78 protein-coding genes and 1 tRNA gene are annotated in these 53,833 nt (G+C 48.6%); 76 read left to right on the top strand and 3 right to left on the bottom strand.

What is annotated here, in order from left to right:
* Positions 1-139: 139 nt before the first annotated feature.
* The 6 genes from DWX59_RS28880 to DWX59_RS23560 all read left to right on the top strand — a co-directional run bounded on the left by DWX59_RS28880 (position 140) and on the right by DWX59_RS23560 (position 3,394).
* Complete coding sequence (locus DWX59_RS28880) at positions 140-292, top strand: hypothetical protein (RefSeq protein WP_166460288.1); 153 nt, start codon at positions 140-142, stop codon at positions 290-292.
* 54 nt (positions 293-346) lie between these two features.
* Positions 347-616 carry a hypothetical protein gene (locus DWX59_RS23580; RefSeq protein ID WP_117562133.1) on the top strand — a complete coding sequence of 90 codons (270 nt, stop codon included), beginning with the start codon at positions 347-349 and terminating at the stop codon, positions 614-616.
* Between the two features lie 163 nt (positions 617-779).
* Entirely contained in the window at positions 780-959 is a 180-nt protein-coding gene (locus DWX59_RS23575) for a hypothetical protein (RefSeq protein WP_235845151.1), read from the top strand.
* A gap of 111 nt (positions 960-1,070) precedes the next feature.
* Positions 1,071-1,529: a hypothetical protein gene (locus DWX59_RS23570; RefSeq protein WP_117562271.1), complete on the top strand. Its 459-nt coding sequence runs from the start codon at positions 1,071-1,073 to the stop codon at positions 1,527-1,529.
* Positions 1,530-1,985: 456 nt separating this feature from the next.
* Entirely contained in the window at positions 1,986-2,918 is a 933-nt protein-coding gene (locus DWX59_RS23565; RefSeq protein ID WP_117562131.1) for a hypothetical protein, read from the top strand.
* A gap of 23 nt (positions 2,919-2,941) precedes the next feature.
* Positions 2,942-3,394, top strand: coding sequence for a hypothetical protein (locus DWX59_RS23560; protein ID WP_117562128.1), 453 nt, complete (start codon positions 2,942-2,944; stop codon positions 3,392-3,394).
* Positions 3,395-3,455: 61 nt separating this feature from the next.
* On the opposite strand, the gene DWX59_RS23555 is transcribed toward DWX59_RS23560, so the two are convergent.
* Positions 3,456-3,647: a helix-turn-helix transcriptional regulator gene (locus tag DWX59_RS23555; RefSeq protein ID WP_117562126.1), complete on the bottom strand. Its 192-nt coding sequence runs from the start codon at positions 3,645-3,647 to the stop codon at positions 3,456-3,458.
* A 499-nt stretch (positions 3,648-4,146) separates the two neighbouring features.
* On the opposite strand from DWX59_RS23555, the gene DWX59_RS23550 reads away from it, so the two are divergent.
* From DWX59_RS23550 to DWX59_RS29710, 34 genes are all read left to right on the top strand, one after another.
* The gene (locus tag DWX59_RS23550; protein ID WP_117562123.1) at positions 4,147-4,689 is read left to right on the top strand and encodes a terminase small subunit; all 543 of its coding nucleotides are present in this window, start codon (positions 4,147-4,149) and stop codon (positions 4,687-4,689) included.
* Positions 4,689-6,038 (top strand): terminase, encoded by a 1,350-nt coding sequence (locus DWX59_RS23545; RefSeq protein WP_117562120.1) that lies wholly within the window; start codon positions 4,689-4,691, stop codon positions 6,036-6,038. The genes DWX59_RS23550 and DWX59_RS23545 overlap by 1 nt, the downstream gene beginning before the upstream one ends.
* A complete protein-coding gene (locus DWX59_RS23540; RefSeq protein WP_117562118.1) occupies positions 6,035-7,657 on the top strand; it encodes a capsid protein in 1,623 nt (540 codons plus the stop codon). Before DWX59_RS23545 ends, DWX59_RS23540 begins: the two co-directional genes overlap by 4 nt.
* Positions 7,617-7,772 carry a hypothetical protein gene (locus DWX59_RS29085; RefSeq protein WP_235845150.1) on the top strand — a complete coding sequence of 52 codons (156 nt, stop codon included), beginning with the start codon at positions 7,617-7,619 and terminating at the stop codon, positions 7,770-7,772. The genes DWX59_RS23540 and DWX59_RS29085 overlap by 41 nt, the downstream gene beginning before the upstream one ends.
* On the top strand, positions 7,772-9,496 hold the full coding sequence (locus DWX59_RS29460) for a phage minor capsid protein (RefSeq protein WP_235845163.1): 1,725 nt from the start codon (positions 7,772-7,774) through the stop codon (positions 9,494-9,496). The genes DWX59_RS29085 and DWX59_RS29460 overlap by 1 nt, the downstream gene beginning before the upstream one ends.
* Complete coding sequence (locus DWX59_RS23525; protein WP_117562113.1) at positions 9,496-9,675, top strand: hypothetical protein; 180 nt, start codon at positions 9,496-9,498, stop codon at positions 9,673-9,675. Before DWX59_RS29460 ends, DWX59_RS23525 begins: the two co-directional genes overlap by 1 nt.
* 66 nt (positions 9,676-9,741) lie before the next feature.
* Complete coding sequence (locus tag DWX59_RS23520) at positions 9,742-10,110, top strand: hypothetical protein (RefSeq protein WP_117562111.1); 369 nt, start codon at positions 9,742-9,744, stop codon at positions 10,108-10,110.
* A gap of 147 nt (positions 10,111-10,257) precedes the next feature.
* Positions 10,258-10,878 (top strand): hypothetical protein, encoded by a 621-nt coding sequence (locus tag DWX59_RS23515; RefSeq protein WP_235845162.1) that lies wholly within the window; start codon positions 10,258-10,260, stop codon positions 10,876-10,878.
* A gap of 14 nt (positions 10,879-10,892) precedes the next feature.
* The gene (locus DWX59_RS23510; RefSeq protein WP_117562108.1) at positions 10,893-11,795 is read left to right on the top strand and encodes a capsid protein; all 903 of its coding nucleotides are present in this window, start codon (positions 10,893-10,895) and stop codon (positions 11,793-11,795) included.
* A 1-nt stretch (position 11,796) separates the two neighbouring features.
* Complete coding sequence (locus DWX59_RS23505; protein WP_117562105.1) at positions 11,797-12,081, top strand: hypothetical protein; 285 nt, start codon at positions 11,797-11,799, stop codon at positions 12,079-12,081.
* Position 12,082: 1 nt separating this feature from the next.
* On the top strand, positions 12,083-12,469 hold the full coding sequence (locus DWX59_RS23500) for a head-tail connector protein (RefSeq protein WP_117562102.1): 387 nt from the start codon (positions 12,083-12,085) through the stop codon (positions 12,467-12,469).
* Positions 12,470-12,473: 4 nt separating this feature from the next.
* Positions 12,474-12,812, top strand: coding sequence for a hypothetical protein (locus DWX59_RS23495; RefSeq protein WP_117562099.1), 339 nt, complete (start codon positions 12,474-12,476; stop codon positions 12,810-12,812).
* Positions 12,812-13,192: a hypothetical protein gene (locus DWX59_RS23490; protein ID WP_117562097.1), complete on the top strand. Its 381-nt coding sequence runs from the start codon at positions 12,812-12,814 to the stop codon at positions 13,190-13,192. Before DWX59_RS23495 ends, DWX59_RS23490 begins: the two co-directional genes overlap by 1 nt.
* A complete protein-coding gene (locus tag DWX59_RS23485) occupies positions 13,192-13,596 on the top strand; it encodes a phage tail terminator protein (RefSeq protein WP_117562094.1) in 405 nt (134 codons plus the stop codon). Before DWX59_RS23490 ends, DWX59_RS23485 begins: the two co-directional genes overlap by 1 nt.
* Before the next feature lie 10 nt (positions 13,597-13,606).
* On the top strand, positions 13,607-14,068 hold the full coding sequence (locus tag DWX59_RS23480) for a phage tail tube protein (RefSeq protein ID WP_117562092.1): 462 nt from the start codon (positions 13,607-13,609) through the stop codon (positions 14,066-14,068).
* Between the two features lie 13 nt (positions 14,069-14,081).
* Entirely contained in the window at positions 14,082-14,381 is a 300-nt protein-coding gene (locus tag DWX59_RS23475; protein ID WP_117562089.1) for a hypothetical protein, read from the top strand.
* A 13-nt stretch (positions 14,382-14,394) separates the two neighbouring features.
* Complete coding sequence (locus DWX59_RS23470; RefSeq protein ID WP_117562087.1) at positions 14,395-14,715, top strand: Gp15 family bacteriophage protein; 321 nt, start codon at positions 14,395-14,397, stop codon at positions 14,713-14,715.
* Entirely contained in the window at positions 14,708-14,860 is a 153-nt protein-coding gene (locus DWX59_RS23465; protein WP_235845149.1) for a Com family DNA-binding transcriptional regulator, read from the top strand. The genes DWX59_RS23470 and DWX59_RS23465 overlap by 8 nt, the downstream gene beginning before the upstream one ends.
* Positions 14,861-14,902: 42 nt before the next feature.
* Entirely contained in the window at positions 14,903-17,953 is a 3,051-nt protein-coding gene (locus DWX59_RS23460; RefSeq protein ID WP_117562082.1) for a phage tail protein, read from the top strand.
* A 14-nt stretch (positions 17,954-17,967) separates the two neighbouring features.
* A complete protein-coding gene (locus tag DWX59_RS23455; RefSeq protein WP_117562079.1) occupies positions 17,968-18,342 on the top strand; it encodes a hypothetical protein in 375 nt (124 codons plus the stop codon).
* Positions 18,342-20,603, top strand: a complete 2,262-nt coding sequence (locus DWX59_RS23450; protein ID WP_117562076.1) for a hypothetical protein — start codon at positions 18,342-18,344, stop codon at positions 20,601-20,603. Before DWX59_RS23455 ends, DWX59_RS23450 begins: the two co-directional genes overlap by 1 nt.
* On the top strand, positions 20,566-20,967 hold the full coding sequence (locus tag DWX59_RS23445; protein ID WP_117562074.1) for a hypothetical protein: 402 nt from the start codon (positions 20,566-20,568) through the stop codon (positions 20,965-20,967). The genes DWX59_RS23450 and DWX59_RS23445 overlap by 38 nt, the downstream gene beginning before the upstream one ends.
* Positions 20,964-21,467, top strand: a complete 504-nt coding sequence (locus DWX59_RS23440; RefSeq protein ID WP_117562072.1) for a hypothetical protein — start codon at positions 20,964-20,966, stop codon at positions 21,465-21,467. Before DWX59_RS23445 ends, DWX59_RS23440 begins: the two co-directional genes overlap by 4 nt.
* A 17-nt stretch (positions 21,468-21,484) precedes the next feature.
* Entirely contained in the window at positions 21,485-22,609 is a 1,125-nt protein-coding gene (locus DWX59_RS23435; protein WP_117562070.1) for a Kelch repeat-containing protein, read from the top strand.
* A gap of 29 nt (positions 22,610-22,638) precedes the next feature.
* Positions 22,639-23,031: a hypothetical protein gene (locus DWX59_RS23430; RefSeq protein ID WP_147325853.1), complete on the top strand. Its 393-nt coding sequence runs from the start codon at positions 22,639-22,641 to the stop codon at positions 23,029-23,031.
* Positions 23,028-23,156 (top strand): XkdX family protein, encoded by a 129-nt coding sequence (locus tag DWX59_RS23425; RefSeq protein WP_117562065.1) that lies wholly within the window; start codon positions 23,028-23,030, stop codon positions 23,154-23,156. The genes DWX59_RS23430 and DWX59_RS23425 overlap by 4 nt, the downstream gene beginning before the upstream one ends.
* Positions 23,157-23,173: 17 nt before the next feature.
* Positions 23,174-23,632, top strand: coding sequence for a phage holin family protein (locus DWX59_RS23420; protein ID WP_117562062.1), 459 nt, complete (start codon positions 23,174-23,176; stop codon positions 23,630-23,632).
* Positions 23,633-23,650: 18 nt separating this feature from the next.
* On the top strand, positions 23,651-23,818 hold the full coding sequence (locus DWX59_RS28875; RefSeq protein ID WP_166460287.1) for a hypothetical protein: 168 nt from the start codon (positions 23,651-23,653) through the stop codon (positions 23,816-23,818).
* Positions 23,819-23,847: 29 nt separating this feature from the next.
* Positions 23,848-24,192, top strand: coding sequence for a hypothetical protein (locus tag DWX59_RS23415; RefSeq protein ID WP_117562059.1), 345 nt, complete (start codon positions 23,848-23,850; stop codon positions 24,190-24,192).
* Positions 24,180-26,501, top strand: coding sequence for a hypothetical protein (locus DWX59_RS29080; protein ID WP_207660463.1), 2,322 nt, complete (start codon positions 24,180-24,182; stop codon positions 26,499-26,501). The genes DWX59_RS23415 and DWX59_RS29080 overlap by 13 nt, the downstream gene beginning before the upstream one ends.
* Positions 26,498-27,241 carry a peptidoglycan recognition protein family protein gene (locus tag DWX59_RS23405; protein WP_117562057.1) on the top strand — a complete coding sequence of 248 codons (744 nt, stop codon included), beginning with the start codon at positions 26,498-26,500 and terminating at the stop codon, positions 27,239-27,241. The genes DWX59_RS29080 and DWX59_RS23405 overlap by 4 nt, the downstream gene beginning before the upstream one ends.
* A 346-nt stretch (positions 27,242-27,587) precedes the next feature.
* Positions 27,588-27,938, top strand: coding sequence for a helix-turn-helix domain-containing protein (locus DWX59_RS23400; protein ID WP_089775546.1), 351 nt, complete (start codon positions 27,588-27,590; stop codon positions 27,936-27,938).
* Positions 27,939-27,956: 18 nt separating this feature from the next.
* Entirely contained in the window at positions 27,957-28,472 is a 516-nt protein-coding gene (locus DWX59_RS23395) for an ImmA/IrrE family metallo-endopeptidase (RefSeq protein ID WP_117562055.1), read from the top strand.
* A 159-nt stretch (positions 28,473-28,631) separates the two neighbouring features.
* Positions 28,632-28,754 carry a hypothetical protein gene (locus tag DWX59_RS29710; protein ID WP_268878124.1) on the top strand — a complete coding sequence of 41 codons (123 nt, stop codon included), beginning with the start codon at positions 28,632-28,634 and terminating at the stop codon, positions 28,752-28,754.
* 411 nt (positions 28,755-29,165) lie between these two features.
* Here DWX59_RS29710 and DWX59_RS23390 read toward each other — a convergent pair.
* Positions 29,166-29,239: transfer RNA gene (locus tag DWX59_RS23390), tRNA-Val, on the bottom strand.
* A 244-nt stretch (positions 29,240-29,483) separates the two neighbouring features.
* Between DWX59_RS23390 and ade the strand changes: the two genes are divergently transcribed.
* Together ade and DWX59_RS23380 are read left to right on the top strand one after the other, a co-directional pair.
* The gene (ade, locus tag DWX59_RS23385) at positions 29,484-31,208 is read left to right on the top strand and encodes an adenine deaminase (RefSeq protein ID WP_180215771.1); all 1,725 of its coding nucleotides are present in this window, start codon (positions 29,484-29,486) and stop codon (positions 31,206-31,208) included.
* A gap of 111 nt (positions 31,209-31,319) precedes the next feature.
* The gene (locus tag DWX59_RS23380; protein WP_117562049.1) at positions 31,320-32,213 is read left to right on the top strand and encodes a S8 family peptidase; all 894 of its coding nucleotides are present in this window, start codon (positions 31,320-31,322) and stop codon (positions 32,211-32,213) included.
* Between the two features lie 34 nt (positions 32,214-32,247).
* Here the strand turns inward: DWX59_RS23380 and DWX59_RS23375 are convergent, their stop codons facing one another.
* Positions 32,248-33,108, bottom strand: a complete 861-nt coding sequence (locus DWX59_RS23375) for a class I SAM-dependent methyltransferase (RefSeq protein ID WP_117562266.1) — start codon at positions 33,106-33,108, stop codon at positions 32,248-32,250.
* A 339-nt stretch (positions 33,109-33,447) separates the two neighbouring features.
* Between DWX59_RS23375 and DWX59_RS23370 the strand changes: the two genes are divergently transcribed.
* From DWX59_RS23370 to DWX59_RS23205, 34 genes are all read left to right on the top strand, one after another.
* Positions 33,448-34,806, top strand: a complete 1,359-nt coding sequence (locus DWX59_RS23370) for a cell wall-binding protein (protein WP_117562047.1) — start codon at positions 33,448-33,450, stop codon at positions 34,804-34,806.
* A 408-nt stretch (positions 34,807-35,214) separates the two neighbouring features.
* A complete protein-coding gene (gene rpsJ / locus DWX59_RS23365) occupies positions 35,215-35,532 on the top strand; it encodes a 30S ribosomal protein S10 (protein ID WP_002566515.1) in 318 nt (105 codons plus the stop codon).
* Between the two features lie 205 nt (positions 35,533-35,737).
* A complete protein-coding gene (gene rplC, locus DWX59_RS23360; protein WP_117562044.1) occupies positions 35,738-36,373 on the top strand; it encodes a 50S ribosomal protein L3 in 636 nt (211 codons plus the stop codon).
* A gap of 28 nt (positions 36,374-36,401) precedes the next feature.
* Positions 36,402-37,022: a 50S ribosomal protein L4 gene (rplD, locus tag DWX59_RS23355; RefSeq protein ID WP_117562042.1), complete on the top strand. Its 621-nt coding sequence runs from the start codon at positions 36,402-36,404 to the stop codon at positions 37,020-37,022.
* Positions 37,022-37,321 (top strand): 50S ribosomal protein L23, encoded by a 300-nt coding sequence (gene rplW / locus DWX59_RS23350; RefSeq protein WP_008726426.1) that lies wholly within the window; start codon positions 37,022-37,024, stop codon positions 37,319-37,321. The genes rplD and rplW overlap by 1 nt, the downstream gene beginning before the upstream one ends.
* A 240-nt stretch (positions 37,322-37,561) precedes the next feature.
* Positions 37,562-38,407, top strand: coding sequence for a 50S ribosomal protein L2 (gene rplB, locus DWX59_RS23345; protein WP_008726427.1), 846 nt, complete (start codon positions 37,562-37,564; stop codon positions 38,405-38,407).
* A 20-nt stretch (positions 38,408-38,427) separates the two neighbouring features.
* Positions 38,428-38,712 (top strand): 30S ribosomal protein S19, encoded by a 285-nt coding sequence (gene rpsS, locus DWX59_RS23340; protein WP_008726428.1) that lies wholly within the window; start codon positions 38,428-38,430, stop codon positions 38,710-38,712.
* 31 nt (positions 38,713-38,743) lie between these two features.
* Positions 38,744-39,130 (top strand): 50S ribosomal protein L22, encoded by a 387-nt coding sequence (gene rplV / locus DWX59_RS23335; RefSeq protein WP_008726429.1) that lies wholly within the window; start codon positions 38,744-38,746, stop codon positions 39,128-39,130.
* Positions 39,131-39,139: 9 nt separating this feature from the next.
* Positions 39,140-39,796, top strand: coding sequence for a 30S ribosomal protein S3 (gene rpsC / locus DWX59_RS23330; RefSeq protein WP_008726430.1), 657 nt, complete (start codon positions 39,140-39,142; stop codon positions 39,794-39,796).
* On the top strand, positions 39,796-40,233 hold the full coding sequence (gene rplP, locus DWX59_RS23325; protein WP_008726431.1) for a 50S ribosomal protein L16: 438 nt from the start codon (positions 39,796-39,798) through the stop codon (positions 40,231-40,233). Before rpsC ends, rplP begins: the two co-directional genes overlap by 1 nt.
* Positions 40,223-40,426 (top strand): 50S ribosomal protein L29, encoded by a 204-nt coding sequence (rpmC, locus tag DWX59_RS23320; RefSeq protein ID WP_025483884.1) that lies wholly within the window; start codon positions 40,223-40,225, stop codon positions 40,424-40,426. Before rplP ends, rpmC begins: the two co-directional genes overlap by 11 nt.
* Positions 40,426-40,698, top strand: a complete 273-nt coding sequence (gene rpsQ / locus DWX59_RS23315) for a 30S ribosomal protein S17 (protein WP_008726433.1) — start codon at positions 40,426-40,428, stop codon at positions 40,696-40,698. Before rpmC ends, rpsQ begins: the two co-directional genes overlap by 1 nt.
* A gap of 25 nt (positions 40,699-40,723) precedes the next feature.
* Entirely contained in the window at positions 40,724-41,092 is a 369-nt protein-coding gene (gene rplN / locus DWX59_RS23310) for a 50S ribosomal protein L14 (RefSeq protein WP_008726434.1), read from the top strand.
* A gap of 13 nt (positions 41,093-41,105) precedes the next feature.
* The gene (gene rplX, locus DWX59_RS23305; RefSeq protein WP_008726435.1) at positions 41,106-41,411 is read left to right on the top strand and encodes a 50S ribosomal protein L24; all 306 of its coding nucleotides are present in this window, start codon (positions 41,106-41,108) and stop codon (positions 41,409-41,411) included.
* A gap of 23 nt (positions 41,412-41,434) precedes the next feature.
* A complete protein-coding gene (rplE, locus tag DWX59_RS23300) occupies positions 41,435-41,974 on the top strand; it encodes a 50S ribosomal protein L5 (RefSeq protein ID WP_007869322.1) in 540 nt (179 codons plus the stop codon).
* Positions 41,975-41,991: 17 nt separating this feature from the next.
* The gene (locus DWX59_RS23295; RefSeq protein ID WP_002604691.1) at positions 41,992-42,177 is read left to right on the top strand and encodes a type Z 30S ribosomal protein S14; all 186 of its coding nucleotides are present in this window, start codon (positions 41,992-41,994) and stop codon (positions 42,175-42,177) included.
* 31 nt (positions 42,178-42,208) lie between these two features.
* Complete coding sequence (gene rpsH / locus DWX59_RS23290) at positions 42,209-42,610, top strand: 30S ribosomal protein S8 (RefSeq protein ID WP_117562040.1); 402 nt, start codon at positions 42,209-42,211, stop codon at positions 42,608-42,610.
* A 170-nt stretch (positions 42,611-42,780) separates the two neighbouring features.
* Positions 42,781-43,323, top strand: a complete 543-nt coding sequence (gene rplF / locus DWX59_RS23285; RefSeq protein ID WP_008726437.1) for a 50S ribosomal protein L6 — start codon at positions 42,781-42,783, stop codon at positions 43,321-43,323.
* 17 nt (positions 43,324-43,340) lie between these two features.
* Complete coding sequence (gene rplR, locus DWX59_RS23280) at positions 43,341-43,709, top strand: 50S ribosomal protein L18 (RefSeq protein ID WP_117562038.1); 369 nt, start codon at positions 43,341-43,343, stop codon at positions 43,707-43,709.
* A gap of 15 nt (positions 43,710-43,724) precedes the next feature.
* Positions 43,725-44,234 (top strand): 30S ribosomal protein S5, encoded by a 510-nt coding sequence (gene rpsE, locus DWX59_RS23275; RefSeq protein WP_008726439.1) that lies wholly within the window; start codon positions 43,725-43,727, stop codon positions 44,232-44,234.
* 15 nt (positions 44,235-44,249) lie between these two features.
* Positions 44,250-44,432 carry a 50S ribosomal protein L30 gene (gene rpmD / locus DWX59_RS23270; protein WP_117562036.1) on the top strand — a complete coding sequence of 61 codons (183 nt, stop codon included), beginning with the start codon at positions 44,250-44,252 and terminating at the stop codon, positions 44,430-44,432.
* A 25-nt stretch (positions 44,433-44,457) separates the two neighbouring features.
* Entirely contained in the window at positions 44,458-44,898 is a 441-nt protein-coding gene (gene rplO, locus DWX59_RS23265; RefSeq protein WP_008726441.1) for a 50S ribosomal protein L15, read from the top strand.
* Positions 44,898-46,214, top strand: a complete 1,317-nt coding sequence (secY, locus tag DWX59_RS23260; protein ID WP_117562033.1) for a preprotein translocase subunit SecY — start codon at positions 44,898-44,900, stop codon at positions 46,212-46,214. The genes rplO and secY overlap by 1 nt, the downstream gene beginning before the upstream one ends.
* 99 nt (positions 46,215-46,313) lie before the next feature.
* The gene (locus tag DWX59_RS23255; RefSeq protein ID WP_117562031.1) at positions 46,314-46,958 is read left to right on the top strand and encodes an adenylate kinase; all 645 of its coding nucleotides are present in this window, start codon (positions 46,314-46,316) and stop codon (positions 46,956-46,958) included.
* A gap of 3 nt (positions 46,959-46,961) precedes the next feature.
* On the top strand, positions 46,962-47,708 hold the full coding sequence (gene map, locus DWX59_RS23250; RefSeq protein WP_117562029.1) for a type I methionyl aminopeptidase: 747 nt from the start codon (positions 46,962-46,964) through the stop codon (positions 47,706-47,708).
* Between the two features lie 13 nt (positions 47,709-47,721).
* On the top strand, positions 47,722-47,985 hold the full coding sequence (locus DWX59_RS23245; protein ID WP_117562026.1) for a KOW domain-containing RNA-binding protein: 264 nt from the start codon (positions 47,722-47,724) through the stop codon (positions 47,983-47,985).
* A 14-nt stretch (positions 47,986-47,999) separates the two neighbouring features.
* Positions 48,000-48,218, top strand: a complete 219-nt coding sequence (infA, locus tag DWX59_RS23240; protein WP_008726446.1) for a translation initiation factor IF-1 — start codon at positions 48,000-48,002, stop codon at positions 48,216-48,218.
* 178 nt (positions 48,219-48,396) lie between these two features.
* Complete coding sequence (gene rpmJ, locus DWX59_RS23235; RefSeq protein ID WP_003497809.1) at positions 48,397-48,510, top strand: 50S ribosomal protein L36; 114 nt, start codon at positions 48,397-48,399, stop codon at positions 48,508-48,510.
* Between the two features lie 26 nt (positions 48,511-48,536).
* Positions 48,537-48,905, top strand: coding sequence for a 30S ribosomal protein S13 (gene rpsM / locus DWX59_RS23230; protein ID WP_117562023.1), 369 nt, complete (start codon positions 48,537-48,539; stop codon positions 48,903-48,905).
* A gap of 179 nt (positions 48,906-49,084) precedes the next feature.
* Positions 49,085-49,486 (top strand): 30S ribosomal protein S11, encoded by a 402-nt coding sequence (gene rpsK, locus DWX59_RS23225; protein ID WP_007869284.1) that lies wholly within the window; start codon positions 49,085-49,087, stop codon positions 49,484-49,486.
* Positions 49,487-49,511: 25 nt separating this feature from the next.
* On the top strand, positions 49,512-50,105 hold the full coding sequence (rpsD, locus tag DWX59_RS23220) for a 30S ribosomal protein S4 (RefSeq protein WP_117562021.1): 594 nt from the start codon (positions 49,512-49,514) through the stop codon (positions 50,103-50,105).
* 165 nt (positions 50,106-50,270) lie between these two features.
* Positions 50,271-51,233: a DNA-directed RNA polymerase subunit alpha gene (locus tag DWX59_RS23215; protein WP_007869282.1), complete on the top strand. Its 963-nt coding sequence runs from the start codon at positions 50,271-50,273 to the stop codon at positions 51,231-51,233.
* Positions 51,234-51,388: 155 nt separating this feature from the next.
* Entirely contained in the window at positions 51,389-51,925 is a 537-nt protein-coding gene (locus tag DWX59_RS23210; RefSeq protein WP_117562018.1) for a bL17 family ribosomal protein, read from the top strand.
* 300 nt (positions 51,926-52,225) lie between these two features.
* The gene (locus DWX59_RS23205) at positions 52,226-53,473 is read left to right on the top strand and encodes an N-acetylmuramoyl-L-alanine amidase family protein (RefSeq protein WP_117562016.1); all 1,248 of its coding nucleotides are present in this window, start codon (positions 52,226-52,228) and stop codon (positions 53,471-53,473) included.
* The last annotated feature ends 360 nt before the right edge of the window (positions 53,474-53,833 follow it).

Genomic DNA, 53,833 nt, shown 5'->3' with positions numbered 1-53,833 from the left:
GCCCTTTTGCTCAGCCGGTGCCTAGATATCGTGATAAATCAGACAGGGAGTTGTGCTTGGCGGCATTTAAGTCGTTGTCGCCAGAACGACAATGGCATGAGCGATTCGGATGGGAAAATTAACATTTTGGGAGGTATGTATGGATAAAGATTTTTCAGAAGGATTTATGCATGATATAGCAGATTTGTTGAAATATTGTGCAGAAAATAATACAGATAATGTCGATTTGATTTTTACTTTTGGAGATAAGGAATTGAGCGTGAATATCGCATTTTCAACTAAACAAAACTGATATCAGTAGTATTAAGATTTAGCTGCCGGCTAAGTGCCGGAGAAAGAGGTAGAGATGAAATACAGAAAAAAACCAGTAGTAATTGAAGCTATTCAGTGGACGGGAAACATAGAAGATGTGAAGGAACTTATGGGGATGGAACCAGTGTTAGATGACCCGGACGTTTTTTATGGAGAAGGAAGTATGTGTAGCATAATGATAAAGACTCTTGAGGGTATTATGGAATGCAGACCGTATGATTATATTATTAAGGGAATCAACGGGGAATTTTATCCATGTAAGCCAGACATTTTCGAAAAGACATATGAACTGGTAGACAACTAAACTGAGATTTTGAGAGGGAAGGATGGGAAATGTTTCGTGCGAGATTGTACGCTTTATGCGCACACATATATTACATGCTGGGAATGTACCACGCCAGGAGATATCATAGGAACCACAGCAAGTTTTGTTACTGGTATAAGAAATTTGAGGAGATGGATGCAGATTGAAACGAAGTGAGAAGAGCCGCAAGGCCAGCCGGGTGGATGCCAACAAGGCCAAACAGGCAGACTTTGACCGGGCCATCCGGGAGCGCATCCGGACGGCGCCAGCTTACATGTATACCAGCCTGTGCCCGGACCCGGGACTGCGCCGGCCGACGGAAGGGAGTGATACGGTATTATGAGACAGTGCTACATAGACAACGGGCGCGGGGGCTGTGATGGCCAGCGTAACAATAAGGGCAGGATACGATACGGGTGCTGGGCGTGCCCGTACCTGGACGCGGGAGGAGGTGATGCCGATGGACAAGGAGGTGCTGATACAGTATTGCGAGATGAAAGAGGAGATAAAGGACATAAGGCGGCGGATTCAGAAGCTGGACAGGTTCCTGAAGGAACCGCATCAGGTATCGGATACGGTGAAGGGCACAAGGCGGGATGGGACGATAGGCAGCATTAAGGTCACGGGATACCCGGTGCCGGAGCATTACCGGAAGCAGCGGCTGAGGGAGCGGTATAGGCAGCTTCTGGAACGTAAGGAGGCGGAACTGCTGGAGCTGACCTGCCAGGCGGAGGAATATATCCAGAGCATACCGAAGAGTGAGGTGCGGACCATGTTCCGTCTGTATTACATAGACGGCCTTCCCTGGTGGAAGGTGGCGCAGGCCATGAACCGGATGTTCCCTAAACGGCGGGTGAAGTTTACGGAGGACAGCTGTTGGCAGCGAAATAAAAGATTTTTTAAGGAAAATTGAAAATGTCGGTTCATGTTGGGGTGAAAAGTGCTAATATGCTATCATGCGGAAGCCAGAGGGCGGAAGCATCCTCCCCACAAATAACGGCCACCAGGCGTTACAGCCTGGTGGCTGATTAGCCGGTTTTTGTGTAATCCCTCATAAGACAGACCTGTACATTAACGGACAATGCCGCAGGGTACACAAGCGGTGAGGTATCTGGTTTTATCCCCCATGACGTTTTCCAGATACGATTAGGGCATCCTAGATATAGGGTGTCCTTTTATTATGAGCAGCTTATATTCATTAAATATTCTAATTTGACTTTATCGAACGTGTGTTCTATAATTTGGTTACGAAGAGAAAATGTGGATGTGTTTTTGTGGGATTTGTGGAATTGGGAGGGGGATATTTGTATATTCTTTCCATTCGGCGTGTGATATAATGTAAGAAAAACGTCGAATTGGGGAGAGCGATATGGCAAAACCTATTAAGAGAAGCTTTTATTACTATAATGTAGCCTTATTACGAAATCAAAAGGATGAAGCAGGCAAATCATCGTTAACTAGTATGAAAAATCAGAAGAATATATTTTATAAAATGTTTGATTTTTTAAAAACATTACAAGAGTCGGAGGATGATGCTGATAGGAAGAAGCTAATAGCAGATATGGCCGGTGGAGACAAATTATATATTATCGTTGATTTCGTGGAGAAAGAAAAGCCTATTAGATTTAGGTTGGTTTGGTGCCGGGCGGACGCAATGCCATTTATTGAAGAAAATGGTGTTCTGTCTCTAATAACAGACTACTTGGAAAACGATTTTACATTAGCAGAAATTACACATTGTGTTATCTTTCCGGAAAGTGGAATTATGGGAGCAGAGTTTAATTTTAGTGGCGCAAGGGCTACTTCGATTAGATGGTATTTGCCAAGAGTATATGAAAAAATCAGCTATGTATCATGTAAAGATCGTCTTAATGCCGATGCAATTAAAAAATTATCAACAGGAGTTCCCTTTAGTCTTTTTAAATTAACTGTTCAAAATTCACCTGAAGTACTAACAAAGTTGGCTGCTAAAAAGTCTGTTTTTCTTATTGCAGCAAGTGGAATGCCTTCAGAGGTCGATACTTATGAAGTTACTTTAAAGCGAAGAAAAACAAAAAGAAAACGAGGTTTCGATAGCCCTATTCCAATTGATGAAATGGAAAATTTTATAAGGGAAAATCGGGATTTCATAAAAAGTTTTGAGGTAAGTCAGGGTTCTATTATGAAAGACAGTGTGAATTTGTTGGAGGATAAATTAGTAACAACACAGGAAATTATTCCTACTTTAAAAAAAGTTATTGATTCAAAGGAAGCATATAAAATTATAATTGATTATTATGAAGAAGCTGTGAAACCTACTTAATGGATTTGGGAGGGGGAGGAAAAATGAAGAAAATTGATGTAACTATAATTCTTGTTTCAACGTTGATTCTCCCAATCGCAATTAGTCATGTTATTTTATTAAGATTGGATGCAATAGGATATTTAATAGAATGTAAAATTTGGGTAGAGATAGTGAAAACCTTGTTAGGAATATGGGGAACCTTGTTAGGATTCATCGTTACTGCGCTATCAATAATATTAGCAATTGGCAATAGTCCATTTTTAGAACTATTAAATAAATCTGGGCATATGAAAACAATAATGTTTTCATATGCAATAACATCATTAATACTTTTTGGAGCAACATCATTTGGAATACTAGTTATGTGTTTTAACACTTTTAACCGGATACTGTTGAAAATTGTGATTTTTTTAATATTTTCCACTATGTTATCATTGATAATTAGTTTATTTTTTCTGTTTTCAATAATTTTCAATTCCAAGGTACCGGAATGAACAAAGGGGACACCTCCGAGCGGCTCTTTTCATACCCCAAAACAAACAAAGGAAAGGCCGCCTATTCGGCCGCCTCATCCCTACAGAGCTCATCCAGCGTGACGCCCAGAGCATCCGCCAGTTTGATTGCCGTTGATACCCTGCCGTCTCCCCGGGCCTCCAGGTCCTGGATGGTACGACGGGGAACGCCGGACAGTTCAACAAGTTTTGGGACAGATAACCCTTTTTCAGTTCGTATTTCCTTTAATCGCATCGTTTGTTCCTCCTGGAGCATATGACGTAGGTGATGGAGCAGAGAAGCCATGCAGCCCATTTAATCCAATCAAACAGGGTTGGTGCGGCAAATTCACCGTTGAACCCTTCATAGAGGAAAAGTACAGTGAGTACTATCAATATTGTACAGTAAAGTTTCATATTTATTTCAGCAAATGAATGTGGTATACTATATGTGAAGAAGGAAGGGGCCGAAGCCCCAAACCTTACTTCCGCTTTTTCTTAGACCTTTTGGATTTACTATCTCGTTTCGTCTTTACTATCAGGCAGATGGCGGTGACGATTGCGAGTAGTGCTTCTGAGAGGTCTTTGATTATTTCACTGACCGATTCATTCATTTGCGTTCCTCCTTTCCTTTGATAATATAATTATAGCACGAATTTGCGTGCTAGTCAAGCGGAATATGGATATTTTATAAGTTTATTGCATCTGCTGATACCAGCAGGTGCTATTTTATTGTATGAAAGTAGGTGAGCCAGATGGCATTGACGCCAAAACAGAAGATATTTGCTGATGAATACCTGATTGACCTTAATGCCACCAGGGCCTACAAGGTGGCATATCCGAAGGTCAAGAAGGATGAGTCCGCAAGGGTAAATGGAAGTAAATTACTAACAAATACTAACGTAGCGTCCTATATTGATGAACGTATGAAGGAACGCGAGAAGCGTACAGAGATTACCCAGGACATGGTTCTTAAGGAACTGGCGAAATTGGGGTTCTTCGACATCAGGAAGCTGTTTGACGATAGCGGAAAACCGCTGGATATTACTGGTCTGGATAATGAGACGGCAGCGTGTATTGCCGGCTTAGAAGTAATGGACGTTTATGAGGGGACTGGAGAGGATAAGGAATTTGTTGGATATATCAAAAAATATAAATTGTCTGATAAGCTTAAGGCCCTGGAGCTCCTGGGCCGGCACTTGGGCATGTTTAAGGACAAGCTGGAGCTGTCTGGTGGACTGGATACCGAAAAGACTAAACTAGATGACCTGCTCCAGCAGATGCGTGGTGGTGGCTAATGAGTGCGGAGAGATTATTATTGTCAGACAAGTACAAGGCATTTCTCCGTTGTGATGCCCCTGTGGAGTTTCTGGAGGGCACCACGGCGGCCGGAAAGACCACTGTGGGGCTGTTCAAGTTCATGCTCAAGGTAGCCGAGTCGCCCAAAAAGCTGCACATCCTGGCTGCGGATGATACAGGCGCCGCTGAAAAGAACATCATCCAGAAGGACCTGGGCATCCTGGATGACTTTGGCGTACTGGTAGAGTACAAGGGCAACGGCGGCGGTGGATATAACATGCCTCACATCCTCTTCCACACATCCGGCGGCGATAAGATTATTTTCGTGGTTGGCTATGGCAATAAACGCAAGTGGAAGGATGCCCTGGGTGGCCAGTACGGCTGTCTATATATTGACGAAATCAACACGGCCGATATAGAGTTTGTCCGTGAGGCTGCCATGAGAAGTGATTATCTGATGGCTACACTTAATCCGGATGACCCTGGCCTGGATGTCTACAAGGATTATATCAACTGTTCCAGGCCGCTGCCAGAATGGGAGGCAGAGACGCCAAAAGAGATAATGGATGAATTACAAGAGGAACCAAAACCCGGCTGGGTACACTGGTTCTTTTCTTTTGTCCATAACCTGGGATTGTCCAAGGAGAAGCTGGACCAGATAATGACGAATACCCCGAAGGGTACGAAAATCTGGAAGAATAAGATTCAGGGTCTGCGTGGTAAGGCAACCGGCCTTATTTTTTCCAACTTTGAGCGGTCCAAGCATGTCATCACAGTCCAGCAGGCCAGGGTGCTGAAATTCAAGAAGTTCACAGCCGCTTTGGACACGTCCTACTCATCCAAGTCCCCGGATACCATTGCAATGATATTCCAGGGCATCACGGAGGACAGGAAGCTTATCACCCTGGCTGAGAAGGTCTACAACAACGCCAAGCTTGATATCCCATTGGCCCCCAGTGACACGGCGGTCAAGTTTGTGGCCTTCCTGGAGCAATGCCGCAGGGACTGGGGATTCGCGAAGGATGTGTACATAGACAATGCGGACCAGGCGACCATCACGGAGTTACGCAAATACAAGCGGCTTAAAGGCTGTCTATATAACTTCTGGGATGCGTACAAGCAGCTGGAAATCATAGACCGTATCAACCTGCAGCTGGGCTGGATACAACAGGGGTGTTACCTGGTGGTGGATACCTGTGTGGAGCATCTTTCCGAGTTGGACCGGTACAGTTGGGACGATGAGAAAGACAAGCCCGAGGACCGGAATGACCATACCATTAATGCCAATCAGTACGCATGGATACCATACAGGAACCTGATTGGATTCGAGGAGGCTGAGAAGAAATGAGGTGGCTGAACAACATGAATGAGACAATCAAGCGGGGGATCCGCAGCTGGCTGAATGTGGTACCGGCAAGCGGGAACAGCATCCAGATTAACGAGGTCCTGGACTTCGAGGCCAACGCCATCCGGAACCGCATCTGGTACCGCGGGGACAGCAACGAACTGGAACAGATGTACCAGCAGACCCCGGAGTATGCAGACAGATACAAGTTCTGGGCCAGCAGGTGCACACCGGGTATGGAGATGCGCAAGATACATACCGGCCTGCCTGGGCTGATTATCCGCATCCTGTCAGGCATTGTCCTGGATGACATGAATGATTTTGATTTTGCTGGCAATGACCAGCAGCGGCAGCTGTGGGAGGACATTGCAAAGGATAATAAGTTCACCCGTAAGATGGAGAAGGCCTTGAAGGAGGTCCTGTACATCGGGGACGGCGCCTTCAAGGTCACGGTTGATACGACCGTCAGTGAGTATCCAATCCTGGAGTGGTATCCGGGGGAGCGGGTTGAGATTGTCCGGAACCGGGACCGGGTGAAGGAAGTTGTTTTCAAGACCCCCTACAAATCCGGGTATCAGCAGTATGTCCTGTATGAGCATTATGGATATGGCTACATCAAGAATGAGCTATACAAGGGGGATACACAAGTATCCCTGGATGCCATCGATGCCACAAAGGATATCAAGGACACGAAGTTTGATGACACACTCATCCTGGCCGTGCCGCTGCAGGTGTATGAGTCCACCAAATATGAGGGACGCGGTGGCAGTATCTTTGATGGTAAACTGGACAGCTTTGACGCCTTTGACGAGGCCTGGTCCCAGTGGATGGACGCCCTGAGGGCTGGAAGGGCCAGGACGTACATACCGGACTGTCTGGTACCGCATGACCCGGAGACAGGTCAGGTCATCCGGCCCAATCCATTTGACAACCGGTATTTTGCGTCTGATAACGATATGTCGGAAAAGGCCGATAACAAGGTCAACACGGAACAGCCGGCCATCCCACATGACAGCTACCTGGCATCCTACTGTACGGCATTGGACCTTTGCCTGCAGGGCGTCATCAGTCCGTCCACTTTGGGCATCGATGTAAAAAAGCTGGATAACGCCGAAGCCCAGCGCGAGAAGGAGAAGGCCACCCTATACACCCGGAATGCCATCGTGGAGGCCCTGCAGGAGACACTTCCGGAACTGGTCGGCGGGGCAATCAATGCCTATCACATCCTCCTGAAACAGCCGGTTGAGGAGGTTAAGGTGGACATCCCATTCGGCGAGTACGCCAACCCATCCTTTGAGAGCCAGGTGGAGACCCTGGCCAAGGCCCGGCCCGGTGCTCCCATGATGAGCATTGAGGCCCAGGTGGAGGAACTGTATGGGGACAGTAAGGACGAGGCGTGGAAACAGGAGGAGATAGCGCGGCTGAAGGCAGAGCAGGGCATTGCGGAAGTGGAGGAACCCGGGATTAGTACGGCTGCCGGTGGCTTTCAGCTGAACATAGAGGGAGGGGAACCGTATGAAAGTCAAGGTAATGAACCGCCTATATCAGATGAGCCAGAAGGAGTATCAGGGGCTGCTGCAGGTGGCAAAGGAACAGGTCCCGCTGGGAATCTACGCCATTGAGAAACAGGGGTATGCGGAGCTGCGCTGTGATAGGTGTAGCAGCGTCACACAGCTCAAGGCGTTGATACGGCAGTTTAAGGCCGGCGGTTACAAGGTCTACGCAAATGGGAGGTGATTGCCCTGAATGAGTATGATATAGGAGCTGCTTTCCGAGTCGTTGAAGATGAGCTTATCAAGTCTATGATACGCAACATGGACCGGCACCGGGCCGAGGAAACGAAGGAGGGCATTGAGTGGTCCATGTGGCAGACGGAACAGATGAAAGCTCTGGAAAAGTACAAGAAGGACAACCAAAAGCGGTATGGAAAGCAGTTCCGGGACTTAAACAAGGAGATGGGTGAGCTTATCAGACAGGCCAGGCAGACCGGAAACATGCAGCAGGAAATCAAGATTCTGAATGCAATACGCAAAGGATTTCCGGCCAGGAAAATCAGCAAGGGAGCCACTGCAGAGTTCTTCCGGCTGAATGACCGTAAGCTGGAAGCGCTTATCAAGGCCACTACCAATGACATGGAGCGGGCTGAGACCGCAGTTCTCCGCATGGCTAACGACCAGTATCGGAAGGCCATCTTTAATGCCCAGGTCTATGCAAACAGCGGCGCAGGCACTTATGAGAAGGCCGTGGATATGGCTACCAAGGACATGCTTTCCAAGGGACTGAACTGTGTGGAGTATGCCAACGGTGCCCGCCACACCTTGGCAGATTATGCCGACATGGCCATCCGGACGGCATCCAAGCGGGCCTATCTACAGGGCGAGGGTGAGAAGCGGCAGGAATGGGGAATTACCACGGTCATCATGGCCAAACGTGGGAACCCGTGTCCGAAGTGCCTGCCTTTTGTAGGCAAAGTCCTGATTGATGATGTCTGGTCTGGCGGGAAGAAGTCAGACGGTCCATATCCCCTAATGAGTAAGGCCATTGAGGCCGGACTGTATCACCCCAGATGCAAGGACAGCCATACGACTTACTTCCCCGGCATCTCCACGACGGACGATGCCTGGACTGAGAAGGAACTGGAGGCGGTCGGTCAGGCCAATAAGCAGGAAGCTGAGCAGCAGTATGCAAAGAGGCAGGCGGAGAAGTATGGGCGGCTGGCGGAATATTCTTTGGATAAGGACAATAAAAAGCAGTACAAGTTGAAAAAACAGGAGTGGGATAGGAAGTATGAAGGTGATATATTTGACAGGATTAAAGGTATATTCACTAAGCCAGATTCTGAATTGGTATCCATAAATGAGAACCTTGAAGAAGGAATCCAGAGCAACCCTAATGAAAATGTAAAGAACACCCTTTCAAAGTCATTAAGCAGGGTAGGGTTGAGAAAGTGGGATAAACCGAACTCCCGGTACGATGAAGCGAAAAAGATGGTCATGGTTGGGAGCTCCGCTGACGACAGGATCATTGCACATGAGTTGTTTCATGAGATGGATGATAGAATCGGTATATCAAGAGGTCGGGTACTCCTTAATACCCTGGAGGCAGATTCAGAACTGTTAATAAATCGGGCTGCTGGATATGGAAATGATATTGAGAGTATGATACAATCACTTTATCCAGATGAATTTGAAATCACGGAGCTGGGGAATAAGGTTATAAAAGAGGAGCATCGAGGATTGTCTGATATCCTGCATGGTTTATCCTACGGTGAGATTGATATGGGATATGGGCATCATAAACCGGGATATTGGGATATACCGCTTAACGTGGAACGCGAGGCGTGGGCCCAGATTGGAAGGTCCCTGTACCAGAACCATCCAAAGGATTTAGAAATGTTAAAGGATTTATTGCCAGGCACGTATGAAAAGGTGTTGAACGTTTTGAAGGAGGTGGATACGTAATGTATTATGGCCCCAAAAGTGAAGAATTGTTAAGGCTTAGGGAGGGGTATAGGAAACTATTTGGATATGACCCAAATGGGGATATCGAGATAGAAATTTCAGACCATGATGAGTATGTGAATCTTCTGAGAAAGTGCTTAACGGAAAAACGAGATATGTTCGATGTGTTGAATATTTAATACCACCAGTCAGTAATGGCCGGTGGTATTTTATTTGTTGCGATATCGCAACAGGAAGGAGCAAGAATGAAGTACAGGAAAAGACCAGTGGTAATTGAGGCATTCCAGTGGACAGGAGGACCAGAGCAGGAGGATGACCCTGAATGGATTATCGAGGCTATCAAAAGCAAGATGGCGTGGTTTGAAAATGCAGGGACACCGGATGTGAAATTCATGATTCGGACTCTGGAAGGTGTACGTGAGGCCAGTGTGGGGGATTACATTATCCGTGGTGTAGCTGGGGAGATATATCCGTGTAAGCCGGATATCTTCCTTGCAACTTACGAGCCGGCCGTGACGAAAGTTTCCACGGATGTTACAGCACATCTGGATGTAGACGAAATCAGTAAGGCTGTAACGAGAGACATGAAACGGACTGGTTGTAGATTATGTTAAGCACGCAGGACTATCCTGGGTGCTATTTTTACGCCCAAACACGAGCATGGCTTAAAACTGCTGCGTGGCCAGTGACACTGATGACAATGGATGCAATAAAAATTACAGGGTGACACCCTTAAAATGGAGGTATTGACGATGAGAGACATGTTACCAATGAACTTACAGTTATTTGCAGAGCCCGCAGGCGGGGCAGGCGGCGAGGGAGGGGCACAGACCCAGCAGCAGGGAGCCCAGGCCAGCCAGCAGGCGGCATCACCAATAATTGATTATGCCAAAATCCAGCAGATGCTGGAGGGAACCCTGGCAGCTAAGGAGGATACGGCTCTGAAAGCCTACTTCAAGCAGCAGGGGCTCAGTCAGGAAGAGATGGAGCAGGCGATTGCCGCATTCAAGCAGCAGAAGGCGGCACAGCAGCCAGATATAGGCGCAATCCAGCAGCAGCTCACCCAGGCCCAGGCCATTGCCCAGAAGGCCATGGTTGACAGTGCAGCCACCATGACGGCGGTATCACTGGGGATTGACACTAAAACGATTCCCTATGTCCTTAAGATGGCTGACTTAAGCCAGGTCACGGGGCAGGATGGGAAAATCAATGATGAGGCACTTAAGGCAGCCCTGAACAAGGTGCTGGAGGACGTGCCGGCACTGAAACCCCAGGCGGCAGGCTCAACTGGATTTATTCAGGTGGGCGCAGCCAGCGGAGGCCAGACGCAGCAGACCGTGGACACGGAACTTGACCGTATCTTCGGGGTAAAGAAAAAATAGGAGGTTAGACAATTATGGCAGTATTAAGTTATGTTACACAGTTCCACACAAGAATCCTTGACATGTATGGACATGAGTTGATTTCGGACCCGCTGTATCACACCAATGAGGATATCAAGATTGTCGGGGCGAAGGACATCAAGCTCCCGCGCCTGTCCGTGAGCGGGTACAAGGACCATGACCGCAACACGCTGGGGTACAACAGCGGTAACTATTCCAATGATTTTGAGACCAAGTCCCTTGACCACGACCGTGACATTGAGTTTTTTGTTGACCCGATGGACGTGGATGAGACCAACCAGATTGTTGCGATTGCCAACATCCAGGCACGGTTTGAGAAAAGGCAGGCCATCCCGGAACTGGACTGCTACACGTTCTCCAAGCTGTATACGGAGGCATCCAGGGTGGGTGCAACCATCAGGACAACGCCCATCACAACAGCGAATATCCTGGCAGACTTTGATGATAACTGCGAGATGTTTGAGGACCTGGGGGTGCCGCTGTCCCGCTGTATCCTGTTCTGCACGGCTGCTTACCGCAAGACACTGAAGAACGCAGAGGGCATCCAGCGTGTGATGGCGGTGAATGGGGGCAGCAACGGAATTGACCGCCGGGTACACTCCATGGATGACCTGGGGGAAATCAGGACGGTGCCGCTGGAGCGGTTTAAGACAGCTTATGACTTTACAGAGGGATACAAAGCGGATTCGACCGGTAAGCAAATCAACTATGTCCTGGTGGACCCGGAAGCCCAGGTATCCCGCGTGAAGTATGCATACATCAACACATACACGCCCGGTCATGATTCCAGGACGGCCGATAACTACCTGTACCAGAACAGGCGTTACAACGGCACGTTCGCGCTGGACCAGGAACTGAAGAAAGCGTGTATCATCAACGTGGAGGCAGGTGAGTAGGATGAAGGCAAAGAAGGAGAACAAGGTATATACAATCAATACCGAACAGGAGGCACAGCGTTATCTGAAGGATGGATACGACATCTACGATGATGACGGGAACGTGCGGGATTATTCGCCGAAGAAGAAGATTGCTTTCAGCGAATATATGAAGGCAGTCAAGGAAATCGAACGCCTTCAGGCACTTGTGGCTGAGAGGGATGCCGAAAATGGGGCGCTGAAGGCAGAAATTGCTGCACTCCAGCAGCCAGCAAGGAAAGCGGAGAGCAAAAAGGCGGGTGAATGACATGCCCTATGAACCTTATGTCACATATGAATACTACTGTGATGCATACAAGGGGACGGTAATCCCCATGGATGAGCTGGACAGGGCCCTTAAGCAGGCCAGCCGTCACATTGATTCCCTGACCTACAACCGGATTGTAGGTCAGGGATTTTCCAACCTGACGGCCTTCCAGCAGGATGTCATCCAGGACGTGGTGTGCCAGCAGGCAGACTTTGAATGGGAAAATGCGGATGAGATTAACACCATCCTGCAGGGCTATAGCATCAACGGTGTATCCGCACAGTTCGGCAGTTCCTGGAACGTCTTCACGGATAAGGGGGTTGCCATGAAGCGTGATGTGTACGCCCTGCTGTCCCAGACAGGCCTGTGCTGCCGGTTAGCGAGGTGAGGCAATGAAATATCCATGCTTAGTGCCAAGACGGCTCTGTAGGACGGACATACACATCCGCCTGGAGTCAGAGGATACAGACCACCATGGTCAGCCGGAGCGGGTGCTGGACCTGGACTTGAAATGCAACTTCCAGGACCGCGCCAAGACCATCCTGACTGCGGAAAAGAAGCTGGTGCAGATAACCGGCACGGCCATGTTCCCTGGGGATATTGCCCCGGACTTTCCAACCTTAAGCGGGGGTACCGTAACTGTATTCGGGGAGGAGCGGAGGATTGAGCAGGGGATGAAGGCCAGGAATCCGGACGGGACAGTGAATTACTGCCAGCTGGAGGTGGTCTGATGCAGGTAAAATCAACCGTGAAAATGAATTTCCCACGGATTAAACAGCTGACACAGGCGGCAGTGACTGCCCTGGAGATGACTGCGGAGGCCCTGCACACAGAGGTGGTGCAGGCGCAGGTGATGCCATTTGACAGCGGTAACCTGCAGAATGAAAGCGCCTTTGTGGATTACAGTGAATCGAAGCAGGGAAAGACAACATTGGTATCCAGCACGCCCTATGCGCGGCGCCTATACTACCACCCGGAATATGACTTCCAGACGGATGAGAACCCGTTTGCCGGCGGTGAATGGTACGAACCGTGGCTGCCTGGTGGAGTGAGCCAGGATTTTGCCAGGAACGCCTTTAAGCGGCTATATAAGAAAGTAGGTGGTGTGTGATGCTGGCTCTGGACGATATCCGTGGGTACATAGGAGGCCTGGGGATTACGGACGACAGGAATGTCAATATCGGGAAGCTGAACAACAAGAAGGACCATTCCATCGGCGTGTACCACCGCCAGGGCAGTGGTCCTCCTGTGATGGCCCTGGGTGGCCATGACTACAGCAGTTACGACATCCGGCGCATCTCCCTGCTAGTCCATTGGGACAGGGACGTACAGGCATCGGAACAGGCCGCCTATGGGCTATATAAGAAACTTAAAAACGTATCCAGCCTATCCATAGGGGATACACCCATCAACTGTATCATCCTCCAGGTACCGGAACCGGTTGACGTAGGGACAGATGATAAGGGCGTATACGAATATGTAATATGGCTGGATTTTGTATATCAGAGAAAGTGAGGTATGGATTATGCCAGATGCAGCAGGAAGGGTTTATCCGGTGCATAACAATGTGTTTAAGTTTGGCACGAAAGGGCTTGAGAGTACAGAGGAGGATATGGTCGTGCCATTGGATTTGGAGAACTTTGCGCCCAGCATTGATGGGACCGTGGAGGAATGGTACCCCATGGACGCGAAAGGCTGGTCAAAGTCATCCATGACGGGGAAAAAGCTGGGCTTTTCCTTCAAAGGGAAAAGGTCGGTCGGTGACCCAGGCAACGATTATATTGCCGGCCTGGCCTGGAAGTTTGGCCAGGACGTCATGACGAAGTTTGAGTGGACCATGGTATCCGGCGCAAAGCTGGCCTGTGATGTGGTCGTGAACGTGACCACACCGGGCGGCGGCGATACGACCAACATTGATACGCTGGAGTTTGAAGTGACGGGATATGGCGCCCCGACATTCACGCCGGCGCCTACACCGGGAGCATAAGGAGGATTGGATTATGGCAAGGAAAGTAGATATCACAGATAAACTGAGCTTTGAGGAAAACCCATCCCTGGTAATCAAGGGTGAGGTACTGAAGGTCAATGCAGACGCCCCGACCATGCTTAAGGTCATGGGGCTGATGTCGGCGGATGACCCCGGAATGGATGAAGTCCTGCAGGCCTACAACCTGATGCTCCCCGAAGAGTCCAAGAAGAAGATTGAAAAGCTGAAAATCGGATTTAAGGATTTGGTTACAGTCATTATGGAATCCATACAACTGATAACCGATGAGGTAGACAGCCCGGGAGAGCAGTGACCCGTACTACGACATGTTTGGGGACTGGGACCTGATTGTCTCCAGCTTCCTGTCGCAGTACGGGCTACGCATACGGACGAAGGAGTTTGAGTCAGTCTCCTGGGACGAGTTCAGGGCATTGATTGCCGGCCTGTCCCCGGAGACCGCCCTTGGCCGGGTGGTGGCCATCCGGTCCGAGACGGATAAGGACATCATCAAGCATTACACCAAGGACCAGCGCCGGATATATGATGACTGGCGGAAACGGGAAATGAAAGAAATGGATGAGAAAACCTTCGGGAAGGAGATGGCCGGCCTGGAGAGGATGTTCGCGGCCATGTGCGGAGGTGATTAAGATTGAGAAAGTAAGATGCGTAAGGTGTGGACAGACCCTCCTCCTGGCGGAATACGTCAAGGGGGAGATTAAATGTCCCAGGTGTAAAACCATAAACAGGTTGGATGTAAAAATGACAGAGCCTAGAGCCGCACCAAAGGAGTAGCGAGCCAGAGCCTGCTTTTGAATTAAAAGGCAGGTGATATGTATGGCAGCTGACAGTGTAGGCCAGATTGGCCTTGACCTTGTGGTCAACCAGAATCAATTCAAGCAGCATATGGCTGGTATTCAGGGACTGGCCAAGAAGGCAGGTGCAACCCTTGCGGCGGCCTTTGCAGTAAAAAAAATCATAGACTTTGGTGCGCAGTGCGTTGAATTGGGTTCCGACCTGGCGGAAGTCCAGAACGTGGTGGATGTCACATTTCCACGGATGTCTAAACAGGTGGATGACTTCGCCAAGAACGCCATAACCTCCTTCGGCTTATCCGAGACCATGGCTAAGAAGTTTACCGGCACCTTTGGTGCAATGGCCAAGGCATTCGGCTTTGGTGAGCAGGCAGCCTATGAGATGTCCACGACCTTGACTGGCCTGGCCGGTGATGTGGCATCCTTCTATAACATCAGCCAGGACGAGGCCTATACAAAGCTGAAATCCGTGTTCACGGGTGAGACGGAGACCCTTAAGGACCTGGGCATCGTCATGACCCAGAGCGCTTTGGACAGTTATGCCCTGGCAAACGGCTATGGCAAGGTTACAGCCAAGATGTCAGAGGCCGAGAAGGTTGCCCTGCGGTATAAGTTCGTGCAGGACCAGCTGTCCCTGGCATCCGGGGACTTCATCCGGACGGCGGATGGCTGGGCAAACCAGGTGCGTGTCCTGAAGCTGCAGTTTGACAGCCTCAAGGCCACAATCGGTCAGGGGCTCATCAATGTGCTGACCCCGGTCATCCAGGTAATCAACCGCATCATCAGTAAGCTGATGAGCCTGGCCAATGCCTTCAAGGCATTCACGGAGATGGTGACCGGGAGGAAGGGTGGGGGAGGCGCATCCGCGGCCACGGCCGGTATGGATGCGATGGCCCAGTCTGCGGATAAGGCCGGGGCGGCTGCCGGAGGGGCCGGAAGTGCCGCCAAGAAGGCCGCAAAGAACATGAAAAGTGTCAGCACAGGCATTGATGAGCTCAATATCATTAATCCTGATACGGATTCCGGCGGGGGAGGTTCCGGAGGCGGAGCAGACGGTGGATATGCTGCGGATGAGTTTGACATGGGCGAACTTGATACATCGGCCGTGGATGAGATGGACAGCAAATACGCGGGGCTGATTGAAAAGGCCAATGAACTTAAGAACCTGTTCATGGCCGGGTTCAAGGTCGGATTTGGCGACATGGGCGTCCTGGACAGCATGAAGGAGTCCATCCAGAGTATCAAGGACAGCCTGACGGATATCTTCACATCCCCAGAGGTAGAACAGGCCGCCACCAGGTTCACTAACATCCTGGCCATCAACCTGGGCAAGATTGCGGGCTCCATGGCGAGCATCGGGGCATCCATAGCGGATAACCTTCTGGGCGGAATCAGCCTGTTCCTGCAGCAGAATAGTGAACGAATCAGGGATTACATCGTGTCCATGTTTGATATTGGCTCACGCATCGCGGAGATAAGTGGGAATTTTTCCAAAGCACTTGCAACGGTATTTTCATCCCTCAGGAGTAACAGTGCAAAGCAGATTACAGCTGATATCATTGGGATATTTTCCGAAGCTTTCATGGGTGGTACGGAACTAGCAGGGACTTTTGCGGCGGATGTATTGGACACCATTACGGCCCCGTTCATAGAAAATGCGGATTATATCAGGACAACCCTGGAGGATACATTCAGCGCGGTTGAACCTATCTTTTCTACAATCAAAGATTTGGTTGCGGAAACTTTTGAAAAGATTGGCGCAACATATGATGAGCATGTGGCGCCAATGCTGGCAACCTTCAAACAGGGGTTCACGGAAATCGGAACACTGTTGCTTGATGTCTACAACACATATTTCCTTCCAGTATTGCAGAACCTGTCGGGCCGATTCGTTGAATTTAAGGACCAGTACCTGAGCCCGCTGATTGATAAGTTCCTGGAGTTTGGTGGAAAAGTGGCTGATGCGGTCACCAAATTGTGGACAGGGGTCATACAGCCATTCATTGAGTGGTTCATAACCAACGTAGCGCCAGTCATAGCTACATGTTTACAGGATGCCATTGACACATTCTTCGGATTCTGGGAATCCGTTTCCGGCATCATAGAGGGATTGCTCACGGCGCTTGGTGGTGTGATTGACTTCATTGTCGGCGTGTTCACTGGTGACTGGAGCCTCGCTTGGGAAGGAATTAAGGAGATATTCTCCGGTATCTGGGATGCCTTGAAGGAGCTTGTATCTGGAGCCGTAACATTCATTCAAAATGTTGTTAACCTGGCCTGGACTGCTATATCCGGGGTAACCAACACCATCTGGAACGGAATTAAGGCACTCCTGAATACCATCTGGAACTGGCTTAAGTCCTTGGCTAATGCATTATTTAATGCCATTAAGACATCCATCAGCACGGCCTGGGAGAATGTTAAGAGCAAGACATCCGAGATATGGGAAGGTATCAAGGAATTTGTTTCAGGCCTGTGGGATACAATCAAGACGGCAGTGGATGAGAAGTTCACGGCCATGAAGGACGCGATTACCGGTGCATGGGACACGGTAAAGGAAAAGACAAAGGAGACCTGGGACGGCATCTGGGAGGATATAAAGGGCATCATCAACATGATTATCGATGGCGTGGAGAACATGGCTAATAGGGTCATTGATGCAATCAATGCCATGATAGAGGCCGTGAATGATGTGGCCGATAAAATACCTGGTATCGGAGCGGAGCTCATCCCTAAGATTCCAAACATACACCTCCCGCGTCTGGCGCAGGGCGGGTTCGTCCGCGCCAACACGCCGCAGCTGGCCATGATTGGCGATAACCGGCACCATGGTGAGATCGTGGCGCCGGAGGATAAGATGCAGGAGATGGTTGACCGGGCAGTGGCCCTGGCCTCCCAGCAGAATGGCAGCAACATGAGCGAGTACTACCTGGGCATGATGGTGGAACTGCTGAGGAACATCATAGACCTGATAGAGCGGATGGACCTGACGGTCAATATCGATATCCGGGAGATAAAGAAGAAATTAGTGGAACTGGATAAGCGTAATGGATATACCATGCGGACTACATAAAGGAGGTGGTTCAAGTGCCAATCTATATCAACGGACATGAATACCCAAACTATGACCGGGGTCCGGGCCTAACCATTGCCACGAATGTGAACCAGGGCAAGAACGCCCTGGGTGAGTTTGTGGGGCAGCGCGTGGGCCGTGACCAGGATAAGATTGACGGCCTGCAATGGTCCTATCTGGATGCGGCCACGTGGAGTAGCATCCTGAAAGAATTTGAGGAATTTGTGGTGACGGTCAAGTTCCCGGATATGAAAAATAACTGCTGGAAAACAGAGCGTATGTATCCTGGGAACCGGACGGCAAAGATATGGGAGATAGGGCCGGACGGACTACCAACCATGTACAAGGACTGCAAGGTGAACCTGATAGACTGTGGGGTGATGGAGTAATGCAGGCAGCAAGTAATGAATATAAGGACATGATGCGCAGGAAGTGGCGGAATCCCATTTCCCATCTCCGTATCAGCATCGGTCTGATTAACCAGCAGGCCCAGGCGTCCGCCTATGTCCCAGAGCCTGATGGATACACATATTATTCCGACCTGGTGAAGCCCATGGATAACTACAAGGTACAGGAGTTATATGCAACCTGTGACCAGGATTATGCCACGGTGGATGGCAGCATGTATTTCCTTCCCAGGGAGGCTGCTGACGTTGTGCTCAACCAGGGGATTGTGTCAGGCGGTCTCCTGGGGACCATCGAAATCCGGTTCCCGGTACAATACGACATCAAGGGACTGACCGTGGAGTTTGGCAAGGCGTATCCGGTGGATTTCACCATTATTTCAGACAGCCGGACTTTAAACGTAACGGATAATACGGATGGCCATTTTGTGACAGAGGAGATATTTGAGGCGGCGACCTTCCTGCGGTTTGTGCCGGCCGTCATGGTCAATGGACAAAGCCGGTTCCGCATCAACCAGATTACCATGGGTATTGGTATTTATTTTGACGGTAAGAAGATATTGTCCGCAACCAAAAAGGAGCATATCAGCCCGATATCTGAGGAGATGCCGACCATCGATCTTGATGTAAAGGTGGACAATAAGGACCGGGCCTACGACGTGGAGAATGAGGAGAGCGCCGTGAACTTCCTGGAGATTGGCCAGAAAATCGAAGTGCTCTATGGCCAGGCACTGGACAACGGGTCTGTTGAGTGGATACCCGGGACCACGCTTGGGCTGAGGTCATGGTCTGCGGATGACACTGAGATGGCTTTCCAGGCATCCGATTGTTTTGACGGGATGGACGGGACCTACTACGGTGGGCAGTATCATCCGGATGGAATGAGCCTGTATGATATGGCCGTGGATGTCCTTGCGGATGCGGGGGTGGACTACAGGGAGTACTGGATTGACCCATATCTTAAGGATGTGATGATAACTAACCCCATGCCGGCCGTGGCGCACAAGGAGGCCCTACAGCTGATTGCCAATGCAGGCCGGTGCATATTATATCAGGACAGGGCCGGGAAGATTTTCATAAAATCCAGTTTTGTACCGGACATGGAGGCCGCATCCGATAATGAGGCATATTTCTCCAATGCCGCGGCAGTGCTGGACCACACGGAAAAGGATATATATGCATTGCCCGGCCAGGGCCATACCGGCGCAGACGGGATGGTATATTTTCTCCCGTGTCAGGCTGAGGGTGCCACATACCTGAATGTGGGTTATGTATCGGATGCTGTGGCGGATGGGGCTGGCCTGTTTGGTAGTAACCCTACCATCGGTATAACCATGGAGGCTGTCTTCAAATGCTTCGGTCTTACCCTAGAATTTGGTCGGAACTGGCCGGATACGGTCGTGTTCCATTCCTACTACGACGGTGAGCTGCAGGAGGACTACACGGTTTCGGGGCTCACGCGGACCTATGTGGTCAGCCATGAGTTCCCGGAGTTCGATTACCTGGTGCTGGAATTTACCAAGGGCTGTCCAAACAACCGGGTTACCCTGGACAACATAACCTTTGGGGACAGCACAGATTACGTCCTGGAGTATGGTGTAGAACTGACCAAGACGCCCAAGGGCACGCAACTGGCCAGGGTCAGGGAACTGCAGGTAATACGGACCCTGTTTGGCCTGAGTGCTGAGGAGCCCAAAGAACTGGTAAGGGAGACCATAGCGGTGACGGAACAGGACAACCAGTATACGTTTTACCTGACCAATCCCTCCTATGGCTTTTCTGTCGCCATCACTGAGCCATCGGAGGGACAGACAGCAACAATCCTAAGCAGCAGTGCCTATTACGTCACAGTAGGGCTTACAGGTATCGTGGGGGCCACCGAGGTGGCGGTCATGGGTAAGGAATACATCACTACACGGACTAAGGTCAGCCGGCAGCTCAACCCGACGGGCAGCCTGGAGACATGGGAAAACCCATTGGTATCCAGCACGCTCCATGCAGCCAATCTTGCCGACTGGATAGGGGACTACCTCAAGTCAGACCGGGAATACGACCTGTCTTACCGTGGGGAACCCAGGATGGATGCCAATGACATTGCCTTCCTGGAAAATAAATACGTACCCGACCTCTTAATCAGGGTGACGGACCATACCCTGAAATTCAATGGCGGACTTAGCGGTACCATCAAGGCAAGGAGGGACATGAGTTATGTGGCAACAGCCAAAAACAGACTGGCAGGCCAGTGATTATTTTAATATCGGTGACTATAACCGCATCAAGGGCAACATCAATGAGATACGGGCCCTGGCCCTTACCCTCTGGCCGGATTTTGAGTTTGAGGACATGGGGGAGGATAAGACATATCAGGATTACGGCTTCCATGCAGATGAGATTAACCGCTTTGAGGCCAATATAGACCATGTCTGTGCAGGGACATATCCTTTTGCGGTAGGGGAAAGCCGGGAATACAGGGACAATACCCCATTCATTGATTGGCAGGAGCTGAACCGGATTGAATCGGCCTGCCTGAAGATATATAGGAACATATTGGGAAGGGCCGAAGGAATCAGGCGCCTGGCTTTCACATTGAACGGAGGTGTATTTGAATGAGTTTGAGGACAGATTATAAAGACGATATATATGAAGGCTCCAGGCGATGGAGGATAACCCAGAACGAGGACGGGACCTATAATATATCCGATGCGACATCATATACCCAGAAGGGGGATAAATTTGGCCAGAATGACATCAACGCCATAACCCAGGCGGTGGAAGGCCATCTTGCTGACATGGAAAACCCCCATGGGGTCACAGCTGAGCAGGTAGGGCTGGGGAATGTGGACAATACGGCGGATGCGGACAAGACGGTTGCCGTTGCAGGGAAGGTCGGCACCGGCACGGTTGGCGGCGCGACCACACCGGTATACATGAACGCAGGGACGCCAACGGCCTGTACGGCGTATGGATCAGCCACGGTAAACAAAGCGAATTATGCAGGTGTTACGACCGTGGGCACTGCGTCCCTGAAGAATATCTACGCAGGAACAGGTTCCATGAATGCCGGTTCGACATCCTTAACCACTGGCAATATCTACCTGCAATATGAGTAAGGCCTGGAGGTGATACCGTGGCAAAAGGAATATATATCGGGGTAGGCGGAGCTGCCAGGAAAGTCAAGAACATATATGCGGGGGTAGGTGGCGTAGCCCGCAGGGTCAAGAAAGCCTATATCGGGGTTGGCGGTGTTGCGAGATGCTTTTACAGCCGTGAGTTGGAGTATTATGGGACGGCTACAGCATTAAGTGCGAGTAGAAGAGGGTTAGCCGCTACAACAGTGGGTAACTATGCGCTTTTTGGTGGTGGGTATGGTACTGGATATTCGGGAGTAGTGGACGCGTACAACGCCAGCCTAACAAGAAGTACAGCTACTAATTTAAGACAAAATTCACAGTGGTTAGCCGCTACGACAGTAGGTAACTATGCCCTTTTTGGTGGCGGTGTTTATAGTAGCTCGTCATACTCGTATCGCGTAGACGCATATAACGCCAGCCTGACAAAGAGCACAGTTGAATCATTAAGTGTGGGTAGGGCTAACTTAGCCGCTACGACAGTAGGCAGCTATGCGCTTTTTGGTGGTGGGAACAGTAATAGCAAGTATATGACGGTAGATGCGTACAACACTAGCCTGACAAAGAGTACAACTTCTGGATTAAGTGCGGTTAGGACTAACTTAGCTGCTACGACGGTAGGCAGTTATGCTCTCTTTGGTGGTGGAAACGCTTCCGATTATTTAGCAACAGTAGATGCATTTAACACCAGCCTGACAAGGAGCATACCTACCGCATTAAGTGTGGGTAGGGCTAACTTAGCCGCTACGACAGTAGGCAACTATGCGCTTTTTGGTGGTGGGGAATACTTTACTGATTCATATGTCTATTCATCAACCGTAGACGCATATAACACCAGTCTGACAAGGAGTATACCTACTGCATTAAGTGTGGGTAGAAGCACATTAGCTGCTACAACAGTCGGGGAATACGCTCTTTTTGGTGGTGGCTCAAACGGCTTTACCTATAATGATTATAATTTATCAACTGTAGACGCTTATAACACCAGCCTGACAAGGAGTATACCTACTGGATTAAGTGTAGCTAGGTGTGTTTTAGCCGCCACAACAGTAGGTAACTATGCCCTTTTTGGTGGCGGATATGGCAGTGAATATTCATCAGTAGTGGATGTATACACAGCATGATAAATCATAAAAGAAAGGAAAAACAAAACATGGCTAAATATGTAGTTTGGAATAAGACAGACAATATATATACTCCCGTAGGGGAGTGCTTGACCCCTGAGGAGTGGATTGACCGGTATGGTTGGATTAATAACCCGGCAGCGGTCCCTGTTGTGGCGGGAGGCCTTATCAACGGCGCATTCAGTGGTGAACTGAGCCAGATGGTTGATGTCTGCACCAAGCATGGTGTCGACTTCTCATCCTGCACGACTAATGAGGAAATACTTGCAGCTATCGAGTATTTCGAGGACAATCCGCCAACAAGTGACGCGGTTTCCAACGAGGAACTGACGGCGACATCCCTGGCGAGTATAGCAGCCAGTATGGAATATCAGAACATGCTGACCCTTGATGACGCAGAAAAGACGGAGGTACAACCATGAGTTATGAAAGAATCAAGTATTATTACGATGCAGGGCTTTGGGTAAAAGCAATGGTAAGGATGGCGGTACGCAAGGGAGTCATCACCAAAGACCAGTACAGGGAAATCACTGGCGAGGCGTATTAAAAAGAAAGGTGAGGTATATGAAAATGAAGTTTTTAGACAGATGTAATGCGGCCTATGGGGCAGCGGTAACAATCCTGATGGCCATCCTGGGGCCGTATTGGTACATATTTGCAGGGTACCTGCTCTGCAACGTCCTGGACTGGCTGACAGGCTGGTACAAGGCCAGAAAGCTGGGGAGGGAGTCGAGTAAGACAGGCCTGAAAGGCATCCTGAAAAAACTGGGCTACTGGGTAATCATCCTGGTATCCTTCCTGATGCCGAAATTATTCATCGGCCTGGGGCATGACATCCTGGGGCTTAACCTGGATTTCCTGCTGTTCCTGGGATGGTTTACTTTAGCTTGCCTGCTGGTCAATGAGATCCGCAGCATCCTGGAGAACCTTGTGGAGTGTGGTTACAATGTGCCAGCCTTCTTAATCAAAGGCCTGGCTGTGACAGAGAAACTTATTAATGCAGAGACCGAGAAGGTCAACTAAGAAAGAGAGGTATATATCATGGCAGTATTAAGAGGACATGCAGACAAGAGGACGGCAGAGCAGAGGGCAAATGACGTGGCACAGAAGGCCAGGCCGAAGGGGGCGCAGGATAGGACAACCGTGACCACAGGCCCGGCTACCGGGAAAGAGGATGAGCGGGCTGTCGGGACGGAGGATGCCCAGTAGTTGCGATATCGCAACAGAAAGGCAATGCTATGAGGACACTAAGATTCAGGGTATCCGGCCAGGAGTTGACGAGGGCTCCTGGCTGTGATTTCAGCAGCATAATTGCAGGCACATCGGGCTACCTGCAAACAGCATTTGAGTTCGGCCCGGATTGGGACGGGACTGTCCAGGTGGCAGCCTTCTATCCATACTTACAGTCCCAGGAGGTCGGCAGGTTGATTCAGGGTGGTGCCTGCATCGTCCCGGATGAGGTGGCGGCCTATGATACGTTCAAGGTCGGCGTGGTAGGCCAGCGTGAGAATGGCCAGCGGATAACCACCAACCTGATTACCATCAAACAGGAGAGGGGGAGTGGACAGGCATGGCAACTGTAGATGAGATACTGACAAGACAGGCTTACGCGGCCGGGGATGGGGCGTGGACCAAGGACAATAACTACCCGTCATATACGCTGTACGTGGAGCCTGAGTATGTCCCGGTCACCAACAAGCGCATTGCGGATTTCAACGACCAGATATCTGTGCGCGGCGAACAGAATGCCCAGTTCGTGGGCTTCCAGCTGCCACGGTACGATGACGGCCTGGACCTCACGGCCGCACACCTGTACATCCATTACCAGACGGTCTATGGCAGCAGTGACAGCATACCCTGCAACGTGTCATGGACGGACAATTATATCAGACTGTGCTGGCAGGTACCGGCGCAGGCAACCCAGGAGCCGGACCGGGTCCAGATGATGATATACGCGACCGGCACCAACAGCATGGGGGAGCGCGTGACCTGGAAGACCCTCCCTGCGTCCTACACCATCCATGATGGCCTGGACATCGGCGGAGGAATCCCGGAACCGGACACCAGCTGGTACGAGCAGTTCGTGGCGCAGATGGAGGGTAAGGTATCCACTGCCCAGGGATACGCCAATGACGCCCAGGCCAGTAAGACAGCCGCCGCCGGTTCTGCCGCCGAATCGGCACAGTCTGCCGCTGCATCCGCCAAGGCTCTGGAGGATAACAGGGCATACGTGGAGTCCCAGAAGGAGACCTTCGTGGGCTATAACAAGCGTGAGACCGACCTCAAGTATGCCAATGCCCTGATTGGCACCGCATCCGGTATGGGCCGGGTTACGGTGGGGGATGCGTGGGAAGCGCCGATTCCTGACCTGGAGATTGCGGGCATGAGTGGGCAGTTTTCCACGACCGGGGCACAGATGCTGGATATACCATCATTGTCGGCCCGTACCTCCAATGGAGTAACGTTCACCCCAAATCCAGATGGCGCCATACTTGCTGCCGGAACTGCTACAGGTGGTAATTCCACTTTCTATCTTAGTGATAGACTTTCCGTCCCATCCGGGGATTATTATATTTCAGGTTGTCCAGACGGTGGTGATAAATCGACCTACGTAATCAAGGGGTATATAAATACGTCCGATGGTACCAGTTATGCATATGCATATGATATCGGTGACGGTGACACGTTGACAGTTAAGGACGGACAGACCCTTTCCCTTGCCATAACCATAGGCAACAATGCATCCGGTCCCCTGGTCTTCAGGCCCATGCTCCATGCAGGTTCCACGCCCAAGCCCTGGGAACCCTACACCGGAGGCCAGCCATCCCCCAGCCCGGATTATCCGCAGGAGATTTTGGGTACGGATGTCACATCTGTAATGGTGACTGGGGCGCAGTTGATGGATACATCTAGGTTAGCAAGAACCCATAACGACGTGACATTTTCCGTTCAGGAGGACGGGGGTATTTTGGTAACCGGAAATACGTTGGAAAAACTGGCTCATACAGCTGTTGTTTCGACTAATCTTTCGCCTGGAACTTACTATGTCAGCGGAAGCGTTCCGGCAGCCGACCCAAAAATATTTGTTAAAGCAAAAAAATGGTATAGCGATGGTAAATCTAATGTTATCAACGACGCCTCCTTTATTGTGGACGGAACCGAATCGAAAATAGAATACTTTATCTACATATATCAAGGAGTATCGGATATCAATGAAATAGTGTATCCCATGCTTAATGCTAGACCCACTGCTCTACCATATCAGCCCTACCAGTCCAGTACCGTAACAATACCCCTGACGGAGCCGTTACGTGGCATCGGGGATGTACGGGACAGGATAATGTGCAGAGATGGCGCGTGGGGCGTGGAAAGGCAATTCGTGTCATTGACTTTTGATGGTAGTGAAAACTGGGGGAAAATGAGTACAAATTCTGCTGATAAATTTAGGTTCAGAACTTCAAAGAATAAATCAATAATAAAAGCTGAGAAGAAAGTCAACATACCAACAAAGATATTGTGTGATAGATTACAGGTCGGGAGCAGTTCAAACACCTACAGTAGAATAGACTGTATTTCCTCCAGCGCAACCTGTGATATATACATCTATATGGAGCAGTTTAGCCATGGTGATGTGGATGCATTCAAGGCTTATCTTTCCGCCCATCCGCTCAATGCAATGTTTGAGCGCGCCACTCCCACCTGGGAACCCCTACCCTCCGCGACCCAATCCGCCCTGAACGCCCTTACCACCTACACCGGCACCACCCATGTGACCGTAACCGCAGGAGGGCCGGAACCGGATGTGGGGCTGGGGTACGTGCAGGATACCAGGGCGGTGGTAGCGGATTTACAGGCACAGATTGACGCGATTAGAAATGGAGGTACGACATGAACATAGTCAAGCAGTATTTAACAGTCAGTAACTACAATAGGCCAGGGACCAAGCGGGGCAGCACAACCGCAGTGGCCTGCCATTACATAGGCAATCCTGGCACATCAGCCCAGGCCAACCGAAATTACTTTGAAAATCTGAGCAAAACCCACACCACTAAAGCCAGTGCCCATTACATCATCGGCCTGCAGGGGGAAATCATCCAGATGATACCGGAGGAGGAGATAAGCTGGTGCACTAACTCAGCCAATGCGTACACCATTAGCATAGAGGCCTGCCATCCAGACAGCACCGGCAGATTTACGGATGCTACCTACGCAGCCTACGTGGAGTTGTGTGCAGATATCTGCAGGCGCTGGGGACTGGACCCGATGCATGGGGGACTCATCCGGCACTATGATGTGACCCGGAAGGTATGCCCCAAGTGGTTTGTGGACCACCCGGACGCTTGGGGGCAGTTTAAGCGAGATGTAGCGGACAAGATGGCCCCCACGTATGAGGTTGGCTGGCACCATGACAGTAATGGCTGGTGGTATGCCTATAGCACCACGGATTATTATAAGTCCTGCTGGCAGGTCATCAACCATCACAAGTACTATTTCAACCCTGACGGATACGCCCTGACCAACTGGCATGTAATTGATGGCAAGGATTATTATTTTGAGCCACGGGCGGGGCATCCGCTGGAATGCGCCATGTATGTGGCACCGGAGGGAGAACAGTACATAGGGGAGTTTTAACCGGACCAGGATGGAGCATTGCAGAGGCCGTTTTGGACGAATAAAACAAGCAGGACTGGTCGCTTAAAACCGGTCCTGCTTAGCAGCATTCATAGGGATGCCAGGGGTGTGCTCCGGATCGCGGAGGAGTGTGACATGGACAATCGGCGGTATGTGTTTGAGTGGTAGACTGTGAATATGGCGTTAGACAGCGGGGAGAGGAGGCGAATATGATATACAAGAAAGGATTTATATTGTGCGTATAGATGAGGTTAATAAAATTTCCGATAATGGATTGACAAATTAACCTGGATAGGTTAAAATAAAATTGTGACCTATGGAATGTCACTAGAAGGAGGATTGCACGATGGTAAATAACTTCGGAAAGTTTTGCCGCAAGCTGAGAATCGACAATGGAGAATTATTGGCGGATATGGCTAAAAAGCTCGGGGTTTCATCTGCATTTTTATCAAAGGTAGAAAATGGAAATAAGAAACCACCGAAGGAATGGCAAGAGGAAATTGTGTCATTGTATCAGTTGGATAATCGTAAAGCGGAGGAATTAGCTGATTGTATGTTTGATGCATTGAATTTCCATAGTATTGATATGTCTGGGTATTCAGATGGAAATCGGGATATGCTTCTGTCCTTCGCTAGAAAGCTTAACACCATGGATGACAGCAAAATAGACCAGTTTAGAAAAATGATTGAGAAGTAACTTGGAGGTGCTGCAATATTGAATATTCGTGCTACAGCGTTATCAAGAGTATCGATAAGAGAGTTGACGACAGAGGTTAGAAAAATTTGTGGGCTGCAGGAGCAGTTGTATTTTCCGATAGTAGAATTCATCGAGTGGGTTTTAGGCGACCCCAATAATGATTTCGATTATGAAATAGTACCGATATCTGAGATGAAAGATACATATGGAACAACAAATACCGCAAGTAACATTATGCGAATAAGGGAAGATGTATATGAAGGTGCCGTTAAGGGAAACGCAAGAGATAGATTTACTCTGTGCCACGAGTTGGGGCATTTCTTATTGCATCAGCCTAAATTGATAAGTTATGCAAGAGGTAATGTCCCGGTATACTGCCAGCCAGAATGGCAAGCCAACACATTTGCGGCAGAACTTATGGCGCCTTATCACTTAGTGAAAAACATGTCGGCAGATGAAATTGCACAGAAATGCGGAATGTCGCTGACTGCAGCCAATATTCAATATAAAACGTATCATAAGTTTGATGTTTAGGAGAAATCCTTTGCATAGAAAAAACCAAGTGCATTACACTTGGTCGCTTGTTGAACGTGTTACCACTATTCAACTGATTTTATAATCTTATTTGGCGATATGATTATAACATAGTGGGAACTCTTTTGCAAGTGGAAACTTGAGAAAGGAGGGCAAACTATGTGGATTTTTAGAGCATGGATTACCACGAAAGATGGTGAAAAGATTTATGCAAAAGACCATGGAAAAAGAGCCTTTAGATTCTGGGTTGGTCCAGGACCTGCGCCAGTTAAGAGTAACTAATTGACTAGAAGAGGCGCTTTTATCAGTTGGAGTGTCTCTGGTTTTATATGAAAGGAGCCAGAGCAATGGCAAAAACTAGGACAAGCGTGAGAGGACAGCAACACAAGAAAATTGTAGTAGTGAAAGCATATGTAAGGAAAGATGGAATAAGGGTGGGGGAGCATCGGCGTTCAACCCCAAATTGATACATTTTGAGGCAGGAGATTCCTGCCTCTTTTTTAAATAGTAGTGTGTGTATAAGGCGGGTACCGGATGCGACCGGACCCGCCAATTTCGTGTGATACTTCGTGTGATACCGTGTGATACATATAGGGTAAATATATGCCAAATATGGCATATATCTGCCATTTTTAATAATTAAAAACCCACGATTTTACGTTGTTTTTCGTAAATACGTGGGTTTTGACGTAGTGGAAGTAATGGGGCTCGAACCCATGACCTTTCGCGTGTGAGGCGAACGCTCATCCCAGCTGAGCTATACTTCCGTCCATGAGAATATTATAGCACGATAAAACGGAATTTCAAGAGGATATTCCCACAAATGTAAAAAATATGCAGACACACAGTATTATCTTAACAGAAGATGGGGACAGATAATTTGTTTGAAAAATTTATGATTTCAGAATATTGTACTTTCTGCTATATTATAGTATTATGATATAAAATCAATTGGGGGATAAAAACAAAAAAGGAGGTATTTCTGTGCAGCGTTTTGGAAATTTAAAAAAGATGATGGATGTATCTTCCGGCAGGAAGAAGGCATCCCTGGTCCTGAAACATGGGACAATCGTGAATGTTTTTACTGAGAAGACAGAGGTGGCCGATATAGCCATTGAGGACGGATACATAGCAGGAATCGGGGAATATGATGGGGAAGAAAATGTGGACATGACAGGCCGGTATATATGCCCGGGATTCATTGACGGACATATCCACCTGGAAAGTTCCATGGTATCCCCGCCGGAGTTTGAAAAGGCTGTCCTGCCCCATGGCACCACAGCAGTCATTGCCGATCCCCATGAGATTGGCAATGTGTCGGGCTGCCAGGGCATTGACTATATGCTGGAGGCAACAGCCGGACTGGATCTGGATGTATTCATCATGATGCCTTCCTGTGTGCCGTCCACGGGGCTGGATGAGTCGGGGGCAGTCCTGGGGGCGGCTGATATAAAACCATATTATGACAATCCGCGCATACTGGGGCTGGCTGAGGTCATGGACTCCGTAGGTGTGGTTGGGGGAATGGAGGACCTTCTGGATAAGATAGGGGAGGCTGCGCACCGGGATAAGGTAATAGACGGCCATGCCCCCTTCCTGGGGGGAAAGGGGCTGAATGCGTATGTCTGCGCAGGCGTCCTGTCTGACCATGAATGTTCTGATATCAGCGAAGCCCTTGAAAAGCTGGGCCGCGGCCAGTGGATCATGATAAGGGAAGGAACCGCGGCCAGGAACCTAGAGGCCCTGATGCCTCTTTTTGAGGCGCCCTATTATGAGCGCTGCATGCTGGTAACCGATGATAAGCATCCAGGCGACCTGATTTCCATGGGACATATTGATTATATTATCCGAAAGGCGGTTTCCCTTGGCGCGGATCCCATAAAGGCCATAAAGATGGGATCCTATAATGCAGCACGGTATTTTGGGCTGAAGGACAGGGGCGCTGTCATGCCGGGAATGCGTGCAGACCTGGCAGTGCTGGAAGACCTGGTTGATTTTCGCGTGACCGGAGTGTATAAGGGCGGTGCGCTGGCAGCGGAAAACGGAAGGTGCCTGCATGAAAAGCCGGACCGGAGCCGGGAACTGGAGCAGGCCTATCCTGCTGTATTTGATTCCTTCCATATGGATGAGGTGACGCTCAGTGACATTGCATATGAAAAAAGGGGAAACATGCAGAGGGTGATTCAGTTCAAGCCCCATGAGCTCCTTACCGAAGAAAGGATTGTTCCATGGCAGGGACATACAGAGGGCATGGCGCCGGGAGTCAGCCTGAAGGCTGATATAGTAAAGGCAGCTGTATTTGAGCGCCATCTGCATACCGGACACAAAGGAATCGGTTTTATTGGCGGATACGGTCTTAAGAACGGCGCGGTAGCCACCAGCGTGGCCCATGATTCCCACAATCTGATTGTCATAGGGACCAATGATAATGATATGGTACTGGCAGCCAACACGGTCATACGGAATAAAGGCGGCCTTGCCGTTGCCGTGGACGGACGGGTGGCAGGGGAACTGGCCCTGCCCATTGGAGGAATCATGACCAGGGCATCGGTCCATGAAGTGGAGGAACAGCTGGAGAATCTGAAGCAGAAAACACTGGAGCTGGGAATCGGCGCAGATATCGACGCATTCATGACATTGGCCTTTGTCAGCCTGCCGGTCATACCAAAACTCAGGATTAATACGTATGGGGTCATAGATGTGGAGCGGCAGGAGGTTGTGGAGGCGTCCTTCTGATCAGGCATCCTTTGGATGGGTTAACGGTATTTTCCCAGGCTATACCCGGACACAATGGAACCGAATCCATTTCCGGAGAATATCCTAATAAAAAAAGGAGAATATCGTGATGTGAATCAGGCAAGGGAAGACATAAATTGTGACATCGTATATTCCATGGGAATCACGGGGAAAGGGGTTGGTGTTGCTGTCCTGGACACCGGCGTTTATCTCCATGAGGATTTTAAAGATAGAATAACAGCGTTTGCTGATTATGTGAACCATAGGCCCCAGCCCTATGACGACAACGGGCATGGGACCCATATATCAGCCATTATAGGAGGGAGCGGCGTTTCCTCCGAGGGAAAGTACAGGGGCGTAGCGCCTGGCTGCAGCATTATTTCGGTCAAAGTGCTGGATCACAAGGGAAATGGATATGCCTCCGATGTACTGGCAGGATTAAAATGGATAAGGGAGCACAAGGAGGAGTATGGTATCCGTATTGTGAACATTTCCGTGGGGTCCCTTTCCAGACGGGATATGACGGAGAACTCCATATTGGTGCGGGGAGTCAATGCGGCCTGGGATGATGGTCTGGTTGTTGTTGTGGCAGCCGGTAACCATGGTCCGGGCCGTATGACCATTACCACTCCGGGTATCAGCAGGAAGGTCATTACCGTGGGATGCTCAGACGACCATAAGGAAGTGGATGTGATGGGCAGCAGGATGGTGGATTACTCAGGCAGGGGGCCAACCCTGGCATGTGTATGCAAGCCCGATATTGTTGCCCCTGGTTCTGGCATAGTCAGCTGCTGCAATGAACCGGGGCGGTATTTCTCAAAATCAGGGACCAGTATGTCCACGCCCCTGGTATCCGGGGCAATTGCCCTTTTGCTGGAAAAAAATCCTGACATGAGCAATAAGGATGTGAAACTGCGCATCCGGGAGAGGGCCGTGGACTTAGGACTGCCCCATAACCAGCAGGGATGGGGCAAGCTGGACGTGGCGCGGCTGGTGGAAGACTGAAAAAGGGCAGCCGGTACGCGGGGGCGGAGGAATCCTACGCCTCCCACCGCCCCGATGCCCCGCAGGGCAGCACCAGCCCGGTTTCCGTCACCGGAAGCCCTACTTCCTGGGCATTGACCGTGCCGCCAAAGCGGGGAATCACCTCCACGCCCAGCATGTAACTCAGCACTGCAGGCGCAAGGCCTGTGGTATAGGAATTGATTAAAAAGAACAGGGGATTGTCTGAGAGCAGCTGGACGCAAAGCTTGACCAGCGGATGGATGGCATCCTCTATCTTCCAGATTTCACCTTTGGGCCCCCGTCCGTAGGACGGCGGGTCCATTATGATTGCATCATAGCGGTTGCCTCTTCTGATCTCCCGCTCCACGAATTTTACGCAGTCATCCACAATCCAGCGGATGGGCGCGTCGGACAGGCCGGAAGATGCCGAGTTTTCCTTGGCCCAGCCCACCATGCCCTTGGAGGCGTCCACGTGGGTGACACTGGCCCCGGCCTTGGCAGCCGCCAGGGTGGCGCCGCCGGTGTAGGCAAAGAGGTTGAGGACCTTAACCGGCCTTCCGGCCTTCCTTATCCGTCCGCTAAACCAGTCCCAGTTAGCGGCCTGCTCCGGGAACAGCCCTGTGTGCTTAAAGCTGAAGGGCTTCAGGTTGAATGTAAGCCCTTTGTAACCAATGGACCACTGTTCCGGCAAATCAAAAAATTCCCACTCGCCCCCGCCTTTGCTGCTGCGGTGGTAATGGCCGTTCATGTGTTTCCAGCCTTTATGGCCCTTAGGGGTATCCCAGATAACCTGAGGGTCCGGCCGGACCAGCAGATATCTGCCCCATCGTTCCAGTTTTTCGCCCTGTGAGCAGTCTATTACTTCATAATCCTTCCAATCATCGGCAAGCCACATAGTATTCATAACCTCATTTCCTTATTAAAATCAAATAGAATGACATATTACAGAGTATAGTCTAAATGATGCGGCCGCGTCAAGCGCGGACGGAATCTATTTGCAGGCATTTGCTGTGAAAAGAAAAATTAAAGCCTATCGTAAATAAATTGAAAGATAAATAAGGTTGAATAATTGGGGTAGCCTTGATACAATATACTTTAGGATTGCCGGAGTATCTGATAAGGTGCCGGCATGGGCTGGAGCGTGTTAAGGATTGACGTTTGCCCCGGGATGCGTTTGGGAATTCATTCCCGCCATCCGCACGCCCTGGAACGGATGGGAAGAGGAGCTGAGCATATGAGAAAACAAACAGTGGCAGTGTGGGTGCTGGCAGCGGTGCTGTCTTTTGGTACGGCCACAATTTCAGCCCTGGCAGCAGAAGGTTGGGCTCAATCAGGAAGCAGCTGGGTATATTATGATTCCAATGGAAACCAGGTATATAATACATGGAAAAAAGGCGCGGACAACCAGTGGCGTTACGTTAACGGGGAAGGTGTCATGGCGACCAATGCCTGGGTGGATTCCGATTATTACGTGGACAGCAACGGCATCATCCTGACTGATAAGTGGTTAAAGCTTACCAGCGATGAGGGTGAATATGAGTGGTATTATTTTGGCAGCAGCGGCAAGATGATGACCGATGCGTGGAAGAAGATTGATAACAAGTGGTACCATTTTTCAGGGGACGGCCGCATGGAGCTGGGCTGGATACTGGATGATATGTATTATACGGGAACGGACGGCGTCATGAGGACGGGATGGCAGAAGCTGGAGCCGCCGGATGAGGACGATGATGACCGCAACAAGGTGACCCCGGGAATTGACAGCGTGACGGATGATGACGGCAAGTACTGGTTCTACTTTTCCTCCAGCGGCAAGAAGTTCGTGCCTGACAGTTCGGACGGCGACTACACGGCCCGTAAGATAGACGGTACGTATTACTGCTTTGATGAGGTGGGCGCCATGCAGACCGGCTGGAAGAAGGTGCGCTCCACGTCTTCAGATGACACCATTGAGGACTACATGTATTTCGGGGCCGATGGGAAGGCCAGGATTGGCTGGTACTCCATTGAACCGCCGGAGGACCTGGAAGGGTATGAAGGCGATGTGGAGTGGTTTTATTTTACCAACAGCGGAAAGCCCAGGGCAGCTGATTCCGAGCGCCTGACCACCAATGATATCGTGAAGCTGAACGGCAAATCCTACCTGTTCAACCACCTTGGCAATCCTGTTTATGGCCTGAAGAAAGTATACCTTGGCTCGGGCGATGACAACTGGACCTCCTTCTACTTTGGGGACAAGGAGAAGAGCTGCGTGCAGAAGGGGAAGATGAAGGTGACGGAGGACGACGGCAACAAGTCTGATTTCTATTTCTCAGACAATGGCCGCGGCTACAATGGTGTAAAGGATAACTACCTATATTATAAAGGGAAGCTTCAGAAAGCCACGGATGGACAGAAGTATGTGTGCTATGAGGTGGATAATAAGAATTATGTGGTCAATTCTTCCGGCAAGGTCATGAAGAATGCAAAGGTAAAGAACAGTGACGGGGTTAAGTTTGTTACCAATGCCAGCGGACAGCTGATGTCAGCGGATGAGGATACGGATATTGATGCTTACACAACAGAACCCGTGGAGCCGTACTGCACGGAATGATTAACATAACAGAACCAGGAAAGACTTCTGATTAGGCAGAGGTCTTTTCTTTTGCGCAAAATTGAACCGGTCCCTGTTCCCGGGATTTCAAAACAGGACTTATACCAATCCATACGCAGGATTAAAAAATAAAAAAAGTACTTGCATTTATAAAAAAAGTGTGCTAATATAACAAGGCTGTGGCATGATAGCGTTGAAGCGAGAGGTTGCTGCCCACAAAGTGAGGCAGGTTTTCCGTGGAGCGAATGTCAAGTTAGGAAACTGGCGACAAGTCACTGTACCAATTAAAGAAACTGCAGGATAATCAGCAGAATCAGTGTGGAGTCCTTTGAGGACACACACGGAAACGTGTACAGTCACCGCTTGTCGTACTTGGTTTAAAAGTGCGAAAAGGAGGCGACTTTTTTTATGGCAAGTCAAGTAATGAGAATCACTTTAAAGGCTTATGATCATCAGTTAGTAGATCAGTCTGCCGGCAAAATCATCGAGACTGTAAAGAAGACAGGATCACAGGTGAGCGGACCGGTGCCGTTACCAACCAAGAAAGAGGTAGTAACCATTCTGCGTGCGGTTCATAAGTACAAAGATTCCAGAGAGCAGTTCGAACAGAGGACACACAAGAGACTCATCGACATCACTGCTCCAAGCCAGAAGACAGTTGATGCACTGTCCAGACTGGAAATGCCGGCTGGCGTGTACATCGACATCAAGATGAAGACCAAATAAGGTCGGACAATGTTTATATCCTGAAGGGTTTAAATATAGAAGCAACACTGCATTTCCTGTTGAGGAATCAACATACCGCACCGCTTGCCCCATGAAGGCAGGGGGATTACCCAGAAGCGGTTCATAGTGTTCCACGTATATTAAGACTGTTCTAGGATGAATGCGAAAGCATTCCGCTGTAGATCATGAAACAGGAGGTAAGACAATGAAGAAAGCGATTTTAGCAACAAAAGTCGGAATGACCCAGATCTTCAATGAGAATGGTGCTTTAGTTCCGGTAACCGTACTTCAGGCAGGACCTTGTGTGGTAACACAGGTTAAGACTGCTGAGAACGATGGTTACAAAGCAGTACAGGTTGGTTTCGTTGACAAGAGGGAAAAACTGGTTAACAAGCCACAGAAGGGCCACTTTGATAAGGCCGGGGTTTCCTATAAGAGATATGTAAGGGAATTCAAGTTTGAGAATGCAGAAGAGTATTCTGTAAAAGATGAGATTAAGGCAGACATCTTCGCTGCTGGCGATAAGATTGATGCAACCGCTATTTCCAAGGGTAAAGGCTTCCAGGGCGCCATCAAGAGATATGGACAGCACAGAGGACCCATGGCTCATGGTTCCAAGTTCCATCGTCATCAGGGTTCCAACGGTTCCGCTACCACACCAGGCCGCGTATTCAAGGGCAAAGGTATGCCAGGCCATATGGGCAGCAAGAAGATTACCGTCCAGAACCTGGAGGTTGTTAAGGTTGATACCGATAATAACCTGATTCTGGTGAAGGGCGCAGTACCAGGACCTAAGAAGAGCCTGGTAACAATCAAGGAAACCGTTAAGGTTGAAAGGTAAGCTTTTATAGGAAAGGAGGAACACACAGATGGCAAACGTATCTGTTTACAATATGGAAGGTAAAGAAGTTGGCACATTAGAACTGAACGATGCCGTGTTCGGTGTAGAAGTTAACGAGCACCTGGTACATCTTGCAGTTGTTGCACAGCTTGCTAATAAGCGTCAGGGAACACAGAAAGCAAAGACACGTTCTGAGGTTTCAGGCGGCGGTAGGAAACCGTGGAGACAGAAGGGGACCGGTCATGCAAGACAGGGTTCAACCAGATCCCCTCAGTGGAAGGGCGGCGGCGTGGTATTCGCTCCCACACCAAGGGATTACACAATCAGACTGAACAAGAAGGAAAAGAGGGCTGCCCTTAAGTCAGCACTTACAAGCCGTGTTCAGGACAACAAGTTCATTGTTGTAGATGAGCTGAAGTTTGATGAGATTAAGACCAAGAAGTTCCAGGGCGTCATGGACAGCCTTAAGGTAAACAAGGCGCTGGTTGTTCTGGCTGACAATGACCGGAACACAGTATTATCCGCAAGGAACGTTGCAGACGTTAAGACTGCACAGGTTGACTCCATCAATGTATACGACATTCTGAAGTACAACACAGTAGTTGCTACCAAGGCTGCTGTTGCATCCATCGAGGAGGTGTACGCATAATGGCAGATATTAAGTATTATGACGTCATTTTAAAACCAGTTATTACTGAGAAGAGCATGAACGCCATGACAGATAAGAAGTATACTTTCATGGTCCATGTAGATGCCAATAAATCCATGATTAAAGAAGCGGTTGAGAAGATGTTCCCAGGCACCAAGGTTGAGACTGTGAACACCATGAACTGCGAGGGAAAGGTTAAGAGAAGAGGAACCACCTTCGGCAGGACCGCTGCTTCCAAAAAGGCAATCGTAAAGCTGACGGAAGACAGCAAGGAAATAGAGATTTTCCAGGGGCTGTAAGCACTTAGTGAGGTATCTCACGAACTTAGTGCGAACGCCGTTCCCGAGACTTAGCGAGGTCTTTTCGAGCTTAGTCGAGCGGAACCCGCTCCCGTTGGATGCACCTTAATCCAACAAACCCAAAACCCGCCGGGTATCCCGGCCGGAGAACTTATACGGCATCCCGTTCACAGGGGACATCCCAGATATCCCGTCCAGAACCGCATGCCGCGAAAAGAAAATGAAAAGGAGTAAAATGTCATGGGAATTAAGAAGTATAATGCTTATACACCTTCCAGAAGACATATGACCGGCTCTGATTTCAAGGAAATCACCAAGACCACCCCAGAAAAGTCTCTGGTAGTTTCCCTGAACAAGAACGCAGGTCGTAACAATCAGGGTAAAATCACTGTCCGTCACAGAGGCGGCGGCAGCAGAAGAAAATATAGGATCATTGATTTCAAGAGAAACAGCAAGGATGGTATCCCGGCAACCGTTATCGGTATTGAGTACGATCCAAACAGAACTGCCAACATTGCACTGATCTGCTATGCAGACGGCACCAAGTCTTATATCCTGGCTCCACAGGGCTTAACGGATGGAATGAAGGTTGTAAGCGGCGACACGGCAGAGGCAAAGCTTGGCAACTGTATGCCGCTGTACCATATTCCGGTTGGTACACAGGTACACAACATTGAGTTATATCCTGGCAAGGGCGGCCAGCTGGTCCGTTCCGCCGGTAATGCAGCACAGCTGATGGCTAAGGAAGGCAAGTATGCCACCTTACGTTTACCTTCAGGTGAAATGAGAATGGTTCCAATCATCTGCCGCGCAACAATCGGTGTTGTTGGCAATGGTGAACACTCCCTGATCAACATTGGTAAAGCTGGTAGGAAGCGCAACATGGGTATCAGACCAACTGTCCGCGGTTCCGTAATGAACCCCAACGACCATCCACACGGTGGTGGTGAAGGTAAGTGTGGTATCGGACGTCCAGGTCCATGCACACCATGGGGCAAGCCTGCTCTGGGTCTGAAGACCAGAAAGAAAAACAAGCAGTCTAACAAGTTGATCGTAAGAAGACGTGATGGCAGAACCATCAAATAGTTAAAGGAGGTTAAGAACACATGGCTCGTTCACTGAAAAAAGGACCATTTGCAGACGCGCATCTGTTAAAGAAAGTAGACGCAATGAATGCAGCAGGACAGAAGCAGGTAATTAAGACCTGGTCCCGCCGTTCTACAATCTTCCCACAGTTTGTTGGTCATACAATTGCAGTTCATGACGGTAGGAAACACGTTCCGGTATATGTAACCGAAGATATGGTAGGACATAAACTGGGCGAATTCGTAGCAACCAGGACCTATAGGGGTCACGGAAAAGACGAGAAGAAATCCGGCGTGAGAAAGTAATTCACGGGTAAATTGAAAGGAGGTTTTACCAATGGCAAAAGGACATAGATCCCAAGTCAAGAGAGAGAGAAATGCCCAGAAGGACACAAGACCAAGCGCAACACTGTCTTACGCTAGAGTGTCTGTCCAGAAGGCTTGTTTCGTATTAGATGCCGTTAGGGGCAAAGATTTAGAAACCGCACTTGGTATTGTAACTTACAATCCCAGATATGCTTCCAGCTTAGTTAAGAAGTTACTGGAATCAGCAGCAGCAAATGCTGAGAACAATAACGGAATGGACAGGTCAAAACTTTACGTAGAGGAATGCTACGCAAACCAGGGCCCAACCATGAAGAGAGTCAGACCGAGAGCTCAGGGACGTGCTTACAGGATCGAGAAGAGAATGAGCCACATCACTGTTGTTCTGAATGAGAGATAGGAGGCAAATATGGGACAGAAAGTTAATCCACACGGCTTAAGGGTCGGTGTTATTAAAGACTGGGATTCCAAGTGGTATGCAGAAGCTGATTTTGCTGACTGCCTGGTTGAAGATTATAATATTAGAAAGTTCCTGAAGAAGAGACTGTTCAGTGCCGGTATTTCCAAAATCGAGATTGAGCGTGCTTCCGACAGGGTGAAGGTCATCATCTATACCGCTAAGCCAGGCGTGGTTATCGGTAAGGGTGGTTCTGAAATCGAGAAGTTAAAGAAAGAAGTCCAGAAGCTGACAGATAAGAAACTGTTTGTAGACATTAAGGAAATCAAGCGTCCGGATAAGGATGCACAGCTGGTTGCCGAGTCTATCGCATCCCAGCTTGAGAACCGTGTTTCCTTCCGCCGCGCAATGAAGTCCACCATGGGCAGGACCATGAAGGCTGGCGTTAAGGGTATCAAGACCGCTGTTGCAGGACGTCTTGGCGGCGCAGATATTGCACGTACTGAGTTCTACAGCGAGGGTACAATCCCGCTTCAGACATTAAGAGCAGATATTGACTATGGTTTCGCAGAAGCAGATACAACCTACGGCAAGCTTGGCGTTAAGGTTTGGATCTACAAGGGCGAAGTACTTCCTACTAAAGGAAACAAGGAAGGGAGCGATAAATAATGTTAATGCCTAAAAGAGTTAAGCGTCGTAAACAGTTCCGTGGATCTATGGCCGGCAAAGCTTTAAGAGGCAATACGATTTCTAACGGTGAGTTCGGTTTAGTCGCTACTGAGCCATGTTGGATTAAGTCAAACCAGATTGAGGCAGCCCGTGTTGCCATGACCCGTTACATTAAGCGTGGTGGTAAAGTCTGGATTAAGATTTTCCCCGATAAACCTGTAACAGCAAAGCCAGCAGAAACCCGTATGGGTTCCGGTAAAGGCGCTCTGGAGTACTGGGTAGCAGTTGTAAAGCCAGGCCGCGTATTATTTGAAATCGCTGGTGTACCAGAGGAAACAGCTAGGGAAGCTCTGCGTCTTGCAATGCACAAGCTGCCATGCAAGTGTAAGATTGCTTCTAAAGCAGATTTAGAAGGCGGTGATAACAGTGAAAACTAATAAGTTTGTAGAAGAATTAAAGAATAAGTCAGCCAACCAGCTGAATGAAGAGTTAGTAGCTGCGAAGAAGGAACTGTTCAATTTAAGATTCCAGAATGCAACCAATCAGTTAGATAACACATCCAGAATCAAGGAAGTACGCAAGAATATTGCCAGGATCCAGACTGTTATCACTGAGAAGGCTAATGCTTAATGAAAGGAGAACTTACCGTGGAAAGAAATTTAAGAAAAACCCGTACCGGTAAAGTGGTTAGCAATAAAATGGACAAAACCATTGTTGTAGCAATCGAGGACCACATTAAACACCCACTGATCGGTAAGATCGTTAAGAAAACCGTTAAGTTAAAAGCTCATGACGAGAAGAATGAATGCGGCATCGGTGATAAAGTTAAAGTAATGGAAACAAGACCACTGTCCAAGGATAAGAGATGGAGACTTGTTGAAGTTATCGAGAAAGCAAGATAATTGAGATGAGGAAGGAGTAACAGGTATGGTTCAGCAGGAAACAAGACTTAGGGTTGCCGACAATACCGGTGCAAAAGAACTTCTCTGCATCCGTGTATTAGGTGGTTCAACCAGAAGATATGCCAATATCGGTGATATCATCGTTGCTTCCGTTAAAGATGCAACACCAGGCGGTGTTGTAAAGAAGGGCGATGTTGTAAAAGCTGTAGTTGTGCGCACAAAAAAGGGCGCCCGTCGTAAAGACGGTTCTTATATCAAGTTTGATGAGAACGCAGCAGTAATTATTAAGGATGACAAGACTCCAAGAGGAACTCGTATCTTTGGGCCTGTAGCAAGAGAATTAAGAGACAAACAGTTCATGAAGATTGTCTCCTTAGCTCCAGAAGTATTATAAGGGGGTGTCCACTGTGCATAAAATCAAAAAAGACGACTTAGTAGTCGTAATCGCAGGTAAAGATAAAGATAAGCAGGGTAAAGTAATCTCTGTTGATACAAAGAAGAATAGGGTTCTGGTTCAGGGCTGCAACATGATTACCAAGCACACAAAGCAGGCTCCTGGCAATCCGCAGGGCGGCATCGTGAATCAGGAAGCTCCCATTGATATCTCCAATGTAATGCTGGTAGTTGACGGCAAGGCAACCAGGGTCGGCTTTGAAGTAAAAGACGGCAAGAAGGTTCGCGTGGCAAAGAAGACCGGCAAAGTGATTGATTAATTCAGGAGAGGAGGAAATAAACGTTGGCTAGATTAAAAGAACAGTATCAGAGCGAGATGGTAGACGCACTGATGAAGAAATTTGGATATAAGAACGTTATGCAGGTGCCGAAGCTTGATAAGATTGTCATCAACATGGGCGTAGGCGAAGCAAAAGAAAATGCCAAGGTCCTGGATTCAGCTGTAAGAGATCTGGAAATCATCTCCGGTCAGAAGGCTATTACCACCAAGGCTAAGAAGTCCATCGCTAACTTCAAACTCCGTGAAGGCATGGCAATCGGCTGTAAGGTAACACTGCGCGGCGAGAGGATGTATGAATTCCTTGACCGTCTGGTAAACCTGGCACTGCCCCGTGTACGTGACTTTAGAGGTGTTAACCCTAACGCATTTGATGGCAGGGGGAACTATGCGCTCGGTATCAAAGAGCAGCTGATTTTCCCTGAGATTGAGTACGACAAAGTTGACAAGGTAAGAGGTATGGATATTATCTTCGTTACCACCGCTAAGACTGACGAAGAAGCTCGTGAACTTTTGACATTATTCAACATGCCGTTTGCAAAATAGTTAGGAGGAAACTTTTCATGGCTAAGACTTCAATGAAGATTAAACAGCAGCGTCCGGCTAAATTCTCTTCCAGAGAGTACAACCGCTGCAGAATCTGCGGCCGCCCACATGCTTATTTGAGAAAATACGGTATCTGCCGTATCTGTTTCCGCGAGTTAGCATACAAGGGTCAGATTCCCGGCGTTAAGAAAGCTAGCTGGTAAATAGAGAGAAAGAGGAAGGAGGCATTTTAAAATGACAATGAGCGATCCGATTGCAGATATGCTTACAAGAATCCGTAATGCAAACACTGCAAAACATGATACAGTAGACGTACCTTCATCCAAGATGAAATTAGCTATCGCTGATATCCTGGTAAAAGAGGGTTATGTTGCAAAGTACGACATGGTAGAGGACGGCGGTTTCCAGACCATCAGAATCACCTTAAAGTATGGCAAGGATAAGAACGAGAAAATCATTTCCGGTATTAAGAGAATTTCTAAACCAGGCCTGCGTGTATACGCAAACAAGGAAGAGCTTCCCAGGGTACTGGGTGGACTTGGTACCGCAATCATTTCCACCAACCAGGGTGTGATTACAGATAAAGAAGCCCGTCAGTTAGGCGTTGGCGGTGAAGTGCTGGCATTTGTCTGGTAGGCAGGTAACTAAGGAAACTTCGACGATACTAAGCTCGAAAAGACCTCGCTAAGTATCGCGAAGCACTTTTACACATAAGCGCCTAAAGAACAGGCGCCAAGTGTTCAATGTGACTGAAAACAGAAGGAACGCAGAAGTTCCTTCCGAGAATTTAAGTAGGAGGTAAAGGCATGTCACGTATCGGTAGAATGCCAGTTGCGGTTCCGGCAGGTGTAACTGTTACAATCGCAGAAGGAAATAAAGTGACTGTAAAAGGTCCAAAAGGAACATTGGAGAGAGAACTCCCAGTAGAGATGTCCATCGAGCAGAAGGATGGACAGATTATCGTAAGCAGACCAAATGATTTAAAGAGAATGAAATCTTTACATGGCCTGACCAGAACCCTGGTTAACAACATGATCCATGGTGTTACAGAAGGGTATGAGAAGGTACTGGAAGTAAATGGTGTTGGCTACAGGGCAGCTAAGCAGGGCAAGAAGCTTACTTTGAACCTGGGCTATTCCCATCCGGTAGAGATGGAAGATCCTGAAGGTATCGAGACTGTCCTGGAAGGACAGAACAAGATTACCGTTAAGGGAATCAGTAAAGAAAAAGTTGGCCAATACGCTGCTGAAATCAGAGACAAGAGAAGGCCTGAACCATACAAGGGCAAGGGTATCAAGTATGCTGACGAAGTTATCAGACGTAAAGTTGGTAAGACTGGTAAGAAATAATTAAGGAGAGTGTAAAAATGGTTAACAAACAGTCAAGAAGCGAAGTTCGCGTAAAGAAACACAACAGAATGCGTAACCGTTTTGCTGGCACAGCAGAGAGACCGCGTCTGGCAGTGTTCAGAAGTAATAATCATATGTATGCTCAAATTATCGACGATACGGTTGGTAACACTTTAGTTGCTGCTTCCACGGTTGAGAAAGAAGTCAGTTCTGAACTGGAGAAGACAAACGACAAGGCAGCTGCAGCATATGTAGGTACAGTAATCGCAAAGAGGGCCCTTGAAAAAGGTATCAAGGAAGTTGTTTTCGATAGAGGCGGCTTTATATATCAGGGCAAAGTTCAGGTATTAGCAGATGCAGCCCGTGAAGCTGGTCTGGATTTCTAAGAGAGGAGAACAAGCATGAAGCGTACAATTATTGATGCCAGTCAGATGGAACTGAATGATAAGGTAGTGGCAATCAAGAGAGTATCCAAGACTGTTAAAGGTGGACGTACCATGAGATTTTCCGCTCTGGTAGTAGTTGGTGATGGTAACGGCCATGTCGGCGCCGGTTTAGGCAAGGCAGGCGAAGTTCCGGAAGCAATCCGCAAAGGTAAAGAAGCCGCAATTAAGAATCTGGTAGAAATTCCAGTTGATGAGAATAAGAGTATCCCACATGATTTTATTGGTAAATTCGGAAGTGCAGCTGTTCTGTTAAAGAAAGCTCCAGAAGGTACCGGTGTTATCGCAGGAGGTCCTGCCCGTTCCGTACTTGAGATGGCAGGCATTAAGAACATCCGTACAAAGTCTTTAGGTTCCAACAACAAGACCAATGTAGTCCTGGCAACCCTTGCCGGTCTGACTTCACTGAAGACACCGGAAGAGTTCGCAAGGCTGCGCGGCAAATCTGTGGAAGAAATTGTGGGCTAATAGGAGGAGAAAGACATGGCAGGGAAATTAAAAATCACGTTAGTCAAGTCCCCTATCGGTGCTGTTCCAAAGCAGAAGGCAACTGTTGTGGCTCTTGGTCTGAACAAGATGCACAAAACAGTTGAGATGCCAGATAATGGCGCTGTCAGAGGCATGATTGCAAGCGTAAGACATTTAGTAAAAGTTGAAGAAATCTAATCAGATAAAGTAAGGAGGTGCAGTCATGGAATTGTCAAATTTACAGCCTGCTGCAGGTTCAAAGCATAGCGATAATTTTAGAAGAGGCCGTGGCCATGGTTCAGGTAATGGTAAGACCGCCGGTAAGGGCCACAAAGGTCAGAAGGCCCGTTCAGGGGCAACAAGACCTGGCTTTGAAGGCGGACAGATGCCTTTATACAGGCGTATCCCAAAGCGTGGTTTCACCAATATGAATTCTAAGACTATTGTAGGTATTAACGTAAGCGCACTGGAGCGGTTCGACAATGATGCTGAAGTTACAGTTGAGACTTTAATCGAGGCCGGCATTGTTAAGAATCCAAGAGATGGTGTTAAGATTCTTGGAAATGGAGAATTAACCAAAAAGCTGACCGTTAAGGTTAATGCATTCAGTGAAGGTGCAAAATCTAAAATCGAAGCTTTAGGTGGAACCTGCGAGGTGATCTAATGTTTAAAACGATCAGAAATGCATTTAAGGTAAAAGAGCTTCGGGCTAAGATCCTCTATACCTTTATGATGCTGGTAGTCATCCGTTTCGGATGCCAGCTTCCGATTCCGGGAATACAGACAACATTCTTTGCGGATTGGTTCGCGAAACAGACAACGGATGTGTTTGGCTTCTTTAATGCCATGACAGGTGGTTCATTTTCATCCATGTCCATCTTTGCCCTGAGCATTACGCCATACATCACATCTTCAATCATCATCCAGCTGCTTACCATAGCCATTCCGAAACTGGAAGAGCTGCAGAAGGACGGTGAGGACGGAAGAAAAAAGATTCAGGAATACACCCGATACACCACGGTGGCCCTGGCACTGATTGAATCAAGTGCCATGGCTATCGGCTTCGGCCGTCAGGGGCTTCTCCTTGATTACAATGCCTGGAACATCATCATCGCCATTGTTACCATGACAACAGGCAGTGCCCTGCTGATGTGGATTGGTGAGCAGATTACGGATAAGGGCGTTGGAAACGGTATCTCAATCGTACTGTTATTCAACATCCTCTCCAGCGTGCCAAATGATGTAAGGAGCCTTTATTACCGTTTCATTTTTGGGCAGACCGTACTCAAGGCAGCGATTGCCATTGTCCTGATTGCCCTTGTGATTCTGGCCATGGTTGTCTTTGTTATTGTGTTAAACGATGCAGAGCGGAGAATCCCGGTCCAGTACTCCAAGAAAATGGTTGGCCGTAAGATGGTTGGCGGACAGGCTTCCAACATCCCGTTAAAAATCAACACGGCAGGTGTAATGCCGGTAATCTTTGCATCTTCCATCATGTCATTCCCAGTTGTGATTGCCCAGTTCTTCACGGTGGATTACAGCTCAATCGGAGGCAAGATCCTGATGGTGCTCAATTCCGGCTCATGGTGCAGACCTGACGCTCCTGAGTATTCCATCGGTCTGGTGATTTATATTGCATTGCTGATTATGTTTGCATACTTCTATACGTCCATTACCTTTAATCCGTTGGAAGTGGCTAATAACATGAAAAAGCAGGGAGGCTTCATACCGGGTATCCGTCCTGGCAAGCCAACCAGCGATTATTTAAATAAGATTTTGAATTATATTGTTTTCATTGGTGCATGCGGCCTGATTGTGATTGCAGTTGTTCCGATTCTTGCGTCTGGTTTACTAAATGTGAGCCATATCTCATTTTCCGGGACTTCCTTAATCATTATCGTGGGTGTTGTGCTTGAGACAATCAAAGCAGTAGAATCTCAGATGCTTGTGCGTTATTATAAGGGATTTTTGAACGATTAACAACCACAGTTGAATTAATCAATCTGCCTTTGTGGTATTCCACAAGGGTGGATTGATTGCGTTATAAGAAACTTACAGGTTTTGGAGGAGGATCGGTCTATGAAAATCATCATGTTAGGCGCGCCAGGTGCAGGTAAAGGCACCCAGGCAAAAAAGATTGCAGCAAAGTATCAGATACCCCATATCTCAACCGGCGATATTTTCCGTGCGAACATCAGGAATGGCACGGAACTGGGGATGAAAGCAAAAGCATTCATGGATGCAGGCGGGCTTGTGCCGGATGAGATAACCATCGGCATGCTGCTTGACCGTATTCATGAAGCTGACTGTCAGGACGGATATGTACTGGATGGGTTCCCAAGGACCATTCCACAGGCAGAGAGCCTTACAAAGGCCCTGGGCGGGATGGGGGAGTCCATTGACTACGCCATCAACGTGGATGTGCCGGATGAGAACATCATCAGCCGTATGGCAGGACGCCGGGCATGCCTTGCATGCGGGGCAACCTATCATATTGTATATAACCCTCCCAAAAAGGAAGGTATCTGTGATGTGTGCGGCCAGGAGCTGGTGCTCAGGGACGACGATAAGCCGGAGACAGTTAAGAAGCGCCTTGATGTATATCATGACCAGACCCAGCCTCTTATCGAGTATTACCAGAAAGCAGGCGTTTTGGCTGAAGTAGACGGAACCATGGATATGGAAGATGTGTTCCAGGCCATTGCTAAGATTTTAGGAGCATAAAGAATGGTAACAATTAAATCAGAACGGGAAATTGAGTTAATGCGTGAGGCCGGGAAAATCCTTGCCAGCGTCCATGAGGAGCTGGGCAAGGCAGTTAAACCCGGCATATCCACCAAGGAAATTGACCGAATCTGCGAAGAGATGATCAGGAGCCATGGATGTATTCCTTCCTTTTTAAACTACCAGGGTTATCCGGCTTCTGTATGCATCTCCATCAATGACGAAGTGGTGCATGGAATACCGGATAAGCACAGATACCTGGAAGAGGGTGACATCGTCAGCCTGGACACAGGTGTCATATGGAAGGGTTATCAGTCTGACGCGGCCAGGACCCATATGATCGGGGAAGTGGATGCCCGGGCCAGGAAACTGGTAGAGGTGACGGAGCAAAGCTTTTTTGAAGGAATAAAGTATGCAAAAGCTGGCAATCATCTCAATGATATATCCAAAGCCATCCAGGAATATGCGGAAAGCTTTGGTTTCGGCGTGGTCCGTGACCTGGTAGGGCACGGGATTGGAACGGAAATGCATGAAGCGCCGGAGATTCCTAATTTTTCCCAGCGGCGTAAGGGCATAAAGCTGGCACCGGGAATGACACTTGCAATTGAACCTATGATTACTGCAGGTCGCTATGATGTAGCGTGGATGGATGACGGATGGACCGTTGTGACAGAGGACGGCTCACTGGCATCCCATTACGAGAATACCATCCTGATTACGGATGGAGAGCCTGAGATTTTATCGCTGTAGCAGAGGTGACCCTATGGTAGAGTTTAAAGAAGCCGGCCTGGTCAAAAGTTTGGCAGGTCACGACAAAGATGAACTGTATATCATAATCAGTGTCCAAGGGGAATATGTTAATCTGTCGGACGGCAGGAAACATCCCCTTAGTAAACAGAAACGCAAGAACAGGAAACACTTGCAGCTCACAAGTGAGTACGATGAAACCTTAAGGAAAAAGCTTACAGAAGGCGGGACGGTGAGCGACGGGGAAATATCATCCTTTATCCGCACCCACAAGCAGTAGGAGGTAAAAAGAGAATGTCAAAAGCAGATGTAATTGAAATTGAAGGAACAGTAATCGAGAAATTACCAAACGCCATGTTCCAGGTCCAACTGGAAAACGGCCACCAGGTACTGGCACATATCAGCGGAAAGCTTCGTATGAACTATATCCGTATCCTGCCAGGCGACAAAGTTACCATTGAGTTGTCCCCATACGATCTGTCCAAGGGCAGGATTATCTGGAGGGATAAATAAGCTGCGTTTTTGGAGCGCTGCCCAAAGGCGGAGCCGGGGGTTCCCGGCGGCACAGGAAAGCATGATCCCGGCAGCCCCGGAAAAAGATGAATCATAGACGAAAAAATGCTTGCATTCGTCCCGATTTTTTGGTATAATGCTTGAGCAACTTTGTTGGTCTATAGAAAGGAGAATTACTGTGAAGGTTAGATCATCCGTAAAGCCGATCTGCGAAAAGTGCAAGATCATTAAGAGAAAAGGCAGTATCAGAGTAATTTGTGAAAATCCAAAGCATAAACAGAGACAAGGTTAATTAAAATTAGGAGGTGTAATACACACATGGCTCGTATTTCAGGTGTTGACTTACCAAGAGAAAAACGTGTTGAGATCGGTCTCACTTACATCTACGGAATCGGTAGAACAAGTTCCAACCGTATCTTAACAGAAGCTGGCGTGAACCCAGATACCCGCGTTAAGGATTTAACCGACGACGAGGTAAAGAAGCTGGCAACCATCATCGCTGATACCCAGACAGTTGAAGGTGATCTCCGCAGGGAAATCGCTATGAACATCAAGAGGCTTCAGGAAATTGGATGCTACAGGGGAATCCGTCACAGGAAGAGCCTTCCGGTCCGCGGGCAGAAAACAAAGACCAATGCAAGAACCTGCAAGGGACCTAGGAAGACAGTAGCAAATAAGAAGAAATAGTGAGCACTTAACGAGGTATTACGCGAGTTTGGTGCGAACATTGTTCTTTGAACTTAGTGAGGTCTTTTCGAACTTAGTGAAAGGAACTTCCTTAAGTAACACGGTAACAGAATTCGATTTGCATGTTTTAAAAACAGGAAGAGCGAATTCAAGAAAATGAGAAAGTAGGTTAGTTTAAAATGGCTAAAAAAGTGTCCACGACTAAAAAAGTTACAAAAAAGCGTGTGAAGAAAAACGTTGAACGCGGACAGGCACATATCCAGTCATCTTTTAATAACACAATTGTTACATTAACTGATGCGCAGGGTAACGCCTTATCATGGGCAAGTGCCGGTGGTCTGGGATTTAGAGGTTCAAGGAAATCTACTCCTTATGCAGCTCAGATGGCAGCAGAAACTGCTACGAAGGCAGCTCTTGTACATGGCTTAAAGTCAGTAGACGTTATGGTTAAAGGTCCTGGTTCAGGACGTGAAGCTGCAATCCGTGCCCTTCAGGCATGTGGGTTGGAAGTAACAAGCATTAAGGATGTAACACCGGTACCACATAACGGATGCCGTCCGCCAAAACGTAGAAGAGTCTGATGAACTTAATTAGGAGGTAATTAAAGTGGCAGTAGATAGAGTTCCTGTTCTTAAAAGATGTAGATCCCTTGGACTGGATCCGGTCTATTTAGGAATCGATAAAAAGTCAAACAGAGAATCAAGAAGAACAAATAAGAAGTTAAGTGAATACGGCATGCAGCTGAGAGAAAAGCAGAAAGCCAAATTCATTTACGGTGTGTTAGAGAAACCTTTCCGTAACTACTATGCAAAGGCTTCCAAGATGAACGGCATGGTGGGTACCAACCTGATGATCCTTCTGGAGTGCAGGCTGGATAACGTCCTGTTCCGTATGGGTCTTGGACGCACACGCAAGGAAACCAGGCAGATTGTTGACCACAAGCACATCCTGGTTAACGGCAAGCCAGTTGGTATCCCGTCTTACCAGGTTAAGGCCGGTGATGTCATCGAGGTTAAGGAAAAGTATAAATCTGCTCAGAGATACAAAGACATCCTGGAAGTAACCGGTGGACGTCTGACTCCAGCATGGCTGGAAGTAGATCAGGAGAACCTGCGCGGCACTGTTAAGGAACTGCCGACCAGAGACGAAATTGATGTTCCAGTAAACGAAATGCTTATCGTCGAGTTGTATTCCAAATAATCCTGCCATTCTCTATAGATTGTACAAGGCATGCCTGTTCCTTACCGGACAGGCGTGCTTTGCAGGACATGGACCCCGGATCTTCTTTGGTTTGGGTACGTTCTGCTGTGTGCAGGTTTTATATCCCTCGAGATTTGATAGAAACCCAAAAAGGAGGGGCTATTAGTGTTCGATTTTGAAAAACCAAACATTGAAATCGCAGAGATTTCAGAAGACAAGAGATACGGCAAGTTTGTAGTTGAACCACTTGAGAGAGGTTACGGCACTACGCTGGGCAATTCCTTAAGAAGGATCATGCTTTCTTCTTTACCCGGAGCCGCAGTGAGTCAGGTAAAAATCGATGGCGTTTTGCATGAGTTCAGTTCCATTCCTGGAGTAAAGGAAGACGTAACTGAGATTATTATGAACATCAAAAGCTTAGCGATCAAGAACAACAGCGATACCGATGAACCGAAAGTTGCATACATTGAATTTGAGGGCGAAGGTGTAATTACCGCAGCAGACATCCAGGCAGATGCTGATATTGAAATCATGAACCCTGACCAGGTCATCGCAACCTTAAGCGGCGGCACGGACAGCAAGTTCTACATGGAGCTCACCATTACAAAGGGCCGTGGTTATATCAGCGCTGACAAGAACAAGAACGATGATTTACCAATCGGCGTGATTGCAGTGGATTCCATCTATACACCGGTAGAGCGTGTCAATATGGCTGTTACCAACACCCGTGTCGGACAGCAGACTGACTTTGATAAACTTACACTTGAGATATATACCAATGGCACCCTGGCTCCCGATGAGGCAGTCAGCCTGGCGGCCAAGGTACTCAGCGAGCATCTGAACCTGTTCATTGACCTTTCCGAGAATGCCAAGACCGCAGAAATCATGGTGGAGAAGGAAGACAATGAAAAGGAAAAAGTGCTTGAGATGAATATTGACGAACTGGAGCTTTCCGTCCGTTCATATAACTGCCTGAAGAGGGCCGGCATCAATACCGTGGAGGAACTGTGCAACAGGACTTCCGAGGATATGATGAAAGTCCGTAACCTGGGCCGCAAATCCTTAGAGGAAGTGCTGGCTAAGCTGAAAGAGTTAGGCTTACAGTTGAATCCAAGTGATGATAACTAAGCACCAATGAAGTGATAGTTACATGTTAACACCCGGCCAGTAAGACCAAAGACGCGTGGCTGAGTAACCAATAAGAATTAAGTGGGCTGCAATGCCTGAACCAGTAAGACCAATGAAGCATGGTGAGGGTGTTCCACTGATGGAGGAAAATTACAATGGCAGGATATAGAAAATTAGGAAGAACTTCCGACCAGAGAAAGGCTTTAATCAGAAGCCAGGTAACCGCACTGTTATATCATGGACATATCAGGACAACTGAGACCAGGGCAAAAGAAATCCGCAAGGTTGCAGAAGGCCTGATTGCAATGGCCGTGAAGGAAAAAGATAACTTTGAGACCGTTAAGGTTACTGCCAAGGTTGCCCGCAAGGACAAAGACGGCAAGAGGGTCAAGGAAGTTGTTGACGGCAAGAGGGTTACTGTTTACGATGAAGTTGAGAAGGAAATCAAGAAGGATCTGCCTTCCAGGCTGCATGCAAGAAGACAAATGTTAAAGGTTCTCTACGGGGTAACCGAGGTTCCTTCCACACCCGCCGGCAGAAAGAAGAACACCAAGTCCGTTGACCTGGTTGCAAAGATTTTTGACGAGGTTGCCCCTAAGTATGTGGGACGCAACGGCGGTTACACCAGGATTGTTAAGGTTGGCCCTCGTAAGGGTGATGCCGCAATGGAAGTTCTGATTGAATTAGTATAATAAGAATCAGCATGACAATGTGATTCAGATGACTGCAGATGCGCATATGTGTGTCTGCAGTTTTTTCATTCCACGGTTCCTGTATCACGGTTCCTGTATCACGATTCCTGTATCACGGTTCCTATATCACAATCCCTGTGTCACAATCCTCCCCCGGCCATAAAATTGACAGAACTTCGATAGAATAGAGAAAATATCGCAAGATAATCGTAAGTTGACGTAAAACTGCCTTCTAGGCTATAATGGAACCAGAAAAAGAATATTCAGGGGGATACCTGTTTTTGAGGAGGTTGAGATTTCATGAAAAACATGAAACGGTTATTATGTATGGCATTGGCTGCCACTGCACTGATGACGGCAATGCCCATGCAGTCTTTGGCTGCCAGCGACTACAAATATATCACCAACATTTCATTAAAGGTGAGTATTGATCTGGATTCCGGTGATGAGATCAGCAGCGGGGACAGCCTGGGAACCAGTTCAAGCGACAGCGGGAGCAAGGTTTATACATCTTCCAGTAAGTACGAGGTAGAATCAGCTGAATGGTCTAATGACAGGGAGGTCGGTATCGGGGATACGCCCAAGATAACGGTTTATCTGGATCCCAACACTTCCAGCAGCAGCGCCTATGAGTACCGGTTCCGCAGTAGTTACAGCGCCAGCAGCGTAAGCATAAGCGGAGGCATTTTCGTATCCGCCTCCAGGTCAGGGGACCAGCTGAAGGTGGTCCTTAAGGCAACCGGTATCAAAGGGACCTATGACCCGCCTGAGGATGCGGAGTGGGGCAGCAGCAGGGGCAGGGCCAGATGGGAAGAAGCAGATAATACATCCGGATATTATGATGTATATCTGTACAGAGGGTCTTCCGTTGTGAAGAAGCTGGAAGACTACAAGGGAACCTCCTACAATTTTTACCCATACATGACCAAGGAAGGCGATTATTCCTTTAAGGTAAGGACTGTTCCCCATACGGATGAGGAGAAAAAGTACGGCAAGAAGAGCGAGTGGACCGAGGCCGGGGACTTATACATTGACAAGGACGAGGTTTCGGATGGCAGCGGCCAGGATAACAATGGGGGCAGCACCCCCAGCGGCGGCAATACAGACGTTGGCTGGCGCAAGGAAGGCGATTCCTGGTACTTTAGGTATCCGGACGGCAACATGCAGAAGAACGGCTGGCTTAAGTGGAATGATAAATGGTATCTCTTTGACAGCACAGGCAGGATGCTCACAGGCTGGCAGCAGACCGGCGGACAGTGGTATTACCTGGGCGAAAGCGGAGACATGAAGAAGGGCTGGATCAAGAGCGGCAATATCTGGTATTACCTGAACCCCAATGATGGCGGTCCGGAAGGAGCCATGGTCAAGAGCAGCTGGCTTACCATTAACGGCAAGACGTATTTCCTGAACGAAAGCGGCGCAATGGTAGAAGGGTGGTATAAGGTAGAGAACAACTATTATTATTTCTATCCAGGAGACGGTTCCAAGGCCGTGTCCACATCCATTGACGGTTTCCAGCTGGATGCCAACGGAGTATGGCAGCATTGATGGAAAATATATGAACTCTGTGGGAATCATGTGAGGAAAAGTTGAGTGGCGGCATTTTTCATAGGAGAAATAAAGAAGGATAGCTGAAAAGAGACTCTATGAAAAAAGCAGGTATTTGGTAACTGCCGCTGCAGCATTATGGATGGCGAATGGCCTGGGCTGAGTGCCCAGGCTAAATCCATATATATGGTATTATATGTATGAGGACGGCGTAATGGCAGCTGGTACGGAGATGCCGGATGGGTATACGGTTGGAAGCGATGGAGTGATGGCAGAATGAAAATGGGCCCCTGGAGGACAATTGTCCTTTGGGGACCTGTTTTTTCGGCTCTTTGTCAATAGTTGGGGTGGGATTTGTTA

This window comes from Enterocloster aldenensis, assembly GCF_003434055.1.
In the GTDB taxonomy this organism is placed as follows: Bacteria; Bacillota; Clostridia; order Lachnospirales; family Lachnospiraceae; genus Enterocloster; species Enterocloster aldenensis.
Note: the sequence above shows the minus strand (reverse complement) of the source record. Positions and strands in the feature narration are given on the sequence as shown.

Coding starts and splice junctions, on each gene's coding strand:
- infA (WP_008726446.1), top strand. CDS start 48,000: ATGTCAAAAGCAGATGTAATTGAAATTGAAGGAACAGTAATCGAGAAA.
- secY (WP_117562033.1), top strand. CDS start 44,898: ATGTTTAAAACGATCAGAAATGCATTTAAGGTAAAAGAGCTTCGGGCT.
- DWX59_RS23255 (WP_117562031.1), top strand. CDS start 46,314: ATGAAAATCATCATGTTAGGCGCGCCAGGTGCAGGTAAAGGCACCCAG.
- DWX59_RS23475 (WP_117562089.1), top strand. CDS start 14,082: ATGGCAAGGAAAGTAGATATCACAGATAAACTGAGCTTTGAGGAAAAC.
- ade (WP_180215771.1), top strand. CDS start 29,484: ATGATGGATGTATCTTCCGGCAGGAAGAAGGCATCCCTGGTCCTGAAA.
- DWX59_RS23560 (WP_117562128.1), top strand. CDS start 2,942: ATGAAGAAAATTGATGTAACTATAATTCTTGTTTCAACGTTGATTCTC.
- DWX59_RS29080 (WP_207660463.1), top strand. CDS start 24,180: ATGGCAACTGTAGATGAGATACTGACAAGACAGGCTTACGCGGCCGGG.
- rpsQ (WP_008726433.1), top strand. CDS start 40,426: ATGAAAGGAGAACTTACCGTGGAAAGAAATTTAAGAAAAACCCGTACC.
- rpsJ (WP_002566515.1), top strand. CDS start 35,215: ATGGCAAGTCAAGTAATGAGAATCACTTTAAAGGCTTATGATCATCAG.
- DWX59_RS23510 (WP_117562108.1), top strand. CDS start 10,893: ATGGCAGTATTAAGTTATGTTACACAGTTCCACACAAGAATCCTTGAC.
- DWX59_RS23545 (WP_117562120.1), top strand. CDS start 4,689: ATGAGTGCGGAGAGATTATTATTGTCAGACAAGTACAAGGCATTTCTC.
- DWX59_RS23480 (WP_117562092.1), top strand. CDS start 13,607: ATGCCAGATGCAGCAGGAAGGGTTTATCCGGTGCATAACAATGTGTTT.
- DWX59_RS23205 (WP_117562016.1), top strand. CDS start 52,226: ATGAAAAACATGAAACGGTTATTATGTATGGCATTGGCTGCCACTGCA.
- DWX59_RS23430 (WP_147325853.1), top strand. CDS start 22,639: ATGGCTAAATATGTAGTTTGGAATAAGACAGACAATATATATACTCCC.
- rplB (WP_008726427.1), top strand. CDS start 37,562: ATGGGAATTAAGAAGTATAATGCTTATACACCTTCCAGAAGACATATG.
- rpsS (WP_008726428.1), top strand. CDS start 38,428: ATGGCTCGTTCACTGAAAAAAGGACCATTTGCAGACGCGCATCTGTTA.
- rpsM (WP_117562023.1), top strand. CDS start 48,537: ATGGCTCGTATTTCAGGTGTTGACTTACCAAGAGAAAAACGTGTTGAG.
- rplR (WP_117562038.1), top strand. CDS start 43,341: ATGGTTAACAAACAGTCAAGAAGCGAAGTTCGCGTAAAGAAACACAAC.
- DWX59_RS23520 (WP_117562111.1), top strand. CDS start 9,742: ATGAAGTACAGGAAAAGACCAGTGGTAATTGAGGCATTCCAGTGGACA.
- rpsE (WP_008726439.1), top strand. CDS start 43,725: ATGAAGCGTACAATTATTGATGCCAGTCAGATGGAACTGAATGATAAG.
- rplO (WP_008726441.1), top strand. CDS start 44,458: ATGGAATTGTCAAATTTACAGCCTGCTGCAGGTTCAAAGCATAGCGAT.
- DWX59_RS29710 (WP_268878124.1), top strand. CDS start 28,632: ATGTGGATTTTTAGAGCATGGATTACCACGAAAGATGGTGAAAAGATT.
- DWX59_RS23580 (WP_117562133.1), top strand. CDS start 347: ATGAAATACAGAAAAAAACCAGTAGTAATTGAAGCTATTCAGTGGACG.
- DWX59_RS28880 (WP_166460288.1), top strand. CDS start 140: ATGGATAAAGATTTTTCAGAAGGATTTATGCATGATATAGCAGATTTG.
- DWX59_RS23400 (WP_089775546.1), top strand. CDS start 27,588: ATGGTAAATAACTTCGGAAAGTTTTGCCGCAAGCTGAGAATCGACAAT.
- rplW (WP_008726426.1), top strand. CDS start 37,022: ATGGCAGATATTAAGTATTATGACGTCATTTTAAAACCAGTTATTACT.
- DWX59_RS23445 (WP_117562074.1), top strand. CDS start 20,566: ATGTGGCAACAGCCAAAAACAGACTGGCAGGCCAGTGATTATTTTAAT.
- DWX59_RS23495 (WP_117562099.1), top strand. CDS start 12,474: ATGAAATATCCATGCTTAGTGCCAAGACGGCTCTGTAGGACGGACATA.
- DWX59_RS23540 (WP_117562118.1), top strand. CDS start 6,035: ATGAGGTGGCTGAACAACATGAATGAGACAATCAAGCGGGGGATCCGC.
- DWX59_RS23405 (WP_117562057.1), top strand. CDS start 26,498: ATGAACATAGTCAAGCAGTATTTAACAGTCAGTAACTACAATAGGCCA.
- DWX59_RS23210 (WP_117562018.1), top strand. CDS start 51,389: ATGGCAGGATATAGAAAATTAGGAAGAACTTCCGACCAGAGAAAGGCT.
- DWX59_RS23375 (WP_117562266.1), bottom strand. CDS start 33,108: ATGTGGCTTGCCGATGATTGGAAGGATTATGAAGTAATAGACTGCTCA.
- rplP (WP_008726431.1), top strand. CDS start 39,796: ATGTTAATGCCTAAAAGAGTTAAGCGTCGTAAACAGTTCCGTGGATCT.
- DWX59_RS23555 (WP_117562126.1), bottom strand. CDS start 3,647: ATGCGATTAAAGGAAATACGAACTGAAAAAGGGTTATCTGTCCCAAAA.
- rplD (WP_117562042.1), top strand. CDS start 36,402: ATGGCAAACGTATCTGTTTACAATATGGAAGGTAAAGAAGTTGGCACA.
- DWX59_RS23440 (WP_117562072.1), top strand. CDS start 20,964: ATGAGTTTGAGGACAGATTATAAAGACGATATATATGAAGGCTCCAGG.
- rplN (WP_008726434.1), top strand. CDS start 40,724: ATGGTTCAGCAGGAAACAAGACTTAGGGTTGCCGACAATACCGGTGCA.
- DWX59_RS23500 (WP_117562102.1), top strand. CDS start 12,083: ATGCCCTATGAACCTTATGTCACATATGAATACTACTGTGATGCATAC.
- DWX59_RS23525 (WP_117562113.1), top strand. CDS start 9,496: ATGTATTATGGCCCCAAAAGTGAAGAATTGTTAAGGCTTAGGGAGGGG.
- rplC (WP_117562044.1), top strand. CDS start 35,738: ATGAAGAAAGCGATTTTAGCAACAAAAGTCGGAATGACCCAGATCTTC.
- rpmD (WP_117562036.1), top strand. CDS start 44,250: ATGGCAGGGAAATTAAAAATCACGTTAGTCAAGTCCCCTATCGGTGCT.
- DWX59_RS23490 (WP_117562097.1), top strand. CDS start 12,812: ATGCAGGTAAAATCAACCGTGAAAATGAATTTCCCACGGATTAAACAG.
- DWX59_RS23450 (WP_117562076.1), top strand. CDS start 18,342: ATGCAGGCAGCAAGTAATGAATATAAGGACATGATGCGCAGGAAGTGG.
- DWX59_RS23245 (WP_117562026.1), top strand. CDS start 47,722: ATGGTAGAGTTTAAAGAAGCCGGCCTGGTCAAAAGTTTGGCAGGTCAC.
- DWX59_RS23415 (WP_117562059.1), top strand. CDS start 23,848: ATGAGGACACTAAGATTCAGGGTATCCGGCCAGGAGTTGACGAGGGCT.
- rplV (WP_008726429.1), top strand. CDS start 38,744: ATGGCAAAAGGACATAGATCCCAAGTCAAGAGAGAGAGAAATGCCCAG.
- rpsC (WP_008726430.1), top strand. CDS start 39,140: ATGGGACAGAAAGTTAATCCACACGGCTTAAGGGTCGGTGTTATTAAA.
- rpsH (WP_117562040.1), top strand. CDS start 42,209: ATGACAATGAGCGATCCGATTGCAGATATGCTTACAAGAATCCGTAAT.
- DWX59_RS23425 (WP_117562065.1), top strand. CDS start 23,028: ATGAGTTATGAAAGAATCAAGTATTATTACGATGCAGGGCTTTGGGTA.
- DWX59_RS23370 (WP_117562047.1), top strand. CDS start 33,448: ATGAGAAAACAAACAGTGGCAGTGTGGGTGCTGGCAGCGGTGCTGTCT.
- DWX59_RS23470 (WP_117562087.1), top strand. CDS start 14,395: ATGTTTGGGGACTGGGACCTGATTGTCTCCAGCTTCCTGTCGCAGTAC.
- DWX59_RS23485 (WP_117562094.1), top strand. CDS start 13,192: ATGCTGGCTCTGGACGATATCCGTGGGTACATAGGAGGCCTGGGGATT.
- DWX59_RS23295 (WP_002604691.1), top strand. CDS start 41,992: ATGGCTAAGACTTCAATGAAGATTAAACAGCAGCGTCCGGCTAAATTC.
- DWX59_RS23565 (WP_117562131.1), top strand. CDS start 1,986: ATGGCAAAACCTATTAAGAGAAGCTTTTATTACTATAATGTAGCCTTA.
- DWX59_RS23420 (WP_117562062.1), top strand. CDS start 23,174: ATGAAAATGAAGTTTTTAGACAGATGTAATGCGGCCTATGGGGCAGCG.
- DWX59_RS23570 (WP_117562271.1), top strand. CDS start 1,071: ATGCCGATGGACAAGGAGGTGCTGATACAGTATTGCGAGATGAAAGAG.
- DWX59_RS23515 (WP_235845162.1), top strand. CDS start 10,258: ATGTTACCAATGAACTTACAGTTATTTGCAGAGCCCGCAGGCGGGGCA.
- rplF (WP_008726437.1), top strand. CDS start 42,781: ATGTCACGTATCGGTAGAATGCCAGTTGCGGTTCCGGCAGGTGTAACT.
- map (WP_117562029.1), top strand. CDS start 46,962: ATGGTAACAATTAAATCAGAACGGGAAATTGAGTTAATGCGTGAGGCC.
- DWX59_RS23505 (WP_117562105.1), top strand. CDS start 11,797: ATGAAGGCAAAGAAGGAGAACAAGGTATATACAATCAATACCGAACAG.
- DWX59_RS23550 (WP_117562123.1), top strand. CDS start 4,147: ATGGCATTGACGCCAAAACAGAAGATATTTGCTGATGAATACCTGATT.
- DWX59_RS28875 (WP_166460287.1), top strand. CDS start 23,651: ATGGCAGTATTAAGAGGACATGCAGACAAGAGGACGGCAGAGCAGAGG.
- DWX59_RS23460 (WP_117562082.1), top strand. CDS start 14,903: ATGGCAGCTGACAGTGTAGGCCAGATTGGCCTTGACCTTGTGGTCAAC.
- rpsK (WP_007869284.1), top strand. CDS start 49,085: ATGGCTAAAAAAGTGTCCACGACTAAAAAAGTTACAAAAAAGCGTGTG.